This window comes from Parasutterella secunda, assembly GCF_024733725.1.
Taxonomy (GTDB): domain Bacteria; phylum Pseudomonadota; class Gammaproteobacteria; order Burkholderiales; family Burkholderiaceae_F; genus Aphodousia; species Aphodousia faecalis.
This window is the reverse complement of record NZ_JANRHP010000001.1, coordinates 172,129-229,799: the sequence shown is the minus strand read 5'-3', so window position 1 is coordinate 229,799 and position 57,671 is coordinate 172,129. Positions and strand designations below refer to the sequence as shown.

The 57,671-nt window shown below is 47.3% G+C and carries 51 protein-coding genes (2 of these 51 only partly in view); 29 read left to right on the top strand and 22 right to left on the bottom strand.

Translation table 11 applies throughout. From position 1 onward, the window contains the following. Positions 1 to 239 carry the 5' portion of an SsrA-binding protein SmpB gene (gene smpB, locus NW199_RS01050; RefSeq protein ID WP_022472191.1) on the bottom strand. The gene continues 211 nt to the left of window position 1, outside the view, so the window shows 239 of its 450 coding nt (coding positions 1-239); it begins with the start codon at positions 237 to 239; its stop codon lies beyond the left edge, outside the window. Between the two features lie 186 nt (positions 240 to 425). Here smpB and ttdA point away from each other — a divergent pair, with 186 nt between their 5' ends. The 7 genes from ttdA to NW199_RS01015 all read left to right on the top strand — a co-directional run bounded on the left by ttdA (position 426) and on the right by NW199_RS01015 (position 7,017). After that, entirely contained in the window at positions 426 to 1,328 is a 903-nt protein-coding gene (gene ttdA, locus NW199_RS01045; RefSeq protein WP_258333341.1) for a L(+)-tartrate dehydratase subunit alpha, read from the top strand. Next, positions 1,325 to 1,942, top strand: a complete 618-nt coding sequence (gene ttdB, locus NW199_RS01040; protein WP_258333340.1) for a L(+)-tartrate dehydratase subunit beta — start codon at positions 1,325 to 1,327, stop codon at positions 1,940 to 1,942. The genes ttdA and ttdB overlap by 4 nt, the downstream gene beginning before the upstream one ends. Before the next feature lie 70 nt (positions 1,943 to 2,012). Further along, the gene (locus NW199_RS01035) at positions 2,013 to 2,321 is read left to right on the top strand and encodes an RnfH family protein (RefSeq protein ID WP_258333339.1); all 309 of its coding nucleotides are present in this window, start codon (positions 2,013 to 2,015) and stop codon (positions 2,319 to 2,321) included. 124 nt (positions 2,322 to 2,445) lie between these two features. Beyond that, positions 2,446 to 3,912: an IMP dehydrogenase gene (gene guaB, locus NW199_RS01030; RefSeq protein WP_022472619.1), complete on the top strand. Its 1,467-nt coding sequence runs from the start codon at positions 2,446 to 2,448 to the stop codon at positions 3,910 to 3,912. A gap of 107 nt (positions 3,913 to 4,019) precedes the next feature. Then, positions 4,020 to 5,585, top strand: coding sequence for a glutamine-hydrolyzing GMP synthase (gene guaA / locus NW199_RS01025; protein WP_258333338.1), 1,566 nt, complete (start codon positions 4,020 to 4,022; stop codon positions 5,583 to 5,585). A 229-nt stretch (positions 5,586 to 5,814) separates the two neighbouring features. Continuing rightward, positions 5,815 to 6,072, top strand: coding sequence for an Arm DNA-binding domain-containing protein (locus NW199_RS08830; protein WP_258333337.1), 258 nt, complete (start codon positions 5,815 to 5,817; stop codon positions 6,070 to 6,072). Positions 6,073 to 6,075: 3 nt separating this feature from the next. Next, positions 6,076 to 7,017: a tyrosine-type recombinase/integrase gene (locus NW199_RS01015; RefSeq protein WP_444964437.1), complete on the top strand. Its 942-nt coding sequence runs from the start codon at positions 6,076 to 6,078 to the stop codon at positions 7,015 to 7,017. A 429-nt stretch (positions 7,018 to 7,446) separates the two neighbouring features. Here NW199_RS01015 and NW199_RS01010 read toward each other — a convergent pair whose 3' ends face one another. Next, positions 7,447 to 8,856: an ATP-binding protein gene (locus NW199_RS01010; RefSeq protein ID WP_258333335.1), complete on the bottom strand. Its 1,410-nt coding sequence runs from the start codon at positions 8,854 to 8,856 to the stop codon at positions 7,447 to 7,449. Beyond that, the gene (locus NW199_RS01005) at positions 8,853 to 9,539 is read right to left on the bottom strand and encodes a response regulator (protein WP_249091824.1); all 687 of its coding nucleotides are present in this window, start codon (positions 9,537 to 9,539) and stop codon (positions 8,853 to 8,855) included. The genes NW199_RS01010 and NW199_RS01005 overlap by 4 nt, the downstream gene beginning before the upstream one ends. Before the next feature lie 165 nt (positions 9,540 to 9,704). Here NW199_RS01005 and NW199_RS01000 point away from each other — a divergent pair, with 165 nt between their 5' ends. Together NW199_RS01000 and NW199_RS00995 are read left to right on the top strand one after the other, a co-directional pair. After that, positions 9,705 to 10,088, top strand: coding sequence for a YgiW/YdeI family stress tolerance OB fold protein (locus tag NW199_RS01000; RefSeq protein WP_258333334.1), 384 nt, complete (start codon positions 9,705 to 9,707; stop codon positions 10,086 to 10,088). A 25-nt stretch (positions 10,089 to 10,113) separates the two neighbouring features. Then, a complete protein-coding gene (locus NW199_RS00995) occupies positions 10,114 to 10,827 on the top strand; it encodes a TIGR00266 family protein (RefSeq protein WP_249091822.1) in 714 nt (237 codons plus the stop codon). A 72-nt stretch (positions 10,828 to 10,899) separates the two neighbouring features. Here the strand turns inward: NW199_RS00995 and NW199_RS00990 are convergent, their stop codons facing one another. Then, the gene (locus NW199_RS00990) at positions 10,900 to 11,973 is read right to left on the bottom strand and encodes a linear amide C-N hydrolase (protein ID WP_258333333.1); all 1,074 of its coding nucleotides are present in this window, start codon (positions 11,971 to 11,973) and stop codon (positions 10,900 to 10,902) included. A gap of 170 nt (positions 11,974 to 12,143) precedes the next feature. Between NW199_RS00990 and NW199_RS00985 the strand changes: the two genes are divergently transcribed. Next, positions 12,144 to 13,448, top strand: coding sequence for an amidohydrolase (locus NW199_RS00985; protein ID WP_249091820.1), 1,305 nt, complete (start codon positions 12,144 to 12,146; stop codon positions 13,446 to 13,448). A 65-nt stretch (positions 13,449 to 13,513) separates the two neighbouring features. On the opposite strand, the gene NW199_RS00980 is transcribed toward NW199_RS00985, so the two are convergent. Then, positions 13,514 to 14,956: a lyase family protein gene (locus tag NW199_RS00980; RefSeq protein ID WP_258333332.1), complete on the bottom strand. Its 1,443-nt coding sequence runs from the start codon at positions 14,954 to 14,956 to the stop codon at positions 13,514 to 13,516. Positions 14,957 to 14,979: 23 nt separating this feature from the next. After that, entirely contained in the window at positions 14,980 to 15,393 is a 414-nt protein-coding gene (locus NW199_RS00975) for a hypothetical protein (RefSeq protein WP_258333331.1), read from the bottom strand. 91 nt (positions 15,394 to 15,484) lie between these two features. Between NW199_RS00975 and tadA the strand changes: the two genes are divergently transcribed. From tadA to NW199_RS00960, 3 genes are read left to right on the top strand one after another with little or no spacing between them, the layout of a single operon-like run. Further along, on the top strand, positions 15,485 to 16,345 hold the full coding sequence (gene tadA, locus NW199_RS00970; protein ID WP_258333330.1) for a tRNA adenosine(34) deaminase TadA: 861 nt from the start codon (positions 15,485 to 15,487) through the stop codon (positions 16,343 to 16,345). Continuing rightward, a complete protein-coding gene (locus NW199_RS00965) occupies positions 16,338 to 17,258 on the top strand; it encodes a S66 peptidase family protein (RefSeq protein ID WP_258333329.1) in 921 nt (306 codons plus the stop codon). The genes tadA and NW199_RS00965 overlap by 8 nt, the downstream gene beginning before the upstream one ends. A 13-nt stretch (positions 17,259 to 17,271) precedes the next feature. Continuing rightward, positions 17,272 to 19,161 (top strand): hybrid sensor histidine kinase/response regulator, encoded by a 1,890-nt coding sequence (locus NW199_RS00960; RefSeq protein ID WP_258333328.1) that lies wholly within the window; start codon positions 17,272 to 17,274, stop codon positions 19,159 to 19,161. Here the strand turns inward: NW199_RS00960 and NW199_RS00955 are convergent. Then, entirely contained in the window at positions 19,158 to 19,814 is a 657-nt protein-coding gene (locus tag NW199_RS00955; protein ID WP_258333327.1) for a response regulator transcription factor, read from the bottom strand. The two genes, NW199_RS00960 and NW199_RS00955, sit on opposite strands and share 4 nt — an antisense overlap. A 138-nt stretch (positions 19,815 to 19,952) precedes the next feature. On the opposite strand from NW199_RS00955, the gene ccsA reads away from it, so the two are divergent. Then, on the top strand, positions 19,953 to 20,711 hold the full coding sequence (gene ccsA, locus NW199_RS00950) for a cytochrome c biogenesis protein CcsA (protein ID WP_258333326.1): 759 nt from the start codon (positions 19,953 to 19,955) through the stop codon (positions 20,709 to 20,711). After that, the gene (locus tag NW199_RS00945; RefSeq protein ID WP_022472320.1) at positions 20,711 to 20,899 is read left to right on the top strand and encodes a hypothetical protein; all 189 of its coding nucleotides are present in this window, start codon (positions 20,711 to 20,713) and stop codon (positions 20,897 to 20,899) included. Before ccsA ends, NW199_RS00945 begins: the two co-directional genes overlap by 1 nt. Before the next feature lie 192 nt (positions 20,900 to 21,091). Here the strand turns inward: NW199_RS00945 and NW199_RS00940 are convergent, their stop codons facing one another. The 6 genes from NW199_RS00940 to NW199_RS00915 form a co-directional block, all read right to left on the bottom strand. Then, complete coding sequence (locus tag NW199_RS00940) at positions 21,092 to 23,029, bottom strand: peptidase U32 family protein (RefSeq protein ID WP_258333325.1); 1,938 nt, start codon at positions 23,027 to 23,029, stop codon at positions 21,092 to 21,094. Continuing rightward, positions 23,026 to 23,784, bottom strand: coding sequence for an ankyrin repeat domain-containing protein (locus NW199_RS00935; RefSeq protein WP_022472322.1), 759 nt, complete (start codon positions 23,782 to 23,784; stop codon positions 23,026 to 23,028). The genes NW199_RS00940 and NW199_RS00935 overlap by 4 nt, the downstream gene beginning before the upstream one ends. A gap of 2 nt (positions 23,785 to 23,786) precedes the next feature. Beyond that, positions 23,787 to 24,548, bottom strand: a complete 762-nt coding sequence (locus NW199_RS00930) for a TatD family hydrolase (RefSeq protein WP_258333324.1) — start codon at positions 24,546 to 24,548, stop codon at positions 23,787 to 23,789. A gap of 57 nt (positions 24,549 to 24,605) precedes the next feature. Beyond that, positions 24,606 to 26,438: an AMP-dependent synthetase/ligase gene (locus NW199_RS00925; RefSeq protein WP_249091809.1), complete on the bottom strand. Its 1,833-nt coding sequence runs from the start codon at positions 26,436 to 26,438 to the stop codon at positions 24,606 to 24,608. A gap of 149 nt (positions 26,439 to 26,587) precedes the next feature. Then, positions 26,588 to 28,435, bottom strand: a complete 1,848-nt coding sequence (locus NW199_RS00920) for an AMP-dependent synthetase/ligase (protein ID WP_258333323.1) — start codon at positions 28,433 to 28,435, stop codon at positions 26,588 to 26,590. 397 nt (positions 28,436 to 28,832) lie between these two features. Next, on the bottom strand, positions 28,833 to 29,015 hold the full coding sequence (locus tag NW199_RS00915) for a hypothetical protein (RefSeq protein ID WP_258333322.1): 183 nt from the start codon (positions 29,013 to 29,015) through the stop codon (positions 28,833 to 28,835). A 458-nt stretch (positions 29,016 to 29,473) separates the two neighbouring features. Here NW199_RS00915 and NW199_RS00910 point away from each other — a divergent pair, with 458 nt between their 5' ends. The 3 genes from NW199_RS00910 (at position 29,474) to NW199_RS00900 (ending at position 32,515) form a co-directional block, all read left to right on the top strand. Then, positions 29,474 to 31,498, top strand: a complete 2,025-nt coding sequence (locus NW199_RS00910) for a ribonucleoside triphosphate reductase (protein WP_022472327.1) — start codon at positions 29,474 to 29,476, stop codon at positions 31,496 to 31,498. 17 nt (positions 31,499 to 31,515) lie between these two features. After that, complete coding sequence (gene nrdD, locus NW199_RS00905) at positions 31,516 to 31,689, top strand: anaerobic ribonucleoside-triphosphate reductase (RefSeq protein WP_022472328.1); 174 nt, start codon at positions 31,516 to 31,518, stop codon at positions 31,687 to 31,689. A gap of 79 nt (positions 31,690 to 31,768) precedes the next feature. Then, the gene (locus NW199_RS00900) at positions 31,769 to 32,515 is read left to right on the top strand and encodes an anaerobic ribonucleoside-triphosphate reductase activating protein (RefSeq protein WP_258333321.1); all 747 of its coding nucleotides are present in this window, start codon (positions 31,769 to 31,771) and stop codon (positions 32,513 to 32,515) included. A gap of 1 nt (position 32,516) precedes the next feature. Here NW199_RS00900 and NW199_RS00895 read toward each other — a convergent pair whose 3' ends face one another. Beyond that, positions 32,517 to 33,326 carry an MBL fold metallo-hydrolase gene (locus NW199_RS00895; RefSeq protein ID WP_258333320.1) on the bottom strand — a complete coding sequence of 270 codons (810 nt, stop codon included), beginning with the start codon at positions 33,324 to 33,326 and terminating at the stop codon, positions 32,517 to 32,519. Between the two features lie 216 nt (positions 33,327 to 33,542). On the opposite strand from NW199_RS00895, the gene rpsF reads away from it, so the two are divergent. The 9 genes from rpsF to ahpC all read left to right on the top strand — a co-directional run bounded on the left by rpsF (position 33,543) and on the right by ahpC (position 42,490). Continuing rightward, positions 33,543 to 33,947 carry a 30S ribosomal protein S6 gene (rpsF, locus tag NW199_RS00890; RefSeq protein WP_022472332.1) on the top strand — a complete coding sequence of 135 codons (405 nt, stop codon included), beginning with the start codon at positions 33,543 to 33,545 and terminating at the stop codon, positions 33,945 to 33,947. A 42-nt stretch (positions 33,948 to 33,989) separates the two neighbouring features. Beyond that, complete coding sequence (locus tag NW199_RS00885; RefSeq protein ID WP_022472333.1) at positions 33,990 to 34,283, top strand: primosomal replication protein N; 294 nt, start codon at positions 33,990 to 33,992, stop codon at positions 34,281 to 34,283. Between the two features lie 2 nt (positions 34,284 to 34,285). Further along, entirely contained in the window at positions 34,286 to 34,558 is a 273-nt protein-coding gene (gene rpsR, locus NW199_RS00880; protein WP_022472334.1) for a 30S ribosomal protein S18, read from the top strand. Between the two features lie 20 nt (positions 34,559 to 34,578). Then, positions 34,579 to 35,028: a 50S ribosomal protein L9 gene (gene rplI, locus NW199_RS00875; protein WP_258333319.1), complete on the top strand. Its 450-nt coding sequence runs from the start codon at positions 34,579 to 34,581 to the stop codon at positions 35,026 to 35,028. Positions 35,029 to 35,216: 188 nt separating this feature from the next. Beyond that, positions 35,217 to 37,364 carry an autotransporter outer membrane beta-barrel domain-containing protein gene (locus tag NW199_RS00870; RefSeq protein WP_258333318.1) on the top strand — a complete coding sequence of 716 codons (2,148 nt, stop codon included), beginning with the start codon at positions 35,217 to 35,219 and terminating at the stop codon, positions 37,362 to 37,364. 172 nt (positions 37,365 to 37,536) lie between these two features. After that, the gene (locus tag NW199_RS00865) at positions 37,537 to 39,759 is read left to right on the top strand and encodes an autotransporter outer membrane beta-barrel domain-containing protein (RefSeq protein ID WP_258333317.1); all 2,223 of its coding nucleotides are present in this window, start codon (positions 37,537 to 37,539) and stop codon (positions 39,757 to 39,759) included. A gap of 172 nt (positions 39,760 to 39,931) precedes the next feature. Next, the gene (dnaB, locus tag NW199_RS00860) at positions 39,932 to 41,299 is read left to right on the top strand and encodes a replicative DNA helicase (protein WP_258333316.1); all 1,368 of its coding nucleotides are present in this window, start codon (positions 39,932 to 39,934) and stop codon (positions 41,297 to 41,299) included. Positions 41,300 to 41,303: 4 nt separating this feature from the next. Continuing rightward, positions 41,304 to 41,795 carry a DUF456 domain-containing protein gene (locus NW199_RS00855; RefSeq protein ID WP_258333315.1) on the top strand — a complete coding sequence of 164 codons (492 nt, stop codon included), beginning with the start codon at positions 41,304 to 41,306 and terminating at the stop codon, positions 41,793 to 41,795. Between the two features lie 131 nt (positions 41,796 to 41,926). Then, entirely contained in the window at positions 41,927 to 42,490 is a 564-nt protein-coding gene (gene ahpC / locus NW199_RS00850) for an alkyl hydroperoxide reductase subunit C (RefSeq protein ID WP_258333314.1), read from the top strand. Positions 42,491 to 42,542: 52 nt separating this feature from the next. Here the strand turns inward: ahpC and recD are convergent, their stop codons facing one another. The 6 genes from recD to NW199_RS00820 form a co-directional block, all read right to left on the bottom strand. Beyond that, the gene (recD, locus tag NW199_RS00845; protein WP_258333313.1) at positions 42,543 to 44,372 is read right to left on the bottom strand and encodes an exodeoxyribonuclease V subunit alpha; all 1,830 of its coding nucleotides are present in this window, start codon (positions 44,370 to 44,372) and stop codon (positions 42,543 to 42,545) included. 14 nt (positions 44,373 to 44,386) lie between these two features. Beyond that, positions 44,387 to 44,839 (bottom strand): phosphatase domain-containing protein, encoded by a 453-nt coding sequence (locus NW199_RS00840; protein ID WP_258333312.1) that lies wholly within the window; start codon positions 44,837 to 44,839, stop codon positions 44,387 to 44,389. A gap of 1 nt (position 44,840) precedes the next feature. Further along, complete coding sequence (locus NW199_RS00835; RefSeq protein ID WP_258333311.1) at positions 44,841 to 48,314, bottom strand: UvrD-helicase domain-containing protein; 3,474 nt, start codon at positions 48,312 to 48,314, stop codon at positions 44,841 to 44,843. Continuing rightward, on the bottom strand, positions 48,311 to 51,784 hold the full coding sequence (locus tag NW199_RS00830) for an exodeoxyribonuclease V subunit gamma (protein WP_258333310.1): 3,474 nt from the start codon (positions 51,782 to 51,784) through the stop codon (positions 48,311 to 48,313). The genes NW199_RS00835 and NW199_RS00830 overlap by 4 nt, the downstream gene beginning before the upstream one ends. A gap of 17 nt (positions 51,785 to 51,801) precedes the next feature. Then, positions 51,802 to 52,788 (bottom strand): helix-turn-helix transcriptional regulator, encoded by a 987-nt coding sequence (locus NW199_RS00825; RefSeq protein ID WP_258333309.1) that lies wholly within the window; start codon positions 52,786 to 52,788, stop codon positions 51,802 to 51,804. Between the two features lie 115 nt (positions 52,789 to 52,903). After that, positions 52,904 to 54,076, bottom strand: a complete 1,173-nt coding sequence (locus NW199_RS00820; protein WP_258333308.1) for an MFS transporter — start codon at positions 54,074 to 54,076, stop codon at positions 52,904 to 52,906. A gap of 181 nt (positions 54,077 to 54,257) precedes the next feature. Here NW199_RS00820 and NW199_RS00815 point away from each other — a divergent pair, with 181 nt between their 5' ends. After that, positions 54,258 to 55,064 carry a ZIP family metal transporter gene (locus tag NW199_RS00815; RefSeq protein WP_258333307.1) on the top strand — a complete coding sequence of 269 codons (807 nt, stop codon included), beginning with the start codon at positions 54,258 to 54,260 and terminating at the stop codon, positions 55,062 to 55,064. 53 nt (positions 55,065 to 55,117) lie between these two features. On the opposite strand, the gene NW199_RS00810 is transcribed toward NW199_RS00815, so the two are convergent. Together NW199_RS00810 and NW199_RS00805 are read right to left on the bottom strand one after the other, a co-directional pair. After that, positions 55,118 to 56,722, bottom strand: a complete 1,605-nt coding sequence (locus tag NW199_RS00810; protein ID WP_258333306.1) for a PhoH family protein — start codon at positions 56,720 to 56,722, stop codon at positions 55,118 to 55,120. Positions 56,723 to 56,732: 10 nt separating this feature from the next. Further along, complete coding sequence (locus tag NW199_RS00805; protein WP_249091787.1) at positions 56,733 to 57,197, bottom strand: peroxiredoxin; 465 nt, start codon at positions 57,195 to 57,197, stop codon at positions 56,733 to 56,735. 87 nt (positions 57,198 to 57,284) lie between these two features. On the opposite strand from NW199_RS00805, the gene NW199_RS00800 reads away from it, so the two are divergent. Then, on the top strand, positions 57,285 to 57,671 hold the 5' portion of the coding sequence (locus NW199_RS00800; protein ID WP_249091786.1) for a CrcB family protein. The gene runs 15 nt beyond the window's last position; only the first 387 of its 402 coding nucleotides appear in the window; it begins with the start codon at positions 57,285 to 57,287; its stop codon lies beyond the right edge, outside the window.

The following is a 57,671-nucleotide window of genomic DNA, read 5'->3' as shown; positions in this document are numbered from 1 at the left end:
AATAATTTTCTCAAGCGGGTAGGATCCGGTTTAGTGTGTGTGCTGGCCGTCTTCAGTGGAGTTATGTGGGCGTTTAAGAGAAACAATTCCCCACCGCGGATAATGACATGGGCCTCTTTGATTTGCGCACGCCCCTCACGGATGGATTTAACCTCCCATCCTTCGAGCACGAGGCCTGCTTCGTGCTTTTCTTCTATGTAGTAATCAAAAAGAGCCTTACGGTTGACGATATTGGCCACGGTATTCGTACTTCCTGAATGTTCAAACAGGGACACATTCTACCAAGGCCTTACATTTTGAGGAAAATCAGAGTGTCATTTGGCTTTACACGAAATGCTGTTGACGCTGGTAACTTGCTTTTTTTAACATTCAAAATGGCGTCTTGGGGACGCGAATTTTCGTCAATTTTAGGAAAGAAGAACATCATGGAAAATCAAGCTGAACTCGTTAAAAAGTTCACCGACGTGATGGCAGACTTCACGGCTTATTTTGGCAAACATCTTCCCGATGATGTCCAAGCAAAGCTTGAAGAATTGCGTGCCGAACAAACGACGGATATGGCCAAGATTATTTACGACGCGATGTTTAAAGACATTGCTTTAGCCAAGGAACTCGATCGTCCGATGTGTCAGGACACGGGCGTTATCCAGTACTTTATTGAAGTCGGTGATCGATTCCCGATTTTGGGAAAAATGCAGCAAGCGCTCGCGGAGGCTACGCGCCGGGCAACGGTACAGGCTCCTCTTCGCCACAACGCGGTTCAAATTTTCGATGAAAAAAATTCCGGCAACAATACCGGTCACCGCATCCCTTGGATTGATTGGGATATCGTACCCGATAGTGATGAGTGCGTGATTTATGCCTACATGGCCGGTGGCGGATGTTCTCTTCCCGGAACGGCTAAGGTTTTGATGCCTGTGGAAGGTTATGAAGGCATTGTGCAATACATCTTCGATACGATGGTCGAGCGCGGCATCAACGCGTGCCCGCCGGTTTTGGTGGGTGTCGGTATTGCCGGCAGCGTTGAAGTGGCTGCTCGTTTGTCCAAGAAAGCCTTGATGCGTCCGGTTGGTTCTCATAATCCCAATCCTCGCGGAGCAGAAATGGAACGTTTGCTCGAAGAAGGTCTCAATAAGTTGAATGTCGGACCCGGTGGCCTGACCGGTGTCAAGAGTGTGATGGGTGTCAACATTGAAGATGCCGCCCGTCATCCTTCATGCTTGGCTGTGGGTATTTCGATGGGTTGCTGGGCACACCGCCGCGCCGCCATTAAGCTTCATGCGGATATGAGCTACGAACTCTTGTCTTACAAGGGAGTTAGATTATGAGCAAAAAAGTTCTGACAACACCGATCCAAGACAAGGATTTGGAAGATATCAAAATCGGTGATGTGATTTATTTGACTGGCTACCTTGTGACGGCACGCGATGCCGCTCACACGCGCTTGGTGAAGTTGGGTCGCAAGTTGCCTGTGGATTTGAGAGGTAAGGCGATTTTCCATGCCGGTCCGATCATGGTGCATCGCAAAGATGATCCGACGAAGTTTGATGTCGTCTCCATTGGTCCGACAACCTCAATGCGTATGGAAAAATTCCAAAAGCAGTTCCTAGAGCAAACCGGTACAAAACTCATTGTCGGCAAAGGCGGCATGGGACCGAATACAACAGCCGGCTGCAAAGAAACCAAAGCGTTGCATTGCGTTTTCCCCGGCGGTTGCGCCGTGGTGGCTGCGGAGTGCGTTGAAGAAGTGGAAGACTGCCAATGGCCCGAATTGGGTATGCCTGAAGCCATGTGGGTGATGCGAGTGAAAGAATTCGGACCGCTCGTGGTCTCCATTGATACGCACGGCAATAACCTTTTTGAACAAAATAAGAAACACTTTAATGAACTGAAGAATCCGATTGTTGAAGAAATCAACAAGCACGTGAGCTTCATTCAATAACCGTTTTGGTTAAAATGCACCTCGGCTTGGTTTGTTGCCGGCCGAGGTTTTTTGTTTTTGGAGATTGAGAATGCAAGTAACTGTCGTTCGGCTTGATCGTGATGAGGTTTTTGTAAAAACGCTAGAGCTCCCCGAAGGCACTACTTTGCAGCAAGCCGTCCAAGAGGCCGGTTGGACGGTAGGCAACAACCAGAAATTAGCTCTTTGGAATGTACTGAAGGATCCGCAAACAAAAATTTCAGAAGGCGATAGGATCGAGATTTTGCCTGCTCTGACAGTAGATCCCATGACAGCCAGACGGTTGCGTGAAGAAAAGAATCAAAAACCCGAAAATGTATTAATTCGTGGCCGCAATGGTGGAAAACATCGTCTGCTTTGATTGAAAATATCGCTATTTTAGTTGCGAAAATCTCTAGAAATAAGTTAAAATACATCGTTAATCTTTTTACGCCATTCTCCATGGCGATGCCGAATTTTTTCTACATTTTTCGACTGAGGTTAACATGCGCATTAGACAAAAGGCACTGACTTTTGATGATGTGTTGCTCGTTCCGGCACACTCTGAAGTTCTCCCCCGTGACACCGTTCTGACCACCAAAATCACCCGCGAATTAAGCTTGAACATTCCGATGGTTTCCGCTGCTATGGATACCGTGACGGAATCAGGTTTGGCTATTGCTTTGGCTCAAGAAGGCGGTATCGGTTTTATTCACAAAAATATGAGCCCGAAGCAGCAGGCAGCTGAAGTGGCTCGTGTGAAGCGTCATGAAGCCGGTATGGTGGCCGATCCGATTACGGTTACTCCGGGTATGACAGTCGGTGAAGTGATTCGTTTGAGCCGTGAACGTCACATCTCCGGTTTGCCGGTTGTCGATGACAAGCGTGTCTTGGGTATGGTGACTTCCCGTGATCTTCGCTTTGAAACGCGCATGGATATCCCGGTGTCCCAAATCATGACGCCGGCCGATCGTCTCGTGACAGTTCGCGAAGGCGCCAGCCTCGAAGATGCCAAGCGCTTGATGCATCAACATCGTGTCGAACGTGTTCTCGTGGTCGATAAGGACTTTAACCTCACGGGCTTGATGACGGTAAAAGACATTATCAAGGCCGGTGAACACCCGAATGCTGCCAAAGACTCCCACGGTCGTCTGCTTGTCGGTGCCGCTGTTGGTGTCGGCGCGGGCACGGAAGAACGCATTGAATTGATGCTTGAAGCCGGTGTTGACGTGATTGTGGTTGATACCGCTCACGGTCACTCTCAGGGCGTTTTGGATCGCGTGGCTTGGGTGAAGAAGAATTACCCGCAACTGCAAGTTATCGGTGGCAACATTGCTACCGCTGAAGCTGCCCGCGCATTGGTTGACGCCGGTGCTGACGGTGTCAAGGTCGGTATCGGACCGGGTTCTATTTGTACGACACGTATTGTGGCCGGTGTTGGCGTCCCGCAAATCACGGCCGTCTCTGACGTTGCTCAAGCTTTGGAAGGCACAGGCGTTCCGTTGATCGCCGACGGTGGCATCCGCTTCTCCGGCGACATCGCCAAGGCTTTGGCCGCCGGCGCTTACGCTGTGATGATGGGTGGTATGTTTGCCGGCACAGATGAAGCTCCGGGTGAAGTCGTTCTCTACCAAGGCCGCTCTTTCAAGAGCTACCGCGGCATGGGCAGCTTGGGCGCTATGACAAAGGGTTCCGCCGACCGCTACTTCCAAGACAACAATTCCGGCAATATCAGCAAGTTTGTTCCGGAAGGTATCGAAGGTATGGTGCCCTACAAGGGACCGCTCTCTCAGATCGTCTACCAGATGATTGGCGGTTTGCGCTCTTCGATGGGCTATTGCGGTTGCCGCACTGTTGAAGAAATGCGTCAACGTGCCGAATTCGTTGAAATTACGGCCGCCGGCTGGCGTGAATCTCACGTCCACGACGTAAGAATTACGAAGGAAGCCCCGAACTACCGTCAGGAACAATAAGTTTCGGTAGCCATTTTTGATGAATAAACAGGCGCGAGTTGAGTTTAATCTGTAAACTTACTCGCGCCTTAATGATTTTTGTTTTTTAATTTTTACGACAAACGACCATGACTCACGATCGTATTCTTATTTTGGACTTCGGTTCTCAAGTGACGCAATTGATTGCCCGTCGCGTGCGCGAAGCTCACGTTTACTGCGAAGTGCATCCCAATGACGTCTCCGAAAGCTTCATTCGCGAATACAATCCGAAAGGCATCATCCTTTCCGGTTCTCATATGAGCGCTTATGAAGAAAGCACGGATCGAATTAGCCAAGCGGTTTTTAACGCGGGTGTGCCTATTTTGGGTATCTGCTACGGCATGCAAACCATGGCTCAGCAATTGGGCGGTAAGGTGGAAAATGTCGGAAAGCGTGAATTTGGCTACGCCGAAGTGAAAAACCACAACAATTCCGAATTGCTCAACGGCATCGAAGATACAAAGAATGAAGCCGGCGAATCCATCATGAAGGTGTGGATGAGCCACGGCGATAAAGTCACGCAGTTGCCCGAAGGCTTTAAAGTGATGTGCTCAACGCCTTCTTGCCCCATCGCCGGTATGTGTGATGAAACCCGTCACTATTATGCGGTTCAATTCCATCCTGAAGTAACTCATACGCTTCAAGGCCGTCAAATCCTCAACCGTTTTGTTCTCGATATCTGTAAGGCAGAGCCTTCCTGGATCATGGGTGACTATGTGAAGGAAGCTGTTGAGCAAATTCGTGCGCAAGTCGGAGATGAAGAAGTTATCTTGGGTCTTTCCGGTGGCGTTGACTCTTCCGTGACCGCTGCGTTGATTCACAAGGCCATCGGCAAGCAATTGACCTGTGTGTTCGTTGATAACGGTTTGTTGCGTAAAAATGAACGCGAACAAGTTCGTGAAACATTTGAAAAGAACATGGGCTTAAAACTCATTGTGGTTGACGCCGTTGACCGTTTTATGGGTGAATTGGCCGGTGTTACCGATCCTGAACAAAAGCGCAAGATTATCGGCCGACTTTTTGTTGAAGTTTTCCAAGAAGAAGCCGCCAAGCTGCCCAATGCCAAGTGGCTTGCACAAGGAACGATTTATCCTGATGTGATTGAATCGGCCGGTGCCAAGACAAAGAAAGCGAAAACAATTAAGAGCCACCACAATGTTGGCGGCTTGCCGGATACGTTACATCTGAAGTTGCTTGAACCGTTGCGCGGTCTATTTAAGGATGAAGTCCGCGAATTGGGTGTTGCTTTAGGTTTGCCGGCTGAAATGGTTTATCGTCACCCCTTCCCGGGACCGGGTTTGGGTGTCCGCATTTTGGGTGAAGTCAAGAAGGAATATGCCGATCTGTTGCGTGAAGCCGATGCGATTTTCATTGAAGAACTTCGTAATGCCGGTTTTTATGACAAGGTCAGTCAAGCCTTTGTGGTATTCCTTCCTGTCAAGAGTGTGGGTGTAATGGGCGACGGTCGTACTTACGAATGGGTTGTCAGCTTACGCTCTGTTGAGACTAGCGACTTCATGACGGCCCGTTGGTCTCATTTGCCCTATGAGTTATTGGGTAAGGTTTCCAATCGTATCATCAATGAAGTACGCGGTATTAACCGTGTTTGTTACGATATCAGCGGTAAGCCGCCTGCCACGATTGAATGGGAATAATTCAAGCACCTGAACTAGCTTGAAAAGAGCAGAAAAGGATTGAAGTCAACTACTTGATTTTCAATCCTTTTTTTCATAAATGCAACAGAAATTTCTAGCAATAGTTCGCAACCCCTAGCAAAGAAAAATCGAGGTATTTAAAAGGGTATCAAATAAGGGGTCGAGGTATAAAATCGGAATTTGTCAACGAGCTACATTTCGATACCTCGACTCAATTGGAACCCCTGAAATGCTTACCAATTCGTACCTAAAAAACCTAAAACCTAAGTCAAAGGCATACAAGGTATCTGACCGTGATGGTCTCTATGCCGTTGTCCTTCCTTCCGGATCCATCTCATTTTGCTACAACTATCAAATCAACGGACGTAATGAAACCGTTACACTTGGATTGTGGAAAAAACAGGTGACACTGCAGCAGGCAAGAGAAAAGTTGATAGAAGTAAAAAAGCTAAAAGATTCCGGACTGTCACCTGCCCTTGAGAAATAACGAATCAAGAACCACGTAAGAAATGAAGAATCTGTACAGGTTCTTGTAGACCGTTTTCTGCAGCATGTAAAGTGGGCAAAAAGTACTCGCGATCGGAAGATGTATGTTATCCGCAATGAACTCCTACCTCGTTTCGGTCGTTATGGTTTGTCAGAGATTCAGTTTCCCGATATTTTGACCGTGATAGATGAGATTAATATCAAACGTCAAGCTCCGGCAACAGCAATCGAATTTCGAAATCTCTTGGCACAACTTTATGACTTTGCAAGAGATCGCGGTCTTCAGGTTGAAAACCTTGCGGCCAGAATCAGGCCTTCCAGTATTCATACTTTTCAGGCGAGAGATCGTGCCTTATCCGGCACCGAAATCGGTGCTTTGTATCACAGTATGAAACAGGTGCCGGTCACGCCGGTTATGAAGCATGCTCTGAAACTTCTTTTATTGACAATGGTTCGAAAAGGGGAGCTGCAAGGGGCCACTTGGGATGAAATCGATTTTGAAGAAAAGACCTGGACCATTCCCAAGGAGCGTATGAAAATGCGTCGCCCTCATATTGTGTATTTGTCCCGGCAGGCAATGGATATCCTTTTAGGCCTTCAATATATGGGAGGTGGATCTCAGTATGTTCTTCCAAGTCGTTACGATGAGGATAAGCCTCTGGCCGCTTCAACATTTAATAAAACCTGTTTGAGTTGTGTGACGGTTGCTCAGGAAAAAGGCTGGGATTTAAGGCGCTTTAATCCACACGATTTAAGGCGAACCGCGAGCACGATACTTCATGAAGCAGGGTTCAATAGTGATGTTATTGAGAAGTGTTTAGCGCATGAGCAAAAGGGTGTTCGGGCTGTCTATAACAAAGCTGAATATGCTAAGCACCGAAGAGAACTGCTTCAGGCCTGGGCAGATATGATTGACAAGTTTGTTGAAAACTTTGGCGGGAAATAGGATAAAATCTTGCGTCCGCTTAAGCGGGGAGGCGCTCAAGCGAGGGATTGACCGTTTCCCGGTATCGGTCAATCATCGTTAGGAATAGTTCCTAACGGTTGATAACAAAACCGGAAAAACTAACGCCCTGAGGGTCGAAACACAGGGCGTTGGAGGCAGAGATGAAAGACTTAAAAAACTCATCTCATGCCAACATGATGCCACGAGTTGAAATAAAATTCAACATCAATGTGCAATTCGTTGTACATAAACTGGTGTATGGATTTGTGTTGATTCTGTGGTTAATCGTGTCCGCATGGCCGTCATAAACTGACGAAAAAGGGCGGGATTTTTCCCGCCCCTCATGCGAAGATTGTCACTGGGCTATTTTCATTCGATTTTTGGCCCGTTCTGCAACCTCTCTCTCGATAAAACGCATACGCCTCTTGCCTAAGAGCAGACAATCTTCGTTTGCAGTGTCACCATCAGTCCTTTTTGACCATTTTCAGCCAGAGGATAGGCATCATTGAGTGTAATTTGCAGTCCATTGCGTTCAGCCAATGTTTTGACAATAGCCATTCCCAAGCCCGTACCGGTTTCGCCGGTACCTAGAACCCGGTAGAAAGGATCAAACACTCGTTCACGTTCTTCTTTGGGAATTCCCGGCCCATTATCATGAACATTCATCTTGAAAGGAACGAGAGACTGCAGTTCAATGGTGACGGTAGAGCCTTCCGGACAATACTTCACGGCATTTTCGATTAGATTGCGCAAAATACTGAAAAGGTCGTCCTCGGCAACATCAACGGTAAGAGTGCCGTCCTGATCGTATTCGTCAAAACCCAGTACTTCAATTTCAATTTTTTTCTTTTCAGCGTCAGCCCATATTTGCTCAATGACAGCTGCAACCGTTTCGGATAAAACAGTTTTTTTCTCGGTATTTTTCACAGATTGTGTTTGAGCTCGTTTTAACGAAAGAAGCTGCGAAACCAATCGAGTGGCGCGATCAATGCTAATTCGTAAATCTTTAAGCTGCTTTTTAGCTGGCTCATTCATTGTGGCTTTTTCCAGCCGTTCGGCCTGAAGTGAAAGGGCTGCCAGCGGGGATCTGAGTTCGTGAGCGGCATCGGCAACAAAACGGGATTCTCTTTGTCTTAGTTCATCAATTCGGAATAAAACGCCATTGAATGCATCAACCATCGGTAGCAACTCAGTGGGTAATCCCTGTGTGTCGATTGGGGTTAAGTCATCGGGTTGACGGTTGTTGATTTTGGAGGCTAGTGCGTGAATGGGTTTCATTGAATACCACAAAACGCCGGCCAAAATAATAAACAATGCTAAGGATAAAGCGAGTAGCGGAAGAGAAGCCGCCAATGCTGTTTGGCGGGCGATTTTTTCAATTTCCTTCATTCGCTGCGCAACAGCGATATGTTGTCCGCCTGAAAGCGTACGAAGATAAAGTCGGTATTCTGTGCCGGAAATAAAAAGCGTTTGCGCGCCGTCATAAAGATCCTGATCAAAGACGGCGCGAATGGTTTGTCCGCCTTTATGAAGCGTTCTGACCAGCACGGTCGAACCGGCTGGAGCGATGGCTTGAGGGGAATTTTCGTCCAGTGTGAACCAGTCTTCAAAGTCATCGTCATCCATCCACAAAGCGCTGGGATGTTTGCTGGAAATATCCAATCGCGCCAAAACACCCGTTACTTCTTCCAATAAGTCGTCTTGTTCATCACAAGCCTCGTTATAGGACAGGGTAAATAAAGACGCCGCGGCCGCAAGGCTCATGATGAGGGCGGCTGTGCCTGCCCAAACTAAAAGTCGTTTGACAAAACCGTAATTTTTTTTCTGAACCGGACTCATTGCGAGGATCCTTTCTCTACCATCCAACCCAATCCCCGGACATTTTTAATAACACTTGGTCCCAGTTTTTTTCTCAATGAATGAATCAAATATTCGACGGCGTTGCTTTCCGGTTCCTCTCCGGGCTCATAGATACGCTCTTCAATGCGTCTGCGGGAAAGGATTGTGCCGGGCCTGGCCAGCAGAGCCGCCAAAAGCGCGTATTCGCGTCTTGATAAGACAATGGGGGTTGAGTCGCCTGCCACCGTAGCGGTTTTTTCAGAAACATTGACGGTGACCAGACCGTTTGTTAAAGCATTTTCTGTTGTTTGGTTTTTGCGTCTTAAAACGGCACGGATTCGGGCAAGAAGCTCACTCATATGGAAAGGCTTAACCAGATAGTCATCCGCTCCGGCATCCAGTCCCTCCAGTCGATCATCCAATCCGTCTCTGGCAGTGAGAATAATCACCGGGATATTTTTCTTCTGTCCTTCTGCATTAGCTCTCAGTGTGCGCAACACCGTCATGCCGTCTACTCCGGGTAAGCCCAGATCCAATAGCAAAAAGCCGTACTCATTGACAGAGAGCATCATTAAGGCATCGCGACCATTGGCGACCTGTTCGACGGTATACATCTCGTCGCCTAATGCGCCTTTAATGGCCTGCGCGATCATCGGATCGTCTTCAACCAATAAAATTCTCATTTCAGAACCTCACACATAGTTTTTATTGTAGGTGAGTCAGACCGAAGGTGTGAGTGATTTTGCATTTGGTTGCTCTGACTTAGGAACGGCTAAGTTTTCTCTATGTTTGCTCTAAGTTTAACCAGGTACACTTGCGGGCAAGATAAAAAAGTTTTCGGAGAAATTATGAAAAAAACAGTCGTTGCAGTTGCGCTTTGTGCTTTGGCGATGCCATTGGCTGTGTTGGCACAATCGCCTAGCGGCTTTAATGCAACGCCATCGGCTCAGCCCCAAGGCTTTGCGTTGACTACATTGAAATCTATTGAAGAGGTCAAGCAAAATAGTTACGACGAACAGTTGGTTGTTTTGCGCGGGCGATTTACCCGTCAGGTCAGCCATGATAAGTATGAGTTTACTGATGAAAAAGGTAACACGATTGTGACTGAGCTCGATGATGACAAGAATTGGTCACACGTGTCGAAAGATGCCCTTATGGATATTTTGGCTGAAGTTGACCGGGATCATTGGGAGGTAGAGTTGGAAGTGCTTGAGGCCAAACCTGCTCGTTAAGTCTAAGTTTTTGTGGAACAAAAAAATGCGTTTTGAAATTACCGGCAGTGTTGATCCACTTTTAAGCGTTACGCTTGAGAAGGGCGAAAAAGTTTTGGCTGAATCCAATGCAATGGTGGCGATGGATGGCGATTTGAGTCTTAAAGGACGAAGCCGCGGCGGGATCATGAAGTCTTTGGCTCGAAAGCTTTTAAATGATGAAAGCTTTTTCCAACAATATGTGGAAGCCGAAAAAGGACCGGGGAGCGTGTTGTTAGCTCCGAATATTCCTGGTGACATTCGTATTTTGGATGTCGGAGAACGTCAATACATGGTTTCTGACGGTGCCTTTTTGGCAGCCACCGAAGAGGTGGAACTTGAGGTTAAATCCCAGGGTTTGGGACGCGCGTTTTTGGGTGACTCGGGGGGCTTTTTCGTGATGGCCACAGACGGTCGCGGTCAGATTGCGGTTTCAGGCTTCGGTTCCGTGCGCGAACTTGAAGTCAAGGAAGGACAATCCTTAATTGTGGATAATGGCCATCTGGTAGCTTGGGACGCTTCCCTTGACTATGAATTGAGTTTAAATACTTCACATTCCGGTCTTTTCGGCAAATTGGTCAATAGTCAAATAACCGGTGAGGGGATTGTGTTGAAATTCCGCGGTCAAGGAAAAGTGATAGTGTGCTCGAGAAATAAGGGCGGATTTATTGATTGGATTTTTGCCCAAGAAAAAACCGACAAAGCAGTAAAAAATGATTAACTCGCACAAATTCCGGCAGCGATGACTGCCGGAATTTGTTGCTGGTTCAATTTTTTTTTGTAGTGATTTCGGTTAGCGAATGACTACTTTTTCTATCGGCTCGCTTTTAACTTTATCAATCGGGAGACTTTGATAAGTTACCTGTCCGAAGTTAATCGTTTTTAAGTCGACGCTTCGGATGCGGGCGTTATTCATTGTTTTGTAATAAATCACCCCGTTGGTCATATCGGTTGCACTGCTCCACTGAGTGGCAGAAAGCAGTCCTATGGGGTTGGCTTTATTTTCCTCTTCCAAACCGATCGGAATTTCAAAGGCGTTTAAAATTTTGAAGCTGTATAAAACAGTTTCATCGGCGCTCTTCAGATTAGGAGCCGTGGATACCATGAAAGCAGCCCGGACGAAACGAGAGGGAGGGGTGATATCACCGGGCAGACCGAGTAAGCCGCTGCCGATGCCGGGTGAGCGAAGAGCGGTTCCGTTCCAATCAACCGGTGCCACCGTTCCGGCTTTAAGGTTGATGTAATTATTTAAGTTCGTCATTTGCCAATCAAATCCCGGTGAATTGGTCAGCACTCCCAGAGGGTTATCGAAAATCTTCATTTCCCCGTTGACGATTTCAACAACAATCTGAGCGCCGGATTTATCCGCAATGCGGTAGTGGACTGTACCGGCTCCCTTATAGCGTTCGGACAGACGTATATCTGAAATTCCTTTTCGAGCGTTTGCCACGCTGTCAAAATTACCTAAGACCCAAGCAACAAATTCCATATCGGAAATGGTTTTGTCCTGCTGTTTTTTGTCATAGTCAGGATAAAGTCCATAGCCGGGAAAGAAAAAGAGACCGGCAGAGAGTCCTTTTTCATTGAGTCCTTCAACAACGAAATTTTTATCTTCGATACTTAATCCGACATAACCCCAAGTATTTTTATAACTCAAAGACGGCCCTTGGGCAGTTTGTGTTTGAGTGGCATGGCCGCGGGGGACAACAACCAAGTTGGTCGATAAAACCGAGGAGCCCCATTCAATGGAGCGGGCAGTGACGCGGTCACCGTTTTGTGATTGAAGGGTGATGCCGGTGCAAGCGACCGCCTGTTGGGTAAAGGCGATTGCGCAAGAGGCGACTACACCGCAGAAGTATTTATTCATAACAAGCTCCATTAAAAGGATAGTGGTTGAGCCATGTTAGTCGTTTTTGTCTGATTTGGACCGTGTTAAAGGATGCTTTTTACAATTGCTTTCTATTAAAGTGAAAAGTCAATTTAGTTAAAATAGTTAATTGGTAGTTCGCATTTTTACGCGACCAAAGAGGAGCACAAATGAATCAAGATCTTAAGAAAAAAGTTGAAGAACTTATCCCCAATCTTGCTAAGGTTCGCCGTGACCTGCATAAGCATCCGGAATCCGGTTGGACGGAATTCCGCACGGCCTCTATGGCTATCAAGAAGATGCAGCAGTTGGGTTATACCATTACGATGGGTGAAAAGGCAGTCTGCCGTGAAGCCATGATGGGTGTGCCCTCTGCCGACGCGCTCAAGGCCCATATGGAACGTGCCATTGCCCAAGGCGCTGATCCTGAATTAGTGGCTAAGATGGAAGGCGGTATGACCGGTTTCTGGGCCGATATGGACTTCGGCGGCGAAGGTCCTTTCCTTGCCGTTCGTTTTGATATGGACTGCAACGATGTGACCGAATGCGCTGACGCTGACCATCGTCCCAATGTTGAAGGTTTTGCCTCTGTTAACAAGGGTGCTATGCATGCTTGCGGCCACGACGGCCACGTTGCTATCGGCTTGGCTTTGGCAGAAGTTGTCGCCTCCATGCGCGATCAGTTCAAGGGCAAGATTCGCTTTATTTTCCAACCTGCTGAAGAAGGCGTTCGCGGTGCCATGCCGATGGAAAAGGCCGGTGCAGTGGTCGGCGTAGACGAAATCTTTGGTATGCATATCGGTTTCCAAGCCAATAACATCGGCAAGGTCATTTGCGGTACGAAGAACTTCTTGGCTACGACCAAAGCGGACATTACCTTTACCGGTGTGCCTGCTCACGCCGGTAACGCTCCGGAAGAAGGTAAGAACGCGTTGTTGTCGGCTGCCACGGCTTTGCTTAACATGCACGCCATTCCGCGCTCCGGCAAGGGTGATACCCGTATCACCGTCGGTAAGTTAAATGGCGGTGAAGGCCGCAACGTGATTCCGCCGAAGGCTGTGTTGGTTTTGGAAACCCGTGGCATCACCTCGGCTTTGGACGAATACATGTTCGGCGAAGTCCGCCGTATTGCCAAGGCCGCTGCCGAAATGTGGGGTTGCGGTTATTCCATCGATATCAAGGGTGGCACCAAGAGCGGTGAGTCCGACCTTGAAGTCGCCAAGGTTGTGGCCGAAGAAGCCCGTGACATGGGTTGCTTCAAGGAAGTCATCGAAGAACAAAACTTCGGCGCTTCCGAAGACTATTCTCACTTCATGAGCACTGTTCAAGCCGCCGGCGGCAAGGGCACCTATGTTCAAGTGGGTTCCACCCTTCGTGCCGGTCACCACAATAGCCACTTCGACTTCGACGAACAAACGCTTGCCAACGCGCTCGAACTGATGAGCCGTTGTGTCTATCGCACGCTCGCTAAGTAATATCAAAGAGCAATAAAAAAGCCGCGGCGATTTAAATGGCGCCGCGGCTTTTAGTTACCCGTAAGTTACTTCGTTTCTACTTCCTGTAAAAAAGGTTCAAACTGACTGTCCAAGTCCGCCATGGATTGATCGACGGCCGCGGCGAGCATCGTTGTCTGTTCTTTCAAAATAGCCATCTCGGACGTTAATTCCGCAAGCATTCTGCTTACTTCTTCAGGATTGGCGCTGCCTTCTGTGCGGCGCCGCTTGAGAATTTCTCTCGGATCGAGGCTTGCTTTAAATTCCTCTTCACTCATCGGGCACTCGGTTGCAAATCCCGGCATTTCCTTTTGAACAGTTTCGGCATAAATGCGCTGCATTTCTTTATAGGGGAAGGTCAGAGGAAGAATGCCGTTTGCACGGGCGAAACTGACCATGCCGCTTGCGACATGATGACCGACTCTAAAGGGTAGGCCGTATTCGCTCATCAGACGATCGGCAATTTCTTGGCTTGCTGTCCAATCTAGTGAAAGTTCTTCCAAGGCCCGTTCTTTATTGACAACAAGCGCTTTGAGAATTTTGACAAAACGTTCCATCGTTTTGACGCTTTCTTGAGCTAAGGCGGCGTGCACTTTGACGGATTTGCCGTCAATCATGCCGGACGGTACGTTGTGAGCGCGGGTGATAACGAGATTGGCTTCACTGACAACGTCGCTTGCGTTGCCCCGGCAACTGATTAACAATCCGGGATTACGTTTTTGCGGCATGGCCGATGACACATACGTGTTGCCATTGCCCTCAGAGAGCAAAATCCAGGGACGGGGTTGGGCATATTGAACCATGATGTCGGCAATCATGGAGCCGATGTGAAGCGCAATTGAGGCTTGGATCTGAGCAAATTCGACCGGTAAATCCACCATGGCAATCTGCGTGGCATCGAAAGCATTGCGAATCGGCGCATGAAAGCCCAACAATTTAGCCATCAGTTTACGGTTAAGGGGCCAGCCGGTGCCATTGAGCACACAAGAACCCATGGGACAGTAGTTCAGTCGGCTGAAAAATTGGGTCAAACGGACACGATCGCGTTTAAAGCCTTCAATAAACCCTAATAAATAGTGGGCAAAACTGGTTGGTTGGGCGGCCACACCATTGGTGTATGAGGGCATGACGGTGTCCTGGTGATTGCGTGCAAGCTCGAGCAGCGCGTCGATAACACTTTCCAGGCCCTTAGCCACACTGAGGACTTCGTCGCGCATAATCGCGACACGGAAAGTCGAGTGCATATCCTGGCTGGATCGGCCTACATGTATCTCTGTTACTTCGGAGGTACCCGCAGCGGCGATAAGTTTGGGCTCAAAATCAATGACGCGCTTAACACGGTTGGCGGGATCTTTGCCACTATCGATAACTTCTTTCAGAGCTTTGGCGGCAACATGCGCTAGTTGCGGCTTCAATAGACCGCCCGCACTATTGGCAATAATAGTGGCTTTATTCATTTGGCTTAACCAATAAAATTCGTCGCGAATCATAAGATTTCTCCGTTGAAGAAAGATTATGGAGTCTTAATTGAGGTTATTTTTTCAATGATGGCATCAACCGTTTGCGTTTGTAGCTCAGCTTGCATTCGTTGGGTAACGGCACTCTTTATGCCGTTGCCGATGCCGTCCTTGCCTTCGTAAAGTGTTGCTTTAAGGGCTTCTTTCGCACAATCTTTGCCTAAAAGCCTCAATACAACCGTTTGCGCTTTTGAGGTTGTCCGACTGGTCACTTGCGGACTGATCGTAGCGATTTCCCGGGCTGCCTTTGTTTGTCCTAAAGTGACAAAAGCCCATTGAGTGAGAACTTTTGTGTCCGCCTCAGAGGCGTTTTTAACAAGGCATCGACCCAGTTCGTCGCCATATTGTCCGGCGCAGCACACTGAGCTCAGACCGAGCGAAGTTAGCATCAGAATAATGATTTTTTTCATGGTGGTTCCTTTTGCATTGTATTGTAGTGGGCTTGAATAGGTATTGGGTCTGAAAATCGCTAAAATACACAAGTCAATATGGAGATCGGCTGTGAAGCGTTTTGTAGAACTCACCGTTAGAAAAGGAAGCACACTGGCTTCTCTGGAACGTCATAATCCGGAGGATCTGCACGTTGTGCTTGAGGCCTTTCTTACTTATTTACCGGATGATCTGATTTCAGCTTCAACCGCTCTTACCAAAGCTCAGGAATTCTTGGATGGGGCCGGTGATTGGTTGAGAGAGACGCCGGTATCCATTCTCTTGCAATCGCTAAAGAAGGGACTGATTTTTGAGGCGACGGTCGGTTACCGAAAAAATAGCCGTGACCGCTACACACGCGCCGAGCTTGAGGACGCCGTGCTTCTTGAAGAAGAGAGAAGGGAAACGTTGCGAAACGTGATGCAAAAAGCCCTTCAGCAAAGAAACCGCGAGATTAATTCTAAAAAGCGTCAGACAAGTCCCTACGATCAACAGTTCATGCGTGAGGCGCTTGAATTTGCCCGTGAGGCCGCCCGGGTCGGTGAAGTGCCGGTGGGTTGCGTCATCGTTAAAGACGGCGCCATTATCGGCGTGGGTCGAAATCGTTCTATTGAAGATAATGACCCGAGCGCGCACGCTGAAGTTATTGCGATTCGTCAGGCGTCTCAAGCTTTGGAAAACTACCGTTTGTCAGGCTGCACGCTTTATGTGACACTGGAGCCTTGCGCAATGTGTGCAGGATTAATTGCCCACGCCAGAATTTCTCGAGTGGTTTTTGGGGCGCGCGATGAAAAGACGGGGGCTTACGGTGGCGTCTTTGATTTACAGACAACGGCAAAATTAAATCACCGTGTGCAAGTGGATTCCGGTGTTTGCGCCAAAGAGGCCGCGGCTCTATTAACAGAATTTTTCGGGGAAAAACGCCATGCCTAGTTATCCGATCCGTGTGGGTTTTTGCGCTCCTTCGCGCGCTGTTATGGATATTTCTACACCGGCGCTTGCCAAGTTGTATTTCACGGATCGGGGGGCCGATGTCGTTTTGCACGACACGGTTTTTAAGAATGTGAAGCAATTTGCGGGAACGGACGCTGAACGTGTAGACGGGCTGATGAGTTTGGCGTGCAATAAAGACATTGACCTTATTTTGCCGATTCGCGGCGGCTATGGTCTGTCCCGCATACTCGATAAGATTGACTATGATGCTATTGCCAGGCATTCACCCGTTTTTTGCGGATATTCAGATTTTACGGCTTTTAATCTTGCCTACCTTACCAAAACAGGTCAGGTCAGTTATCAAGGCCCCAATGGTACGGATTTTGTCGACACGCCGGCATTTTTGACTGAAAAAAGTTTCCACTCCGCGCTCTTTAATGAAGAATGGGTCGCGTCTTTTCCGTGTAAAGAAGCCCCTGATTTGGATTTTGAAGGGACGCTTTGGGGTGGAAATCTCTCGATGGTTGTTGCCTTGCTGGGTACACCGTATTTTCCCGATATTGAAGGTGGAATTCTCTTTTTAGAAGACTGCAACGATCGCGCATACCGAATTGAGCGTCACATGGCTCAATTGGAAATGGCCGGTGTTTTAGCTAAACAAAAGGCGATTCTTTTTGGGGATTTCCGTGACGCTGATCCGGCGCATCCCAGGGAAAATGATTTCCTTTTCTCCGATGTGTTGGCCTATCTGCGTGAACGCTTGCCAGGCATGCCCATTTTGCACGGATTGCCTTTCGGCCATTCGCCCGTCAAGATCACGTTGCCGGTAGGGGCACGCGTGCGGATGCGAACCGAAAAGGGCTATGTGGTGCTGTCCAGCAAAGAGCATCCACGTGTTACGGCACGCTTTTAGTATCTAAAAGAAAATGTTGGGCTGGATTAAAGCGCAGTGGTTTCGCTTCGTCACCAATGGGGCTTTTTACAGTGAGAATATGTCCATTGCGCAGTGGCGTCGTCGTCATTCGCGTGTCCTTGTAAGGCAAATCTTAAGTTCTTTGAAGCTACAGCCAGTGTCGCTTGCCGTTGAAATAGCGGGAGCCTGTGTGACGGCTATGTTTTTGTGGCCGGTCGTTAACCCGATTTTATTGGTTTTTTGGCTACTGCTTGTTGGTGTCCATTTTTACGGAGCCATCGACTTTAATCGACGATTCTGGGCCGATCGATACCGTCACGCCCGTATCCACTTTTGGATGAAAGCCTGGATGGTTTTAGCTGTTGTAGGCGGTTTAATATGGGCGCTCGCCGGTATGACATTCGCTTATAACGTAGGCAATGACTCCGCTTCGCAGGTTATTCTTTTTTCTGTCATTTTGACGGTGACTTTTGCATCCTGGCCGGTTTATGCCTGCTGGTTGCCGAGCCTCGTTGTCTTTACGCTTTGTTCAATCACGCCTTTGGTGTTGCGCCTGGCGTTTATTTTCGGCTGGTCCCGCCTGGTGATTGCCGCTCTTTTGATTACCGTTGTGGTTTTTATGTTTTATTCCGGCCGGCGCTTTAACGAAATTGTGCAGATGTCGGTTCGCAACGACCAGGAAAATGAGATGCTCGTCAAGCGACTGACGCTTGAGAAAAACTTGGCAGAAAAACTGCGCCGCGAAACTCAGGAACAAAGTCGCTTAAGAAGTAAATTTTTTACGGCAGCCAATCACGATATTCGACAACCTTTGCAGGCCATTGGGATCTATATTCAGCTGCTGAAAAAAAACGGCGATCCGAAAACGCAGGCCATTGTTGAGCAATTGTCAAAGACCACGCAGGGGCTGCAGACGCTCGTTGCGCAAATTTTGGAAGTTTCAAAGCTTGAAACAGGTCACACCACTTCCAACCTTGAACCGATAAAACTCTCAGCTTTATTGGATGAATTGGCTCTGGAATTTAAGCCGGTTGCTAACGAAAAGGGGTTGGACTTCCGATTAAAAAATCTGGATGTCAATGTCTATACCGATCCTCAACTGTTAACGCGCGCCATTCGTAATCTGATTACGAATGCTATTGCCTACACACAAAAAGGCGAAATTTTATTAGCTGCTCGCTTAATCGGCGGAAAGCGCGTGAGTATTTGTGTGGTCGACAGTGGCGCGGGGATTGAAGAGGCTGAGCAAAAACGCATCTTTGATTACTTTTACCGCAGTGAAAATACACGAACTCACGCGGAAGGCTATGGACTTGGGCTTTCGATTGTTAAGGCCATCTGTGAGCAGCTTCAAATCAAGTTGAGTTTGAGTTCCAGACCCGGACGAGGATCGATTTTCAGAATGCAGCTGCCGGTTCATGAGGCTGAACAGGCGAGAATATTTACCCAAACGCGTCGCAAGGAACAAAGTATCGAAAAGCTCGATGCCACCGTGGTTTTGATTGAAGACAACACGCCTGTTCGAGAAAGTCTTAAAGCCCTGCTTGAAAGTTGGGGAGCAACCGTCATTTCGGCAGAAAAGTGTACAGAGACATTGACACAAAAGATCCAGGATAGTCCCAGAATCGATGCAGTGATCTCGGACTTTAATTTAGGCGAGGCAGAGGCCAACGGGCTGGAGTGTATCCTAAGACTGTCTTTGGCGCGTGGAGTGAAGTTGCCTGCGATTTTGCTCACCGCTGTGCCCTCAGAGGTGATTGAAACGCACTACGTCAGAACTCTTCGTGTGTTGGGTGAGCGGGAAGCAGCGCTTTTTGCCATGCCCCGTATCATGCAAAAACCTGTGAGCGGCGAGGCGCTCAATGAAGCGCTGCGTGAATTAAGCGAAGAGAAAAATCGTTAGATACCCACATCAAAACCGTGTCGACGGGCTTCAAGCAGTGCTTCTGTTCGATTGCTAGCTCCAAAAGCTCTGTAAATAGCCGTGACATGGGTTTTAACCGTGCCTTCCGAGAGATTAAGTTCCTTACAGATTCGTTTGATAGGCGCGCCTTTGGCAAGCAGCTCCAAAACATCCTTTTGACGTTCGGTCAGATGCACGCTGCCCGCATCACCCAATGGTTCTCTTGAGGTCAAAAGCCCTGTTTTTTGGGCTTGGTTTAATAATTTGACCGGAATATAAACGCCGCCTTTAAGTACAAAACCGATAGCAGAGGTGAGTAGTCCCGCTTCCAATGACTTGGGGATAAAGCCGGCAGCGCCCATCTGCAGCACTTTCACGATGCTGTGCTGATCCTGAAGACCGCTCATGACTAAAATTTTCAGAGTCGGATGCGCAGCGACAATTTCTTCCATCAGTGAGGTTCCTTGCACCCCCGGCATGGATAGATCCAAAATCATCAAATCGGCCGTCTCACCGTACTGATCGGCAAGCGCTATCGCCTCTTCTTTCGTATTGGCTGTGTAAACCGTATTGTCTTGGCCGTCATAATCTTTTAAAAGCATTTCCAAAGCCATTGTGACAATGGAGTGGTCATCAACAACTAAAAATTGCATCCTGTCTGTCCTAAAATTCAATCCTATTAATTTTAAGCGAAGAGCGAGTCAAAAAACGTCGTTCAAAATGACATTTTGCTTCTTTGTCTAAAAACAGAAAAAAGGCGCAATTTTTAGAAATTCCCGGGCCTTGCTACAATGGCCAACGATAATTTATTCGCAATGAACATGGTCAATCCCAAGACTTATTACTTTTCCTTTGCCAAATTTATTCCGATTCTGCTGCTTATTTCAGTGGCAAGCATGGCGGCGGCCTTGCTTTGGATGTTAAGTTATTCCGATACGACAGCCATCGGCCAAGCCGACATTTATTGGGTGTTTTATTTGCACATTGCCGCGGCCGGCGTTGCTCTTTTGTGTTACGGAGTGGTTTGTTTGGCCAGTCTGATGCAATTGGCTAATCCTCAGGCTCTCATGCCGATTGTCTTTTCTCATGGTTTTGCGCCCAGCGGTTTTGTCATGACGCTTTTTTCTTTGGGTGCCGGGGCTTTGTTTGGCCGTCCCATGTGGGGGGCGTATTGGATTTGGGACTCTCGATTGACGGCCCTTTTGATTTTGCTTGTGTTTTTTGCGGCCTTTATTTCTCTTTCGGCCTCAAAGGTTAATCACAAACGTGAAGTCAATGATAAAAGGGCCTCCATCTCGGCAATTCTGGGTGTCATCGTAGTGCCTGTCTTGTACGTCTTTTTTGATCTTTTTACGCCGATGGCGCATGACCTGGAAAACAGTCTTATTCGTTCCAATGGTCGCGACGCTTACGTGCTAATGTCGCTTTTTATGCTCAATCTTTTCACTTATTCCTTGGCGATGGCCCTAAGCCGTTGTCGGACAGTGATCTTGGAGCGTGAACGACGGGCCATTTGGGCACAGGACGCCGCCTTAGAAGGGGAGCTGTGATGCAGGAAGGATTTTTTCTTTTCAATTTAACCGAGCAAGGCCATAGTGTTGTATTGGTATTTGTATTGGCCGCCGTTTTAGCCGTGGCTGAGATTTGGAGCTTGAAGTCCCGTCGAGCCAAGGCGTATCACGCTTTGCTTCGGGAGGCGCGCGCACGTTTAAGTGAAATGCGTCTGCGTATCGATTAATTCAATAGGCAAGAAAAAAGTCGTGGCAACGGACCGATCGTTGCCACGACTTTTGTGTCTGAAACAGAATCTGTTCATCCACGCTCTTAATTTAGCATAAGACACTAATGGTTTGTACCTATTTGAGCCAGAGAAAATCCAATGTTTGAGAAAAAACAAACATTCGCTCTATTCAAACAAAATTTCAGATTTCTATAAGATTTTCTTAAGGTTGATTTTGCCAAGGCTTGTATCGGTTTTTACCTTACCGAGCAATGTCATCTCGCACTTTTTACAGTCAAATGTTGCCCGGTAAGTATTGGGACCTGATTTTAAAATAAAAGGATCGGGTCTGAATTTTTCTTTTAAAGTGGGATTCGCTTTAACTTTTTCAATGTTATCTTTCAAACAAAGTCCCAACGCATAGCGCACACAATGTTTGGTCACCATGAGAGGCACTTCACGTCTGACAGGGCCCGTCTCCAGCGCAGCCTCTGTGATGTGCGCATGGTGGCGTTCATAAAAATGAATTGCTTTTTCATTGAGAACATTGGCTCGGAAGTCCACGGCATCAGGATAGGGGAGACGTTCCGTTGATTGGGCTCGTTCAAGCCTCTTGAAGTGTTTTTGCCTTTCTTCGGCAAGCATCACGCAAGCTTCGCGTCTCATGTGATTGACAATACTGGCCGGTGCGAAAAAACCATCATCATCTATTTCAAGAGCCGTGATTTCAAAATCCGTATCCCCGGTCTTTCTTAAATTTTTTTCGATGTTCAGTTTGTTCTTTTCAATTTGAGAGGCTTTTTGAAGCGCCAGTTCTTCTGAATAAACCGTCGCACTGTTGCCGCGATGGTCACTGAGCGTCAACGATAATCTTCTTTCATTGACAGACCATTTTGCTTGAACGCCGATTAAACGTTTAGCGGTTGGTTTTGATAGGGCGTCTTCCCATGCCTGGTCTCGGTTTCGGTAAAGAATGGTGCCCGGGGCCAGTTGAGGATGTTTTTTCAATATGGGACGCTCGCGCAAAGTCAGACGCCAACGGCCGGGTTCCACTTCTTCTGCACGATTAATGGCAAAACCCATGAGTGTTTTTTCTCGTGTGAGATAAGTTAGCCCATCGGCGTTGTGCAGCGCTTCAGAAGAACGAACTTCAATGACTTCGGCTGTTACTTTAAGAATTTTCCCGATTCTTTCACCGGCGTTTTTCGGTGTTTCGAAAACGGCCATGTCATGATGGCGTCCGCGCGTGAAATAATCAGTAAATCCGCGATTAAAGGATTTTTGAGGGGCGGGTGTGAAATCAATGAGACTTCTTCCGTCACTTGATCGGTGTAAATCGGCTCTTTTCTCAAGAATCTTATCGATCATTTGTCGATAATGAGCCGTGATATTTTTGACATAAGCCGCATCTTTTAAACGGCCTTCAATCTTGAAACTTCTGACACCGGCGTCAATTAAAGCTTCCAAGTTTTCGGTCTGATTATTGTCTTTTAAAGACAGCACATGGCGCTCGTGAATGAGCTCTTGCCCATCTTCGGTGTAAACACTGTAGGGAAGTCGGCACAGCTGTGCGCAGGCACCGCGGTTGGCGCTTCGGCCGGTCGCGGCAAAACTCGCATAGCATTGGCCGGAATAGCTGACGCAAAGCGCGCCGTGAATGAAAAATTCAATCCGAGCGGATTGAAGCGCTTCATAACTTTCGCGGATTTGCTCAAGACTCATTTCGCGGGCTAAGACCACTTGAGAAAATCCGACGCTTTCGAGAAATCGTGCTTTAGCGGCTGTGCGGACATCACATTGTGTGGAAGCATGCAATTGAATCGGGGGAAGGTCGCTATCCAAAATCCCCATATCTTGAACAATAAGGGCATCGACTCCGTTTTCGTATGCAAGCCACGCCAGGCGAACCGCGTCTTTGAGTTCCTCATCGTTAACGATGGTGTTAAGTGTCATGTAGACGCGGGCGTTAAAGCGATGGGCGAAGTCAGTGAGTCTTTTAATATCGGCAAACGCGTTGGCCGCTTCGACTCGGGCACCAAAACCGGGACCGCCGATATAGACGGCATCGGCTCCGTGCAAAATGGCTTCAATACCGACATCAGCATTTTTTGCCGGCGCTAAGAGTTCGAGAGCTTGTGATTCTTTCACTGCTTTTGATCCTGTGCAGTCACATCAATTGTGTCGGAAGGCTCTGAGGTGCCTTCAGTCGTGTCAGTCATTTTGCCCGGTTCTTGGACAGGCCATGGGGCGCAGGCTTTGATGGCTAATTTTTTTGCCAAAGTGCTGTCGCCGCGTTTTTTCGCAATATCAGCCGGACTGATCCCTTGGTCATTGCATAGCGTTTTATCAGCGCCGGCTTTAAGCAATACATCAACGGTCGGTGTGGCAATCACGCGGGCAGCCATATATAAGGGCGTGACACCGCGCTCGGTGCGGGCATTAACCTCGGCTCCCTTGTCAATAAGAAAGCGAGTCATTTGAGTTTGTCCGGTGCTTGCCGCGTAATGAAGCGCCGTCCATCCGTAGTTGGCATTAACAGGGGCTCCCATGTCAATGAGTTTTTGAGCTAAAGCCTCATCGCCTTTAATTGAAGCAAGCATCAAAGGGGTTTCGCCTCGCAGAGTCGGCACTTTGACATTAATTTTGAAGCTTCTTAAAAGCACCTGGTTGACACTGACTTTGGCGTCCATGCGAATGGCAAAAACTAAAGGAGTGTCGCCATTGGGAAGATAAAAATTCGGGTCGTAAGCCAATTCCCTGAGCATGTAGGCTACTTTCGGAGCATCGTCTTTGGCGATAGCTTCTTGAAGTTGTTGCGCAAGGGGAACGCCCGGCGTGACCGATTGGGCTAGACAAACTAGGCTTTGAGCACAAAGGGCAAGGGTAAGGCTGAGTTTAAGCATGTTTAAATCCGGAAAAAACGATTGGCATTTTGCATCGTAAGAGCCGCAACATCCTCGATGTTCTTTCCTCTCAGTTGGGCGAGAAATTGAGCGACATGAGGGACAAATGACGGTTCATTGCGCTTGCCTCGAAGGGGAACAGGTGCCAAATAGGGACTGTCGGTTTCGATGAAAATCCGGTCATCTGGCGCTTTGCGGGCTACTTCCTGAATATCTTGAGCGGAACGGAAAGTCACGATGCCGGAAAACGAAAGGTAGCCGCCTAAATCCAAAGCCTTTTTAGCAAAATCCCAATCACCGCAGAAGCAATGCAGGACAAAACCACAATTTTGAGCCCCATTGGCTTTAAGAATATCAAGCGTGTCGAAAGCGGCTTCACGTGAGTGGATGATAAGCGGTTTATTGGCCAGATTAGCCGCACGAATGTGCGTGGCAAAACGGTTGCGTTGCCAATCAAGCGGTTCCTGGCAGTAGTGATAGTCTAGTCCCGTTTCTCCGACGGCAACCATTTTCGGATCTTGCACTCGCAGGACAATCTCCTCTTCGGTGAGATCGGGCAATGCTTCGTCTTGCGGACTGACGGCAAAGGCGGCATAGAGACCATCGTTTTCTCGAGCCAGTGTGAGTACCGGGGCGATTTCGGCCTCTTCCGTGGCAACGACCACGGCTTTTGTTACTTGGGCCGATTTCATTCGTTCGAGCACCTCAGCTTGGTCATTAGCAAACTGAGGCATGTGAATGTGGCAATGAGTATCGAAAAACATGGACTAATAAATATTTCAAGGGGCCTGCGTGGCCCCTTTAGATGTTAATGAAAGCCCTTAGCGCTTGCGCGGGGAGTCGTACAACTCCTCGATTTCTTTAGCGAAGCGCTCAGCGATTTGCCGACGGCGAAGCTTCATGGTCGGCGTCAGCAGTCCGTCCTCAGCCGTCCAGTGCTCACGCATAATGTAGACATTTCTGGGGACGCAGTACTGCGGGAAATGTCTGGCCGCCATGCGCACGCGTTTGACGACTTTGGCTCGTAAATCGCGGCAAAGGTTAAGCGCGGGGCTATCCGGCGTGATGCCCACTTCTTCGCACAAAAGCTTAAAGAGCATGTCGTTGACGACAACCAGAGCCGTAATGTAGGGACGACCTTCTCCGACCACCATCACTTGTTCAAAGAGGTGATCTTCCTGAATGGCAAATTCCACATCAACGGGACTGATTTTTTCACCGGTACTGGTGACGATAATTTCTTTGATACGGCCCTTAATTCGTACTCGGCCGCCATCGCTTAAATCCACTTGGTCACCGGTTCTCAGCCATCCGTCCTCGGTGAAAGAGGCAGCGGTTTCCTTAGGCAGATTCCAGTAGCCCTTCATCATGCTGGGGCCATAGACCTGAAGTTCCTCATTGTCTCCGGCTCTGACTTGACAACGGGCAAGCGGCAGACCGACTGTGGCCGGGTGGTTGCCCGTGATGCCGTTCATGGAGATGATGGGGCTGTATTCGGTTAAACCGTAAGCCTGGCGGATGTTAAGACCGAGAGCGCAGAAGAATTTGGCAACCATCCCGTTTAAGGCAGCGCCACCACTGATGATGTATTTAAAGCGCGGACCGAAAAGTGCACGCATGGGAGCAGCCACGCGATCAAAATAAAGGGCTTTGATGATGGAGTCCATGGCGGGCAAGCCGTCATCTTCAAGCGGTAAATCGTTTGCCCGGCAGAAATCACGCCAGCCAGCCGCAACCACACGGTCAGCCATCAATTGAGCCGAAGCTCCTTGTCTGGCGTACTGAGCTTGAATTTTGGCGTAGAACTGTTCAAGAATTCTCGGCACCGAACACATGATGGTCGGGTGAATATCTTTGAAGTCTTCGGCAAGCTGCATCGGACCGCGGCTAAAGACCAGTGTGGCGCCGTGGGCGACACAGTTGTAATAGGTGGCTGTACGTTCAAACGTATGAGAAAGCGGCAAATAGGATAAGAAGAGATCTTCATCGCTTAAAGGCATCTGTTTGGCCGTATCCTGAACGTTGGAAACGACGGCGCGATGCGTGAGCATAACGCCTTTGGGACGGCCGGTTGTGCCAGACGTGTAGACAATAGCGGCCAAATCCTCTTCGGTCGGGCCGGCGGGCAATTGGCTTACATCGAAAGTCTCTCCCGCTTTGAGCCACTTGTTGACACCGCAGTAATGAACGGTCTTACTTTCGCCTTCTTCCTCTTCGGTTGTAAAAACAACTTGCTCGAGCGTCGGCACCGGTGTGTCGGAATTGAAAATGGCGTTCCAACGGGCTTTTGTGGTGGTCACTAAGAAGCGGCAGCCGCTGTCACTCATAATGTAGGCGGCCGATTCCGGCGTGTCAATAGCGTGAAGGGGAACGGGAACCAGGGCGTTAGCGAGAGCGGCTTGGTCAAAAGTGAGTGCGTCCAGTGAATTGATTAAAAGCATGGCGACGCGATCGCCGCGCTTTAACCCCATGGTGGCAAAGGCTTTGCGCCAACGCATGACACGTTCGCCGAATTCTTTCCACGTCACACTTGTCCACTTTTCGTGCTCGTAGTCGTAATAACGGTACCCTTCTTTTTCTGGTTTAGTCGCGAGGGTGTGCGCGAGCATTTCGGGCAAGGTTTTGAAATCATCAATGTATGTATGACCGACCATTTTGGCGCTTCTTCGGAAAGTTTTACTAAACAGATTATTGTACATAAAGATTTTGCGAAAAATACTTCGTTTTTTATGTGATTTTATCGATGAAATAGGGCAAAAAAAGGCAGGTGGTGCCTGCCTTTTCTGGATGCTTCGATTGCTGATTAGCCGGCGTGAGTTTCGTAGAGCTTATTGATATCGTCCTGGAAACGCGCTTTGATAATTCGACGTTTTAATTTGAGTGTCGGCGTCAGCATGCCGTTTTCAATGCTCCAAGGCGTAAGCGTCAAGATCAAAGCGCGGGGAACACCGTATTGCGGGAAGCCCCGGGTGAGTTTTTTCACCTTGCGCAAAAGCGTTTGGTGAACAACCTTTGCGTTCAGTGACTTCGGATCATTGGGATCTAAATTGAGCTCTTTAGCTAATTCTTTCCAGCGCTCCAATTCAAGCACTGCCACAAGACTGATATACGGTAGGCCTTCACCAACGGCCATGACTTGAGCAAACATCGGATCACTTTCAATCGCCATTTCCAGATCGGCCGGTGGAATCTTTTCACCGGTACTCGTCACGATGATTTCTTTAATACGGCCTTTGATGCGGACATGACCTGAAGGAAGAATGTCAGCTTGGTCTCCGGTTTTAAGCCAACCGTCTTCCGTGAAAATGTCTGCCGTAGCATCGGGTCGATTCCAATAGCCCTTCATCACGCATGGGCCTTTCACCTGCAGCTCATCATTGTCGCCGAGTCTAAGTTGCATATTCGGCAACGGCATACCGACCGTGGAGGGGTCGTTTTGGTGTTCTTTATTGACGGCCAGAATCGGACTGGTCTCTGTCATGCCGTAACCTTGGAAGATCTGGATGCCCAAACCGATAAAGGTTCGAGCCACGGTTTGATTTAAGGCGGCGCCACCCGAAATAAACGCGTGAGGCTTGATCCCGCCAAAGACTTCACGAAGCGAGGTGCCGACCTTTTCATCCAACCAGTCTGCCATTAAGCCGTCAAGACATTCGCGCCAGGTATGTTCAACAGGCAAACCGTTTTCTTTACAAAAACGACGCCAGCCGACTTCAACAGCCCAATTAAAAACGTATCGCGTCAGTGCACCTTTTTTTGCGAGTTTGTCATTTAATTTAGCGTACACGCGTTCGTAGATACGCGGGACAGACATGAGGATCGTCGGTCGAACATAGTGCAAATCGTCAATGATCTGAAGAATGTTGCGGTTAAAGTAGATCTGATTGCCCATTCCCATGGCTAGGTAATAGGTGGTCGTACGTTCAAAAGTGTGCGACAGAGGCAGGAACGAAAACCACTTATCGTCCGGATTCGGGCGGATATTGCCCATAACGCCTTTGGCGTTTTCCAGGATATTTTCATGAGTGAGCATGACGCCCTTGGGACGGCCGGTTGTGCCTGAGGTGTAGACAAGGGCGGCTAAGTCCTGGGGATCAATGTCAATATCGGTGATCGTGACATTTTCACTGGCTTCTAACCACTCGGCCAGCGTGCAGACGTTAATGCCGGCGTTATTGACACGGTCATCTTCGGGAATTGAGTCATCCGTAATGATGACGGCTTTTAAGTTTGCCAGGGTATCGGCTTGACGGATGCCCTTCCACTTGAGGTACTTGGCTGTAACCAATACTCTGGCTTCGCTGTCATTGAGAATGAAGGCGCTTGACCCCGGGGTGTCAACAGCGTGAAGGGGAACGGGGACTAAACCGCAGGCAAGTGCAGCTTGGTCAAAGCAAATGGCATCGATGCAATTGGGTAAAAGCATGGCCACCCGTGACCCTTTTTCCAAATTGAATTTGCAAAAAGCTTTTCGCCAGCGTTGGACTCTTTCATAAAGCTCCCGGTATGTCAGCGTTTTCCAAGACTTTTCGGTGGCAACGTACTGGGTGAGAGCAGGCAGATCATCGTGACGACCCAAATGATGAGTGAGCACTTCGGGTAAAACACGGATCTTCAGAAAATCTTCATAGCGAGATTGTGTGGTTTCCATGGCGCTTGCTATAGCAGATATCAATGACAATAACTCGCTAAGAATACTGGTATTTGCCCTTAATGTTAAGAGAATCATCCGAACGGATTACTCTCAAGGAATGGTTAGTGATTCCTGTAAAAGCGGAAAAAACGATTAAATCAGTATTGAAAATTAGGTGAAAAACCCTAAAAAATCCGAAAATTTTATAAGAAAAACAATAAGATGTTATTGCAATGGCGCCTTTTTAAGATAGAATTAAGAACAGATTTTCCAAGCATGTAAGCTCCTCAATTGTAAGAGCGAATTCAAGGCCTGGTCAGCAATGAATCACTCTCTTACCATGCTTAGCAATGGATGGGTTATCGAAGTCGGGCAACGAATTTCGGTAACCCATTTCATTTTTGGAAATCAAGGACTACTTTGCGATATCGCTCAATTTCTTAGCAGGCATTCCGTCTTGATAGTTTCCGGAAAATTGCACCTCGATTTTCTTACCTAAGAGTAAGCCATTAAGTTCGGTCTTGTCTGAGTCCATCGTGCTGAATGAATAAATCTTAGAATCCGCTGTTTCGATCGTAACGGTGTTCATGGGAGGCATCGACAACTTCTCCCTTAACAGAATGTGACGGCCCCATCAAAGAACAAGCGGATAGCAAACCGGCGGCAGCGACAGTCAAAATTATTTTTTCATTTTCAAAATCCCCTTTTGGTTATTTAAAGCGCAACTTAACAGGTCCGAAGAGTGCAGGCAAACCTTTTTGCCTAATTTTCCTTGCTAAAACAATAAGTTTGTCCATTTTTAAACAATTCATTGTTTGTTTTTATTGCGCGAACACAACATGTTGTATTCAAGGGAAAACCCTATATTTTTAAAATTTATCCCATTGTTCTGTAAATCAAGCGTTTTTCAAAACTGTGGATAAGTCACTTATCTAAATGTAGTGCGTGCCTAAAAAGTGCTTAATAAATAGGCAGAAAAATCACAGTACTTCTTTAAAGTTAATCATGCAATCGCTCAGTTGTTGGGAGCGATATTCGTTTTTTGGAGTACCTCTGATGTTTGAGAAGAAGTTATCGCACTTGATCAAGCGTGATGGCAGCGTCAAGGATTTTGATGCAAATAAGATTGTTGCCGCCATCGCCAAAGCAGGAAAAGCGACCGGTGAATTTGACGAGTCTCGTGCCGCCCGAATCACCGAAGAGCGCGTATTGCCGAGCCTGGTTGCTCTCAATTTAGTCACGCCTCATATTGAGCAAGTGCAGGACGCTGTGGAGCGCGCCCTTTTTGAGGAAGGTTTTTTCAAAACGCTTCGCGCCTATATTGTCTATCGTGAACAACGTCAGAAGGCCCGTGATGCCAGACAGAGTTGGGTGAATGTTGAATCTTCTATCAATGAGTACCTTCAGCAGCTTGACTGGCGCGTTAACGCCAACGCCAATCAGGGCTACTCCTTGGGCGGTTTGATCTTGAATGTTTCCGGTAAAGTGGTGGCCAACTATTGGCTCAACTACATCTATCCGGCTGAAATCGGCCGTGCTCACCGTGAAGCTGATTTCCACATTCATGACTTGGATATGCTCTCGGGCTACTGCGCCGGTTGGTCATTGCGTACTCTTTTAACGGAAGGGCTCAATGGGGTACCGGGTAAAGTTGAAGCGGGCGCCCCGAAACATCTTTCATCGGCTACGGGTCAGATTGTCAATTTCTTGGGCACAATGCAAAACGAATGGGCCGGTGCTCAAGCGTTCTCCTCATTTGATACGTATTTGGCACCTTTTATCAAGAAAGACAACGTGCCCTATGAGGAAGTCCTTCAAAGCATCCAGGAGCTTATCTATAACCTCAATGTTCCTTCCCGTTGGGGTACGCAGACCCCCTTTACCAATCTCACTTTCGACTGGACGTGCCCCGAAGATCTAAAGGACCAGCACCCGATTATCGGCGGTGAAGAAATGCCCTTTACCTATGGCGACTGCAAGCGCGAAATGGACATGATTAATCGCGCCTACATTGAAGTGATGACCAAGGGTGATGCCAAGGGTCGTGTTTTCACGTTCCCAATTCCGACCTATAACATCACGCCTGACTTTGATTGGGACAGCGAAAACGCAGACAGATTGTTTGCAATGACCGCCAAATACGGTTTGCCTTATTTCCAGAATTTCATTAATTCGGAATTAAAGCCCAATATGATCCGTTCGATGTGCTGCCGTCTGCAGTTGGACCTGCGTGAACTTCTCAAGCGCGGCAACGGTCTTTTCGGTTCCGCAGAACAGACGGGCTCGCTCGGTGTCGTCACCATCAACTGCGCTCGTTTAGGCTATCTCTTTAAGGGCAATGAACAGGGTCTTTTTGATCGCTTAGATCACCTCTTGGATTTGGCCAAGACGAGTCTTGAGATCAAGCGCAAGGTTATTCAACGCCATATTGATCAGGGACTTTTCCCGTACACGAAACGCTACCTCGGTACGCTTCGTAACCACTTCTCCACGATCGGTGTCAATGGTATTAACGAATGCATCCGCAATTTCACAAATGACGCCAATGACATCACCGATGATTGGGGTCATGCTTTTGCCTTAAAGCTTTTGGATCATGTTCGTGCCCGTATGGTTGAATTCCAGGAAGAAACCGGTCACATGTATAACCTTGAAGCTACACCGGCCGAAGGCACGACATACCGTTTTGCCAAAGAAGATAGAAAGCGTTTCCCGGATATTATTCAGGCCGGTACCGAATCCAATCCCTACTACACCAATAGCTCTCAGCTGCCGGTGGGCTTTACCGATGATCCGTTCTTGGCGCTTGAAATGCAAGACGACTTGCAGCGCAAGTACACGGGTGGCACGGTGCTTCACCTTTACATGGCCGATGCCATCAGCTCATCAAAGGCATGCAAAGAATTGGTGCGCAGAGCCCTTTCGAGATTCCGTCTGCCGTATCTGACGGTGACGCCGACCTTCTCGATTTGCCCCAAACACGGCTATATCTCCGGTCGTCATGATTTCTGTCCGATCTGCGACGCTGAATTAATTCGTGCCAAAAAGGCACAGGCGGCTTGCCAAAAGGCTGATTGCTAATTATTGAGAGAAAGAAAATGGATAAAAAAGACGAAAAAATCGAATTAAAAGACAGTGAACGCCAACCCTGTGAAGTTTGGACCCGTGTGATGGGCTACCATCGACCGGTTTCATCTTTTAACACCGGTAAAAAGGGGGAATTTTACGAACGCAAGTGCTTTGTAGAAAGTAAGTGTGGTTTGTCTAAATAACCTCTAAATCTGAAAGGCGCCGTGAAGACTTTCTTTTCGGCGCCGTTTTGTCTTCGTGTTGTTGTAAGGATTGCCGTTTATGCCTGAGGAAACTTCACGCTTGAGTGCTGAACACTTAAAGATCGCAGCCATTACCCCTTACACAAGTATCGACTACCCGGGGTATTTTTCAGCCGTGGCCTTCATTCAAGGCTGCCCCTGGCGCTGCCGCTATTGTCACAATCCGCACATGCAACCACGGGAATTTCCGCCTCAATACCTGCATAGCAGTTGGGAAGAATTGATCGCTTTACTCAAACGACGTCAGGGTCTTTTAGACGCGGTGGTTTTTTCGGGCGGTGAGCCGACGCTTGATCCCGCTTTGGCCGATGCCATGTCCAGAGTCAAAGAAATGGGCTTTAAGATCGGACTGCATACCTCGGGCTGCTATCCGGAACACGTCAAAAAGGTGATCGGCTTAGTGGATTGGGTGGGGCTTGATGTAAAGGCGGCGCTCTCAGAAGAAGTTGCATACCGTTGGATCACGGGACTGGAAAAGTCCAATCCCGCTCAAAATGTTTCGGAGTCCTTGGCTATTATCCAGGCGGCTCAAGTGAGTTATGAGTGTCGGACAACAGCCCATCCGGTCTATTTACCCGATGCGAAGATTTTAAGTCTTGCCCGTGAACTTAAAGAGCGGGGAGTGGAGACATTCGCACTGCAGGTTTATCGCAAGCCAAAGGAATTGGATCTTCCCTTTGACAACGTTGGGCACGAGTATCCGGAACCTGAAACACTGGATGCGTTAAAGGCGATGTTCACTCATTTCGAGCTGCGTCGGGAATAGCTCACAACGTTAGACACCGTCCGCAGCCGGCCCAATCCACATCATCAAAAGCCCGGGCCATGGCTGCGGCCGCTTTAAAACCCGTGCAGTGGTTGGGGCGCCAATGTTTTACTGAGAATTCCTTTAACGCTTCAATCCATATGGGAAGTTCTTCATCTTTGGCGGCGCTCAGGTGCGTTCCTCCTAAAACAGTATCAAATTCCTTAACCCCAAAAGTTTTCTGTGCATACCGCAAAATGTTGGGTAATCCGGCGTGTGCGCACCCCAGTACAACACTTGTTCCGTTTTTCCCTTTGACCAAAAGCGACAGGTCATCGGCGAAAGTATCCGGGATGATTTCGCCGTTTTCTGCTTCTTCCCACATATTTTTCGAATTCACAAAGCGGCGGTCGCGCTCATCTTGAGGAACAGTGAACGCAATCACTTCATCGGTTACTTGAGCCCATCCGTCAATAGGATCAGTCAAAATGGAACGGAAAAGCGGTCCGCCTCCGCCATTTCGTTTTTGATCGGCATCGGCCCAACGTTGAATGGACATGAAACGCGCTCCCCAGCGCTTGGCGGTGGGCGCGAGCAGTATGGCGTCCACTAAGCCTCCCGTGTGATCAAAATGCGCATGAGAAAAGACAATATGCTCGATGGCTTTAGGGTTTATTTGAAGCGCTTTGAGGTTGTGCGTGAAAGCGTGACCTTCGGAGCCGGTGTCCAGAAGAAGACGAGTTTTGTCGCTTTCCAGATAAAGCGAATAGCCCCATTCAGCTCTTAAAAGGCGGTTTGTACAAAAATTTTCAACGACAACAGTCACTTGCATAACCAAAATCCCCAAAAACAGTGTTATTGGTGCTAATATAGCGCCGCTTTGGCAATCTATGAAGAAAAATTTCGCTAACTCTTTAAAAAGTCAGCGAAAAAGGTGTTCTTTTGGCTTGCAAAAGCCATGATTGTTGATTACAATCACGCTTTTTCTGTCCTTGCCACACCGGAAATAGACGCTCCGGGTGGCTTTTCCCGTAAGGAGACAATTCCAATGCGTCATTATGAAATTTGCTTTATTGTGCACCCGGATCAAAGCGAGCAAGTTCCCGCTATGATCGAACGCTACAAAGCTCTCGTCGCTGAACAAGGCGGCAAGATGCATCGTGTGGAAGACTGGGGTCGTCGTCCCTTGGCCTATCCGATTCAAAAGTTGGTCAAGGCTCACTATGTTCTCATGAACGTTGAATGCACGCATGAAACGCTCGCTGAGATCGAAAACGGCTTCCGCTTCAACGACGCCGTGTTGCGTCACTTAACGATCAAGATGAAGAAGGCTGAAACGGCTCCTTCTCCGATGATGAAGATCGTCGAACGAGAAGAACAAAAGAAGGCCGCTAGCGAAGCTGCTCAGGCTCAAGCCCAAGCTGCTCAAGCTCAAGAAGCTGCCGCCGCTTAATTAATTTTTTATCCCTGTCGGAAACAATAAAGAGATACGCCGGTGAACACGATCAGATTAACGGGCGAGTTCACACAAAAAGCCCAGATGCGGTACACACCCGCGGGGTTGGCGGTTTTAGAAGTGGTGTTTCACCACATGAGTGTGGTTAAAGAGGCCGGAAGTGATCGGAAATTGGTTTTCGATTTTGCCGGCAAGGCCTGCGGCGATATCGCCTTGGCGCTCGATAAAGAACCGTTGGGATCGGTTTTTGAGATCTCCGGTTTTTTAGCTCCCCGCTCACAGCGTTCCCGACAAATGATCGTTCATATTACGCAATACTCACAAGGAGTTTAAAAATGGCTTTTGGTGCAAAGGGCAAGGGTAAGCCGCGCCGTGGCAACCAACAAAACGCGCTCTTTAAGCGCAAGAAGTTCTGCCGCTTCACGGCTGAACACGTCGAAATGATCGACTACAAGGATGTGGAAACGCTCCGTGACTTCATCCAAGAAAACGGCAAGATCATGCCGGCTCGTTTGACGGGCACGAAGGCTCACTATCAACGTCAACTCGACACGGCCATCAAGCGCGCTCGTTTCTTGGCTTTGTTGCCGTACACGGACAATCAATAATCGAGTGAGGAGTTAATCAAATGCAAGTTATTCTTCTTGAAAAGATTACCCACCTCGGTGAATTGGGTGACATCGTTAAGGTTAAGGATGGTTACGCTCGTAACTACTTGATCCCCACCAAGCGTGCTAAGCGTGCTACGCAAGCCGCTATTGCCGAATTCGAACAACGTCGCGCAGAACTTGAAAAGGCTCAGGCCGAACGCATCGCCGCTGCTGAAGCGATCGCTGCCAAGTTGAACGGTGACGTGGTTGAAGTGGCCAGTAAGGCCGGTGTTGACGGACGCCTCTTCGGCTCTGTCACGAACGCTGACATCGCTGACGCTCTTCAAGCTCAAGGTTTCGATATTAAGAAGGCTCAAATTCGTTTGCCCAACGGCCCGATCAAGGCTTTGGGTGAAACCCCGATCGTGATCGGTTTGATGACGGACATCACCGCCGAAATCACCGTCCGCGTCGTTGCTGAAGCTTAAGTTTTAGTATCGTAATCGACACAGAAGGCTCGGTTCCTTTTTGGGAATCGGGCCTTTTTTGTAATCTTTTTGCAACAAAATTGTGAATTTTTATGCCTGATTGACATTGGTCAAGACGAAAGTTTGGGGGGGGGTAGGCTTCGCATGATGCGTTTTGTGGGAAAACGCGTTTTCATGGAGTTCTTTTTATGAGTTTTACCAGATCAATTTTAGCAACGTCAGTCATGTTAGCCATTTCTGCGTCATCGTTGGCCGCAAGTGTTCAATGGGTTGATAAACCTACAGACTTGGTTGCTTCAGAGAATCCAACTAGGGAGAACATTTCCGAAGATACCCAATTGGATGAAAACAAGGCTTTTACTTTCACAGGGAAAGGTAATGACAAGGCATTTGTAAATGTTGTCAGCGGAGCGAATTATACGGTAGCAGATAAAACGAGCGTTTGGGCGACAGCTTCAAAAGGAAATGACGCCAATGCTCAGTTAGGAATTTTTCAGACAAATGCTAGCAATTTTACAAATAATGGAAATGTTTACCTTTCAGTCGACAATACTACGGACTGGTGGGCTGTGAAAGTTGCTTATGGTAATGTTGGCAGTAAGCTCACGAATAATGGTCTCATCTATGTAAAAAATGCCATGGGTATGAGTGTTGGTAGCTCAGGCAGCAACACCATTATCAATGGTAAGACAGGTGCAATTGTTGTTGATGGTGTGGGTGCGGCCTTGGATGTCAGCGCGGGAAATGGAACCCATACGGCCACTAATGAAGGGACGATTATTCTTAACGGTGCTGAAGACGCAGAGCTTTATGGTATTCGTGTTACCGATGGTGTTAGTGGGGTAACGATTAATAACAGCGGTACGATTATTGCAAATGGTGGTACTGCTATTGCAGTTTTTGATCATGGGGAAGGACATGCAAATGATGCCCCTTCCAATGTGACAATTAATTTAACGGAAGGTTCTCATATTGAAGGTGTTGTCAAACTTAATCAGACTTCTACCTTGAATATTAATAAAGTTCTTGGTGAGACAATTACTCTTGACACCGTCAAGGACCGTGATTACTCTGGTTCCTCAAAACTGACATTAAATTCAGAGGGTAGTTCGGTTACTATTGAAGGGACAGATAACAACCTTGATTTAGGAACATTTACAACCGATAAAGATTCCAATATTCAGTTTGTTCTTAATCACGTTGCTGATGAGGGAGAGAAGGTTTTAAGCATTGAAGAAGTTACTGGTGAAGGAGCAGAAAATATTAGTGTCGGTTATACAGGAGCTGTTTCTGATCAACTCCAATCTGGTGTTGCAACCGCCTCCCAATTGTTCGAGGGAATCTCTATTGCTAATGAATCTGTAGATGATTTATCTGTTGCTCAGGGTATTATGGGTGACGAGCTTGAATTATCCAGAGATGAAAAGGGCAATATCGTTACACGAGTTGTTCGTGTAAACGAGATGATTCGTTCGACTCAAGACTTGGCTATCACTAATGCCTTGATGTGGCGCTCTCAATTGACGAACTTGAGCGACCGTATGGGTACGTTGCGTACGACGCCTAACGCCGCCGGTGTTTGGGCTCGTTATAACAATGGTCGTTTGGATGGCCAAGATATCCAACACGATTACAACACGGTTGAATTGGGTGTTGATAAGCGCATTGCCGATAACGTCACGATTGGTTTTAGTTTCGATTACACGAAGGGTGATACGGATTTGACCGCTGGTAGTTCTGACAACAACACCTACACGGTTGGTTTCTACGGCAGCTACTTCAATGAATCCGGATGCTTCTTGGATACGATGTTAAAGATCGGTCGTATTGACGCTGACTATGACCTCCGTACGAGTGCTGGCAAAGAAAGCGCTGACTACATGTTGACTGGTGCTATCTTCGGTATTGAAACGGGTCATCGTTGGAACATCCAAAACTACTTTATTGAACCGCAAGTTCAATTGACTTATAGCCATTTGCGTGCAGAAAATTACACGAGCTCCATCGGCCGTGATGTCAAGTTTGACGATATGAGCAGCTTGATTGGTCGTGTGGGCGTTATGGCTGGTATGCAATTTGCTGAAAACCGTGGCTCTGCCTATGTCAAGGCTTCTTATAACCATGACTTCTTGGGCGATGTTGAAGGTAATTACGAATACAACGGCGCTGTCCGTACGTTTGATGACGAATTGGATGACAACTGGGGTGAAGTGTCTCTTGGAGCTTCGTACCAAGTCACGGATTCTGTCAACACGTTCGTTGATGTTGGCACCGGCTTCGGTGGCGATATCGATCAAAAGTGGCGTGTGAACTTGGGTGCCCGCTACGTCTTCTAATTGACTTAATAGTCTAACTTCAGGGCTCGGTTCCTCTCGGGGAATCGGGCCTTTTTTAGTGTTTTCCATCAAAAATCGGTGATTTTTTAATCCAATTGATATTCGTCAAGACGAAAGTTTGGGGGGGGGGCAAAATCAACGCAATAGCTCGTATTTATTTGATGAGGATGATATGAAAAAGACTCTTATTTCCATGGCGGTACTGTCAGTTATTTCTAGTTCGACTTTAGCTTTTACAGTTGCAGACAAAGACTCGCCTTATCAAGATCCCATTAATACCGCAGATGGTTTGACCGTGGAAGAAGGTGCGACAATCCAAAACCAACGGATTGAAGTGACTGGAGGTAAATTCACTAATGATGGATTGATTCAGACTAAAGAGCTAGTAATATTTACAGAGGGCAATAGTCTAACATTCGGTGATGTAACCGCCAATAAGGTTGTATTCAAAGGAGCCGATACTAACTCCTACGGTGACAATTTTATTTTGGAAAGAGGTTTTTCTACTGACCGTTTGGAAATATTGGATGCCAAGTTTACAGATAGTGAAGCGGATTATCAGACTGGTTTAACGATTGAAGATCCCACAGTTTTGAAGAGCATCGGAGAGCTCTATATTGAATCGAATGGTAGTCGGACGGGTTTGAGAATTGGAAAGTCAACAGGCGGGAAAAAAGGGCAGACTTTTGAAATAAAAAGTGTGACTTTACAAGATAAAACTGGAAATCAAGACGCCCGAGTTGAAATTTTTAATGACAATAATGTTAATTTTAGAAACGTTGAAGCTATTGGAGATAAGGGACACATTCAGCTCAATGATAGTTCCAAAGCGACAATTGAAACTGTTACGGTTAGAGAAAATAGCCGGTTAACTTTGCAAACATATGTTAACCCTAAAACACAAGATCCAAAAGAATATAAGCCTGAAGTTACACTTAAAGAGATCACTTTAGAGAAAGGGGCCAAAATTCAAGCTTCTGTATTTGCTGATAATAAAGAAGAACTAGAAGTAAACTACTCAGAACAAACCATGCCGGCTCTTACGCTTAAGGGTGAAAATGTAACAATGAATTTGGCTGCTGATTCATTGGTTGATTTTGGTGGTTGGAGAGCGGAAGATAATTCTGATTGGCGGCCGGAAGACATTATTGTCGATATTCAATCAATGACTATTAATGTGGCGGATTCTTCAAGCAATTCTCATGTCTATTTGACCGGTGTTGAGGGTAACCTAAAGACAAAAGCAGAAAATATTCATGTCATTGGCGCTGCTGAAAATAATACTGGTAACGCAGAAGCTGATTTGACTAAATTAGCCAATGTTGTCAAGACCAACATAAAAGTGGTTGAAGATAATATTCGTGAAAATGAGTTAAATTGCTTGCCAGGCGTTCAATTGGAACAGTTGGCTGACGATATTTCTGATGGTGCTACAGGTGTCGTTGCTGATGGATGTCCAGGTTGTACTGCGACAAATGTCAAAATAACAGGTAAAACTGACAACCCCAATGTTCACGGCATTGCCGAAATGGCAGCTTTGGGTTTACATATTTGGCGTAACGAAATCGATGATATGCACCGCCGTGTCGGTGAATTAAGAGATAGTTCTGCTCAATCAAACGGTCTTTGGACACGAGTCTATCACGGTAAAGCAGAATACGGTGACCAAAACGTAATCAATCGCTATACCGCTTTCCAATTCGGTTACGACCGTCAGGTTCGTGATGGTTTCTGGTTGGGAGGTGCGTTCTCGTACACCGATGGTGATAATAACTTTGACTATGGTGACGGAGACAGCGATCTTTATACGTTCAGCGGTTACGGTTCTTGGCTTTTCAAAAACGGCGTGTACCTTGACTTAGTCGGCAAAGTCGGACGGATGAAGAATGCCTTTGATATTCGTTTCAATGACATTAAATCCACTGGCGACTACCACACCAACGCCGCTTCGCTTTCAGCTGAAATGGGCTGGCGTTATTTTGCAACCGAAGAACTTTATTTAGAGCCGCAAGTTCAAATGTGGTACGGTCATGTCTTTGATGCTGATTACCACACTTCGACAGGTATTAAGGTTGAAAATGACTCCGTTGACTCCCTGGTTGGTCGAGTCGGTGTGAAGATGGGCTACAAAGATAGTCAAGGTCGAGGCGGCGTCTTCTTAAAAGCCTCTGTTTTGCATGACTGGGAAGGGGATGCTAAGTTCCGTTACAGCAAGGGTGCTGATGTTTCCAGAACACTGACAGAATCGCTTGGCGGGACCTGGTATGAATACGGTTTAGGTGCCGATTACAACGCTACCGATCAAGTTCATCTGTATGCTGATGTAGAAGCTGGAAACGGCGGGGAAGTGGATACGGACTATCGCTTCAATGTCGGTGTCCGATACGCTTGGTAATTAATAATATTTATTAAAAACAATAAGATATTCCCGGTGGTGAGAATTTGCCATCGGGAATTTATTTCTCAAAAATAATTCGCTTGCAGAAACATTTTCTTTCATGAGCGGATAAGGTCGTCTGCTAAAATAGCCTCTCCATTGTTAATACATTTATGAATTTATTGTCAGAATGCCTGAAGAAAAATCCACTGATACCGTACGCTTACCGCCGCATTCGACCGAAGCCGAACAAGGTTTACTAGGAAGTCTTTTGATTGATAACCGTGTCTTTGACATGGTGAATGACGTTGTCTCGCCTGAAGACTTTTACCGGGGGGATCATCGTCGCATCTACGAGCATATTGTTCAGCTTATCAGTCAAGGACGTCCCGCGGACGTTTTGACTGTTCACGATTCAATGGCCGCTGTAGGTTTGGGTCAGGAAGGAACCAAGAGTTTTTTAAACTCTTTGGCCATGAACACGCCCAATTCGGCCAACGCTCGTCGTTATGCTGAAATCGTTCGCGACCGAAGCATTCTTCGCAGTTTGGTCAATGTCGGCTCCCAGATTGTCGATTCTGCCTTGGACACCAAGGGAATGGAAACAAAAGACATTTTGGATCGGGCAGAAAGTTCTATTTTCAAAATCAGTGAAGACGCCCAAGTTGCCGGGGCCGGATTAAAACCCGTGAAAGGCGCATTGGCGGCGGTTTCTGAACAAATCACGAAACTTTATAACTCCAAGAGCCAAAATCCTGTCACGGGTGTGCCGACCGGTTTTATTGATTTAGACCGACTCACAAAGGGCATGCACCCCGGTGAATTGATTGTTGTGGCAGGGCGCCCCGCCATGGGTAAAACAACCTTTGCGATGAACATCGCCGAATATGTGGCCCTGCGCGCTGAGATGCCTGTTGCGATTTTCTCCATGGAAATGCCGGCGGAACAATTGGCTATGCGTTTGATCAGCTCTTATCAGCGCATTCGTTTGGAACATTTAAGAAATGGCCGCTTAGAAGGTGACGAATTCCAAAAGATGGGGGCGGCGGTAGCCGATATTGCCAATTCGCATAATATCTTTATTGATGACTCTTCGGGTTTGACGATTACTGATGTTCGATCCCGCGCAAGACGCTTGTCGCGTGAAGTCAAACAATTGGGACTCATTGTTGTGGACTACATTCAGTTGATGTCGGGTGATGGACGCGGAGAGAACCGCGCGCAGGAAATTTCCGATATTTCCCGTGGGCTGAAACTTTTGGCCAAAGAGCTTAATTGTCCCATTATCGGTTTGTCTCAGTTAAATCGTTCATTGGAACAACGTCCTGACAAACGCCCGATGATGAGTGACTTGAGAGAATCCGGTTCTATCGAACAGGACGCTGACGTCATTATCTTCCTTTATCGTGACGTTGTTTATAACCAAGATTTAAAGGATACGGACCAAGAACGCGATGCTGAAGCTATTATCCGCAAACAGCGTAACGGTCCGACCGGAACGGTGGAGCTCACATTCTTTGGTGAGTACACACAATTTAAGAATAGGGCAAGAGTATAAGACTATGGATGCATTGATAACCTACGGTTTGTACGCCGTATCGTTTGTGTTGATTCTTGTTGGGTTGGCCGGAACCATTATTCCTGCTTTGCCCGGTATTCCGATGATCTTTGCGGGCGGATGGCTCATTGCCTACCTTGAAGATTATCAATTCTTCGGTTGGGGAACGCTCATCGCTTTGGGCGTGCTGACGGTTATCTCGCTTATCATCGATTGGGTGAGCCAGACCATGGGAGCGCAGAAAGCGGGGGCGACAAAATTGGGTTTGACCGGTGCCTTTGTCGGCACAATCGTCGGTATCCCCTTTGGTTTGGTCGGTATTTTCCTTTTCCCCGTTATTGGGGCTTTTGTGGGTGAAATGATCGGTCACCGCGATATGCGAAAAGCAGGCAAAGTCAGTTGGGCCACTTGGATCGGTATGGTTGCCGGCATCGCGGCAAAACTTGCCATTGCCTTTATCATGATCGGCATTATGTGCGTGATGCGGTTTGTTTAGCTTTGTCATGGGTCACTGGAAACATCCGTGGCCCAATTCCAATCATTTCCATAGTTTCTGACATTTCTTTACGTTTAAAAATTTTATTCTCTGTATCATTATTGATAATCATTATCAATTAGGAGAATAAAATGTCTCTTTTAAATACCAAGGTATTGCCCTTTAAAACAGAAGCGTTTGTAAATGGTCGCTTTGTTACTGTAACGGAAGAAAGCCTTAAAGGACACTGGTCTGTCATTTTTTTCTATCCGGCAGACTTTACTTTTGTGTGTCCTACGGAGTTAGAAGATTTAGCCGAACACTATGAGGAATTTACTAAGCTTGGGGTCGAAATCTACGCAGTCAGTTGTGATACACATTTCACTCATATGGCTTGGCATGAATCATCGCCGGCGGTCGGTAAAGTGAAGTTCCCGATGTTAGGCGATAGCACCAAGGCGATTGCTCGTAATTTCGATGTTTTGATCGAAGCCGATGGTATGGCTGAGCGAGGAACTTTTGTAATTAATCCTGAAGGCGAGATCGTTATTATGGAACATCACGACGGTGGTATCGGTCGTGATGCAAAGGAACTTCTTCGCAAAGTTCAAGCGGCTCAGTACGTTGCCGAGAATCCGGGGGAGGTTTGCCCTGCTAAGTGGGAGCCGGGTAAGAAAACGCTAAAACCTTCAATTGAATTGGTTGGAAAAATCTAATCGTATTTTAATATTAAGACGATAGGGCTCCATTGACGGAGCCCATTTTTTATCATCGACCTAGAAGGCGATCTGCCAAGCCACTAGAGCGTTCTGTCTTATGTAAAACAGAGGCTTCAATACTCTTAAACGTTCCGAAGACCGCCGCTTCTTTTTGAGCACGGGTAACGCCCGTATAGAAAAGTTCCCGGCAGCACAAGGGATTATCATCTGCAACCGGCAAAAGCACGGCAACGTGTTCAAACTGTGAGCCTTGTGATTGGTGAATCGTCATGGCAAAAGCTGTATCGTGTTCGGGCAAGAGGCCGACAGGAATGCGTTTATGGCGGTCACCGATATAAAGATCATATCGGGTAGGGTCGTCCGCTTGAGGGATCACGATTCCCACATCACCGTTGTAGACATCAAGAACCGGCGTGTTTTTTCGGATGATGACCAGGCGTCCAGGATAAAAAAGGGAATCTTCTTCAGCGCCTACATGCTCCCGAACAATGCTTTCCATTAACCGGTTAATGGCATTGACGCCATTCGCCCCCTCGCGCTGCGCAGCTAAGATTCGAAATCTCTCCGCTTCATCCCACAGTTTTTTAAGAAGATTTTCATCGGCTATCAGATTTTCCAAATCCTTCAGGTAGTTGTTTAGCGCTTGCAAATAGCTTTTGATATGTGGGCGAATCCAGTTAATAAGAGACGGATCAACAAAACCTGTTCGATAAAGGCGGATGCTTACCTTATCTTTGCCGTCTTCGGCTTTTTTAAATTGATTGATAAAGTCTTCACCATTAAAGCTAGAGTTAGCCGATTTGATGGCTTGAGCCAAACGACCGACATTGGAGTCGCTTGTGAAACGGTGGCTGATGGTCAGTTCTGCCATATTATTGGCAAGCGCTCCATCTTCTGCGGTCAGATCAGCTAAGACAGAACCCGGTCCCACGGCAGATAACTGGAATTTATCACCCAAAAGAATCAGACGGGTTCTTTTCGGATCAATCACTTTTAATAGTCTTTGGGCTAATCGCAAATCAATCATGGAGGCTTCATCCACGATCATAACGTCAATATCCAAAGGATCCTTTTCACTGGGCATTACGCCTTTAACATTTCGTGTCAAAAGCCACTTATGGATAGTTTGGGCGGTAAGTGTTTTTTCTTGAATTCGTTTCAATACACGGCTAAAAAATGACGGGAAACGTTGGCATGATCCCATAAGAGACTGCATGATGCGGCTTGTGGCTTTACCCGTGGGAGCTGCCAGAGCCACTTTAAGCGAAGCGTCTTGAGCTAGAAGGCATTCCAAAAGTTTGGCAACAACCGTTGTTTTGCCTGTACCGGGGCCACCCGTAATAATGAAAAAGTGCTTTTTCAAGGCCTCTGCAACAGCCCCCTGTTGTTCTGCGCGTGAGGGATCGTCATCGGAGGATTCGTTATAGCGCAGGGTATCCAAGTGCTTGAGTGTTTGGGTTGCCGCAGTCGCTAAACTGAAAGAATCTTGTTGTGTAAAAGCCAAAATTTTGGTGGCGACATCACGTTCTTGTTCAAAGTGACGCTGCATGTACAGACGGTTAACTCGTTCGCCGATGTCGAGAACAAAAGGAATCTCCTCGTCAATATTTTCCCGGTCTGACTGTGGTTTTTGCGCGAGCAGACGTTTTTCAGTTAAAAGTTGAATTTCTTCGCCTCCAAGGAAGGCTTCGGTCTTTTCCCATTGTATGCACACACTTCCTTTTTCATCAGCTATGGCCAAAGCGTCCATTAGTTTGAAAAGGCATTCGGGCGGGTTTTCGTTTGTGCTGAGAGCCCTTTGGCGTGTTCGCCAAAGTGAAAGGCCAATCGCCCGATAGGCGAGCAGCATGGGGCTGAGTTCTGTTTGATTGTCTGCCATGGTCGCTTACCTGTCTAAGAAAAGTGATTGCCGGCGATATCGAGACACGTGATGGCGTTGTCTCTCCACATTTGAACCACGATATCACGATCATCGACGGCAAAGATAACGTCCGCAAAAGGTTCAATCAGTTCCCGGTACATTTTAAGCTTATAGTCCGGGTCGCTCAGTTCCGGATAATGGCTCAGGATCAACTGATCATAATGAATATTGTTCTTGGTGAGCCATTCTTCGGTTTGTGGTTTAAAGCGGGCAGGGCGGGCCGATAAAAGAATAACCTTGATTCCTTTTTCTTCTGCCATGTCGATTAGCGCCTTACAGGCGGGAACAACTTTGTCAAAAACACACGCCGAGTGAAACTCTTCCCGGCGCTTCGGTCGTTCACGCATAAAGTGAACCCTATGTTCGCAATCACAAAGGGTGCCGTCCAGATCAAAAACAATGGCTTGTGGTTTACGTCGAATCATATTAAATCGTTCCTTCCAATTGAGCGGTTTGAGCGTACGCGTTCACAGAACCTTCGTGATAACCATTTTCAAAAAAATCGTCCAGACAGGCGATCAATGCCTTGGGCGGCCGGGCAGTGAAAACACCGAAAGGTTTGGGATCGTCTTTGCGTATTCCACGAATGAAGGCGTAAATGATGCCACCAATTTTTTCATCGGGGTTTTCAATGCCGCAAAAGCGCAGGTGACGCCTGAGAGCGACCAGATAAATCAGGTACTGAAGACTGTAATGATGTTTTTGGATTTCTTCGAGCATTCTTTCAAGGGAAAAGCCTTCCGCCGTATCGGCTAACTTTGTGCCCTTCCAATCCAAAACAAAGAACCGACCGTCGAATTCAAAGGCAAGGTCAATGGCGCCTGTGAGGTAGCCGCGCAACTCTCTGTCATTGTCGATTTCAATGTGATACAGGGGATCAAAATGCTTTAAAAGTTTGCTCAAATTCTTGGAGCTAACCGGACGATGGCCTTCGGCCGGATTGCCGATCGCAATTGTGAAATTCATTTCGGCGGTTTTTTGTTTAGCGCTTAAATCACACAACCTCAAATCCGTTTGAGTTCCAAATACAGTTTTATCAACTATCTTTGAGCAAAGCACGTCCTTTAAAAGTTTGTTTAAAACCGGCAGATATCCTTCAATGCCATAGGGCTGTAAATGGTATTGGAAAGGAATCATGAGACGCGTAAGGTTTCGATTAAGCGCTGCCTCGGATTCCGCAGAGCCGTCAGCGGCCTTTTTCACAATATCAAACCCGATTCGCTCAAAAAGAGCATGCAAAAAGGTACCGCTTTCAAGTCCCCGTTCAAAATCCATAATGGTCAGTGTCTGAGGATCTTTCTGCTGCTCACTTTTTTCAAAAGATTCACGATTCATCAATTCACTTTCATCGCTATCTTCTTTTTCTTCGATAAGTGTCAAACGTTCCGTTGTTTCTGCTGCTCCTCGCGCAATGGCTGTATAGCTTGTCGGAAACCATGACGTCGGAATCACTCGGCCGCACGCGGCACTGAGTTCTTCATCGTTTTCATTATTGTCTTGACGTGTTGCGCTTTGTTTGTGCCAGGAAAGGCATTGCGTATCATCGGCTATTTTCTGCACGGCCAGTTCTTCGGGCGCGTCTTTGAGCCAATGAGTCAGACAGGTTTCAAAATCGCTTTGGCTGGCTTTTTCTTTACCTGTTAATGCCTTAGCATAGGCATTGCTGGTAATTTTGAAAGCCTTGCCGCTTTTATAGTACGTAAGAGGTAACACCAGGCGTTGTGAAGCTCGAGTCATGGCCACATAAGCCAAGCGCAAGTTTTCCAAATCCTCCTCATGGTAGAGCGTTTCGTCAATGTTCGGATAGACCGGATAAAAACTGAAAGTAAATGAAATCCGACCGTTATGAATGCTCTTAAAGACACGAGTTTTATGGTGACCGGCGGCCCCCAATTCCAAAGCATTGGCAAAGGGTAAAAAGATGACCGGATACTCGAGCCCTTTACTCTTATGAATGGTCATGACATTGACTAAGTCCGCGTCGCTGTCAAGCCTTAATTGATACTTTTCATCATCGGGTGGATTTTGAATTTGCTGGCTCAGCCATCGGGCCAAACCGGAAATGCCTTTTAAAGATAAAGAAGTCTCCTGCAGCGCTTCCATGAGATGCTGATAATTGGCGAGCTGTCGTTCTCCGTCTTGAAGCGGCAAGAGTCTTTTTTGTGTGCCGCACTCAAGCATAATTTTAGCTATGGCGGCGGAAACTCCACGCTTATTCCATATCGTGAGGGCTTCTTCAATAAGCTCTCGGGCCTTAAGCGCAGCCTTATCGTCTAATTCCGACTGTCCCTCGCGGCCGAAGGCTTCCGGGATGATCGCGTTGATGCTCTCGCCCATCAGTCTTGTGCTTCTGGCTAAGCGCAACGCTTTAATATCCTGGGGTGACTCAAGCGCTTCGATGATAAGGAGCATCTCTCGCGCTTCGTCGGTTGAAAAAATGCTGTTTTCATCTTGAAAAAGAACACGAATGCCTTTTTTAGCCAAGGCAGCCCGAAAATCCGGCACATATTTTTTCACACGAAATAAAACAGCGATGTCGCTAGGTTTGAGCCTTTCATTTTTAGACTTATAAACGTTGCCGGATAGTAAAGCGGCAATCTCATTGGCAATGAGGTTGATTTGCTGATTGCGGTCACCGGTAGGATTTAAAGCCGCTTTCTCTTTAGTCCAAATTTCAAAGGTGGGTAGTGCTTCAAACGAATCGCCTTTTTTGAGTAAAAGGGGACCTTTATTGGATCCGGCTGAAATCGCACTGTAACCCATGCCGGCATCTAAAAATGGGGTGGCCGACTCAGTAAAGAAACGATTGATTCCTTCGATGAGGCTCGGACAGGAGCGATAGTTTTTCTTTAGCTCATAAATTTCACCGATATCGGCCTGTGCGGCCAGATAGGTATTGATGTCGGCATTTCTGAATCGATAGATCGACTGTTTGGGGTCGCCGACAAAAAAGACGGATTTGGCGCGGCTATCCTCGGCGAGGAACAGACGTTTGAAAATAGTGTACTGGATAGGATCGGTGTCTTGGAATTCATCGATTAAAATCCCGTCGTAGCGGTTTTGAACGCGCTCAACAAAAGCCCGGTTATCGAGCTCTTCGTACATATCTAAGAGCAAGTCATTAAAGGAGCGGATGCCGCTTTCGCGTTTTTTTCGCTTTAACGCTTCCGGCGCTTTTTCGATAAATCGTCTCAGCAGTAAACGAAGGCTCTCTTCCAAGCTTTTCTGATCCTGCGTTTCTTTCCACTCTTTTTTATCGTGCTGACCTGTTTTCTGATCAATGAAAAGAAGGTCATCAAAGAGTTTGACAGTGGCATTCTTAGGAGCGGAATTCAGCGCGTTGAGAATCTCCTCCCACGGTTTGGTGTCAAGGAGCAGTTTCTTAAACTCATCATTATCTGAAAGCGTTAATGCCTCACGTAAAAACGCTTCAATGACTTCTTGTCGAAGGTCGCTATCATCTCCGATTTCAAAGTCAAAACCTTCTGAACTCGAGAACTTGTGTTCTTCGAGCATCTTTTGGCAAAAGCTGTGGATGGTGCAGATAGAAGCATCGTCAAGTCTATCGATTGCATCTTGAAAAACGGTTGGATCAATTTCAGCCTCGCGCCACTTTTTGATCAAGGCAATGAGCGTCGGATCGTACCGTGTGTCTTCATCCCGGCTATCTTCGTAGGCCTGTTGCGCGCGAATTAAAATCTCGCGCACGCGCATCTTCAATTCAGCCGTGGCGGCTTTGGTGAAAGTTACCAGCAACAGTCTTTCAATCGGAATCCGTTCTTCAACAATCAGGCGCAAGACAATATGAATGAGTGAGTATGTCTTACCCGTGCCGGCACTGGCTTCAATGAGTTTTCGGCCGCAAAGAGGCGAGTCGATGACATTAAATTCCTTTCTCATTGTTGCGCGCCTCCAAGCATTAAATTTTCAAAGTTTTCAGTGAGCAATTGCATGGCCTTCGTTCTCTTGCCTTTGTCCTCTTTCGGGAAAACGGCATCCGGCGTTATGGCTTTAAGCGCATTGTCTAAAAACGCCGTGCTGTAGCCTTTGATTGTTTCATAGTCGCGACCGCGCCACATGGCCGCTTCGACCGCATTGTCATATTTTGAGGTGATGACACAGGCTTTTTGGATAGTCTTCACCATCAGCTCAATTAAGCTAAACAAAAAATAGCGGGCTATGGGCTCTTCAATGGCTTTGAAAATACTCAAAACCGGTTTTTCGTTCATATTTAAAAGTAGCAAATTAACCGGAACACCCATCGCACAAAGGATGGCCGCTTTGGCTTGAGCGGTTACACTGCCGCTCTTGGAATAGGCTAATTCAAGCAGATACGGCGTATCGTTTTCAGTACTGCTTTGCCAAGCCATGGGATCTTTTTCCCTTTGCTCATCTTCAAGGTGAAAAGTGATTGTTTGGATATTTTCAGCCAAAAGCGTTTTAAAGGGGTAAAGATTTTCCAGAGGCAAAGAAATCGTTTGCATATCGCTTTTACCGCAAGAGAGAATTTCAGCTCTTACCGCTTGGGTTTCATTGGCCTTTTCAACTTCCTCTTCATATTGCAGGATACGGGTTTCTTGATTTCCTTTAGTCGGATCCAAAGCTATTTTGTTCAGAATGGCCTGGGTGCAATGACCGTCAGCGAGCGCCTGCATGAGTTCTCGTCTCAGCAACGACAATTCAAGACCGTCCTTGCTACCGAATAGGGGAACGCGATCCTGGAGTCCGTTTTCATATTGTCTGAAATCCAAACGCTTTTGAAGCCACACGGCAGGATCTTTGTAAAAAGCCAGAACATCTTCCAAGTAAAGTGTGGAAGAAAAGAGTTTCTCGTCAAGGGGGCCGGTGAGCATCTGAGGCTCTAAGCCCTGATAGTTAGTTTCACGGGCCTTTTTCAGCGCATCAAGTGTCTCGCCCATGAAACTTTTCCAATAACGCGTCGGGCTTAATCGGAAATTGTCTGCGGCGGTGTCCGTAAGCGTTATTTCAGTGCTAATCGTATCGGCCATGCGCTTTTTGGCTTCCAGCTTTGTTTCGTTATCCTCGGGGGCTGCATTTTGAGTGAGAAAATCCAGTAAATCGACCACAACGGGTGAGGCGTTAAGAGGCGCTTTCTTATCGCTTCCGACGCAATAAGAGCATACAAAGCGATTGCGAGCGGCAAGGAAAAGATCGAGAAAGACGTTTCGATTATCGGATCGGCTGTCACGATCATTTTGTCGCTTAAGTGCGTCTGTGCCCATAAGATCAAATTCTTCAAAACGCTGATTGCCCGGGAAACCAGATTCTTCGCCTAATCCAATGATGATGATAACTTTATAGGGAAGTCCTCTGAAAGTACTCATCGGCGCAAGAGTCAGGCGGCCGATCGCAGGATTTTTGTCCGAGGGTTCGCTGATTCTGTCCTCAAGGGCTCGCCAGTACACGCAAAGGGGCATGGTAATCGGTTCAGGAACGGTGGTCAGTGCCAGTTCCTGCACTCTTAGATCATTTCTGACACTCATGAGCGCCAACTTGTCAGCGTTATTGCCGAAAAAACTTTCCAAGAGGTTGTGAGTCCATAAAGATAGATCTGCGGGCAGTGCTTCATCGCCTAAAGCTTTCATACTGCTGAAAGCTTCTTTGAGTTTGTCGGCAAGGCGGCATAGTTTTATAAAGAGTGACTGATTGTCTGCTAAACCGGCAAACGGATCACTACCGTGCTGCACTGGCAAAATGTCATCCGTGCAGGTTAAAGTGCCTTCTTTAAAAACGTAGCCCCAGCTTAACCGTTCGATGGCACGTTCCAGAGTTCCTTCACCGGCCTCAGATAAAGCGGCCTGAGAAAAATCCGGATGAGTCGCTTTTAGATGTTCGGCATTAATTCCGCTTCGAAAACCGGCCGCTAAAAGCCAGTCGTGCAATACATTGAGATCATCGAGTTTTAAATCGAGCGCTCGGGCGACCGCGGGAAGCTCCAGCCAAGCATTGAGCGCGGGCAGGGTAATACCATTCATGAGCAATTTACCCAGATCAACAAGGGATCGCGCATTCATATCGGCATCGGTTGCCGTTTGCCCGAATATTTGATAATCCATTCGGTATTGCGGTGGCAGCGCTCGCATACAGGCTTCAAAGACGGGAGCTGTTTTATCGATTTCAGGTGTTGTAATGAGCACTTCTTCCGGTTTAAGCGCCAGAGAACGATCGGTGAAGAAGGCCTGAATCATATTGATGGCGTTTTGGACTTCTCGGGTTAACGTTGGCGCCTTGATAATTCTGACGGAAGGATCTGAAGGCGATATTTTTTCAGGCAACCCCTGGGCTGAGTTTTGTAAAAGGGCTTTTTGAGCCGTGTGAAGCAATAGCTCAGAGTCCTGAACGAGATCTAATCGCTCTGTTTGGGCTTGCGTCCAAATATTGAGTTTTTGTAGTGGGGCGCTCGTAAGATCGGGAAGTTTTTCTGGCTCATGCCCGGCATTTTCCTGGCCGTCAGGTGTAAAAGTCCAGAAGCGGTTGATCATTGCCCGGGTGGAGGCAGCGTTTTTGCGTAAAAAATTCAAAGCTTCGCTTTTTTCAGAATCAAGATCCGAATAAGAATCAAACCAGTACTCCACACAGGGATTCAAGAGATAAACATAAACCTTATGACCATGTTCGGACAGCAATTTAATGATCGGCAACATCAGCGGCGAAATGCCGCTGGGTTCGAAAAAGTGCAAAGTTTCCGGTTCATTGGCGAATTTAATTTCGAGAGACTCCGGGTTTGCGTAAAGTCTTAATGTTTCCCGGCCGTTCCAGACAGCGGTTTGTGAAAGTTTCTCCCAAATCGCTTTTTGCCAAATAAAGTCAGGATGCGCTTGGAGTGCTTTTTTCTCAGAAGACAGTTGCCTGTCATCAATTCCTCTATAGATCGTTTGGGGCTTGACACCGGAAAATCCCATCCATTCAGCAACCCAATCAAATCGGTAATTGACGTACTTATCAAAAACCGAGGCAATTTTGCGGGCAAGCTCATAGCGAGCCAGCGCTTTTTCCTTATCCGTCACTCGATGACTGAAGAAGATTCTGAGCCGCTCATGACGGTTAATGAATTCGTCGTCAAGCACGGACCAGATAACCCAAAGGAAATCCTGGGCTTCCTCAGGTTCTCCGACACCGATGCCGGCGTAGTTATGAAACCAGGATCGAGTTGTCCAAAAGTCCACTCCGGAGCAGATTCCGTTAACCTGCGCAAGGTGCTGCCGAAGTCGATTATTAATGGCACTGGTGGCGGAAATAACACGGACGCGCTCAAAAGGATCGGCTGATTGTTTTTTATCTTCGGTAATTTCAGCCGTTAAGTAGGCTTCTAAAATCTCGTAAGCGTTGCTGTAGACGGTTTTTAACATCGTTAGCTCTTTTGTATTCAGTCAATCGGCTTTTTTTCAATTCGGACAATACCGGCTATATCTTTCCAAGTATTAATCCAACCGCTTAACAATAGGCTGTCTTCAATTTCAACATTGAGCTCATAGTGTCCGTTATTGAGCTTCTTTATAGTTTGGGTACGATTGAAAGGAGCCTCAGTCAGATTGAGCGCCGTGGCTTCATTGGTAAACTCAATCGTTAACAAAATAGTACGGGTGTTTTCGTTGGAGTAATTGAAGTGGTGTTCTTTGACATACGTCTTAATATCAAAATTTCTCTCTTTTTGTGCCAACTCATTTAAAAGCGTTGCGTCACTTATCCGATGCAAAGCCAAATGACGAATGTCCGTGTAGCCGTCAAAGCGGCAGACGAGGTATAAACGGATATCCTGCTGAACAAGTCCTATGGGTGAAACGGTCTTTGTCTTTTCGTGCCCTTCGGCATTGTGGTAGACAATTTTCAGTTTTTTATTTTCAAAAAGGGCATTGGAGACCGCCTCAAAAATTCTCGGTTTTATATTGGGCGGAATTTGAGGAAGGCTATTGGAGACCACCGCAATTTTGTTTAGCCATTCATTTTCATGGGTAATGCGTCCCTGAATGTCGTCAAGTGTTTGTCTAGCCGCATCAAAAAACGGTTGCATTGCTTTATTCAATTTCCCAGGCAACTGGTATCTCAAATTGGCTTCGATTAATCGAAGCATGAGCGCTTCTTGGGCTGAGAGATTGGTAAAGGGGAAGGGTGATGTATCCGTTCCCATACGGTAGCTGAAAGGCTTGGAGTTGTCATTTCTCTCAAGCGGAAGGCTTCCGCTTTCATAAAGCTGCTTTAAGTAACGCTGAAGCGTGAGAGTTTGAATATTGATTCCGGAGGCCAGAAGACTATTTTGAATTTCTTGCGTGGAAATGAAACGATGACGCGGAATACGTTTAATTACTTCCAAGTAAAGCAGAGCTTGGTTGATTGCGTTCATTTGTCTTGCCATATGAGTTTCTCTCCACAAAATGATCGCATTCATTCTATCAATTTAAGATGGAAGCAATAGCTTTAAAAAGTGCGGCTTATTAAATTTTGAAAAAGCGGAGGCGATTTCTGACAAACTACTGCGCTTGTTCTTTTTCGGCTGATTTTGCCGAATGGATTTTCCAAGTTGCAAACAAAAGCAAAAAGCCGATACCGGCTAGAACACTCGCCGGCACGCAAGACCAGTTTTCCGGGTGGCCAGCTTCAATTGGAAGACCTCCCAACCACGCACCGACAGCGTTGCCGAAGTTAAACGCGACTTGTCCCATGGCGGCAGCTAAAAGTTGTCCTTCTTTAGCATTTTGGAGAATGAGAACTTGCTCTGGTCCCGAAATAAAGAAAACGCAGCCTGCGGCGATGACGGTCAGGCCGATGGCAATCCAAGTTAACTGTGCGCTGAAAAATAAAAGGATAAGCGAGCAACAGAGAACCGCTTGACCGAGACAGGCCAAGGCGGCATTACCGATACGTCTTGATAGTTTGGCGGCCAAAAGGTTTCCGCAAACCATACCAAAGCCAGCCAATGTAATCACAGCACTCATCAATGAAGCCGGTACGGAGGCTAAATTTTCCATGATGGGATTGACATAGCTGTAATAGGCAAAAAATCCCCCATTGCCAAAACCGATGGCGCCCAACACGAGCCACGGAGTCAAATGAGTTAGAAACCTAAACTGAGCAGAAAAGCCGTAATCAGGCAGCGCCGGTAATGCAGGAATCCAAAGTTTTATCCCAATGAAGACCAGTGCTGCGACCGCTGCAACAATCATGAAAGCAAGCCGCCAGGTCACCGCCCATGAAAGGAAGCTTCCCAGTGGAACACCGATTAGATTGGCGACAGTCATGCCGGCAACCATCAAACAAACATCTTTAGAGGCTTCGCCTTTTTTGGCCAATTGTGTGGCCACAATGGCTCCTACGCCAAAATAAGCTCCGTGAGGCAGTCCTGCAATTAGACGTGCACCGAGCATGCCCCAATAGTCAAAGGCGAAGACTGTTAATGCGTTGCCAAAAAATATGAATCCGACAATCATCAAAAGCAACGTTTTAAGCCCAAGATTTCTTGCAAATATGACCATCAAAAGTGCGCCGATGCACACGCCGGCGGCGTAAGCCGAGACAAAGTGACCGGCTTGTGGAATGCTGACGTTGAGTTCTGCCGCCACACTGGAAAGAATGGACATCATGCAAAATTCGGCAATTCCTAAAGCCAATGTTCCAAGACTTAAGGCGATCAGGTGTTTTTTCACAGGTCTTCCTTTCTTTGTTGAGTTTGCCAGGATACTCTGATCGGATTGTGCTGTAGGGCTTTTTTCTAATTAATTTTGTCTATCTGAATGATTGTTTCTCATAGAATTGAGTCCCATGGACTTTAAATCCCCCTTTAGGTTTGCAACAATTTCACTATTAATACTGTTGTAAGTGCTTGAGATGGAAACAGCTAATCTGATAACAATGATAGGGTGGGCCGCAAGCGGTACCGGCTTTACTTTTATGATGACCGCGCTGGGAGCCGCCAGTGTTTTCTTTTTCAGAAAAACAATTTCTGAAAATGTACATCGTATGGCTTTAGGGCTTGCAGCCGGTATTATGATCGCCGCTTCTGTCTGGAGTCTTTTGATTCCGGCGATGGAAGCGGCCGAGGAAGCGGGAGGCGCAGGCTGGTTGCCGGCTTGCGGAGGCTTCATTTTAGGGGTCGCTTTTTTACTTTTGCTCGATGAGCTGCTTCCGCACTTGCACCCCGGCTCCAAAAATCCCGAAGGTCCGAAGTCCCATCTATCTCGAGCTTCTTTGTTATTTTTTGCCGTTACGCTTCACAACATCCCTGAAGGAATGAGCGTCGGTTTACTTTTTGTCGTAGCCGGTCAAACAGGTGATCCTCTGGCGCTTTCTGCGGCTTTTGCTTTAGCGCTGGGTATGGGTATTCAAAATATTCCTGAAGGCGCGGCAGTCTCATTGCCCTTACGTCAAGAAGGCTATAGCGCAAAGAAAGCATTTGCTTTTGGAGCCCTTTCTGGACTGGCAGAACCCGTATTCGGCATTTTGGTTGTGCTCTGCGCTTCTTGGATTGCACCTTTTATGCCTTGGCTTTTAGCTTTCAGTGCTGGGGCCATGATGTATGTGGTGGTCGAAGAGCTGATTCCCGAAGCCCATTTAGGCGAACACTCTAATATCGGAACATTGAGTGTGATGGCGGGTTTTGTCTTAATGATGGCTCTTGACTGCGCTTTAGGTTAATTGAAAAAAAAGCACCTGAGTAAAGTCTCAGGTGCCGAAATATCCCTTAGTTCTTAAAGAGATTCACTTGCGAAATCAGCCAAACGACTTCTTTCTCCGCGCTGTAAGGTGATGTGGCCGGAATGCTCCCACCCTTTGAAGCGATCGACCACGTAAGTCAAACCTGAAGAGCCCTCGGTGAGGTAGGGGGTGTCGATCTGAGCGATGTTGCCCAGACAAACAATCTTGGAACCTGGACCCGCACGGGTGATGAGCGTTTTCATCTGTTTGGGCGAAAGGTTCTGGGCTTCATCGATAATCACGAACTTATTTAAAAATGTCCGACCTCGCATAAAGCTCATACTCTTTACTTTGATGCGACTGCGGATAAGGTCGTTGGCGGCATGCCGACTCCAGTCGCTTCCCGAATCAATGTTATTGAGCACTTCCAAGTTATCTTCAAGCGCTCCCATCCACGGCAGCATCTTTTCTTCTTCCGTACCGGGCAAAAAGCCGATTTCTTCACCAACGCTGACAGTTGCACGCGTGAAAATAATTTCAGAAAAGCGTCGCATATCCAACGTTTGTGTCAAAGCCGCGGCAAGTGTAATCAAAGTCTTACCGGTGCCTGCCTGACCCAATAGAGTGACAAAATCAATATCCGGATTCATCAATAGGTCAAGCGCAAAACATTGTTCACGGTTTCTGGCGGTGATCCCCCAAACCGAGTGTTTGCTTTGCATGTAGTCGCGCACAACGCAAAGGGTGGCGGTTTTGTCCTCAATCTTTTTGACCTGAGCGAGGAAAGAATCATCGGGTAAATAGACAAAAAGGTTTGTAAACCAATCTTTAACCAATGGACCGGTAATTTTGTACCAAGTACGTCCGTCTTCTTTCCAACTTTGCATCTTTTTGCCGTGAGTTTCCCAGAAATCTTCAGGAAGCTGCATACGGCCCGAGTAAAGCATATCGGTATCGTCAAGCGTCTTGTCCGAGAAATAGTCCTCGGCAGCAAGACCCATTGCCGTTGCCTTGATGCGCATGTTGATGTCTTTGGAAACCAACACAACTGAGCGTTCTTTTTCCTTATTTTGAAGGGCTTGAACGACTCCCAGAATTTGGTTGTCAGCCTTGCCTTGAGGCAGTCCTTGAGGAAGCTGTGCTTCGAGTGTTTGCGTTTGGAAAAATAGTTTGCCCTGAGCCTCGGTGTTTCCCAAGGCGCTTAACTCAATGCCTTCGGAGATATTGCCGTCGCTGTGGCCTAAAAGTTGGTCAAGATAACGGGAGACCTGTCGGGCGTTGCGAGCGACATCACTCATCCCTTTTTTATGACCGTCGAGCTCTTCAAGCGTAATCATCGGCAAAAATACATCATGTTCCTCAAACTGAAAAAGCGAGATCGGATCATGCATGAGTACGTTTGTATCAAGCACAAAAAGCTTTTTGCCGTGTGTCTTTGCTCGATAGCCTTTTTGTTTTTTCGGTGAGTTCTCTTTTTTCTCGAGTAAGTCAGCCGTTTTGGGTGATTTGACACGCTTGACGGCTTTGTTTGTTTCAGAAACGACAGGTTTTTCTTTGACTTCTGTTTTGAAACTTTTTGGGTTGGATGCAGGCTTAACCGTCATTTCACCTTCTTTCAAAATTGAACCCATCGCTTTGGGCAGGGGAGGCAGCGGCATGCTTTTCTCCTTATTGCAACGATTTCAAATGTTCAAGAACAGCCTGAGCGTGTCCGGCCACTTTTACTTTTCGCCATTCGGCGCAAACGACACCTTGAGGATCAATGAGGAAAGTGCTGCGCTCAATGCCCATGTACTCACGACCGTATAGCTTTTTCAGTTTAATGACGTCAAAAGCCTTGCAAAGCGTTTCTTCGCTATCGCTAATTAACGCAAAGGGGAAACCCTGCTTGTTGCAGAAGTTGGTGTGACTTTTGATTGAATCTCTGGAAACACCGATCACTTCACAGCCGGCCTCTTTAAATTGCGTGTAAAGCGCGGCGAAGTCGCGGCCTTCCATCGTGCAGCCGCTGGTATTGTCTTTGGGATAAAAATAAAGGACCGTGTAGCGGCCTTTGAACATTTCGGAAGTGATTTCTCCAGTGGTAGCCTGGGCAGAGAATGGAGCAATCGGCTGATTTAAAGTAACGCTCATCGCAAATCCTTTTAATGTAAGCGCTTAAAGCTTAACAAAGCTTTTGCTTCTTGGCGTACAATCATCGCAATTTTTTGTGAATTAGCTATGACAAAAGACGGTCCTCTTTGGTTAGTGGTTGTTAGTGTTGCTACCGGTGCCACCTTAGGTGCGATGATCCGGTGGTGGCTTACCTATGCCTTTAACGGCACCTCTTGGTTCCTATCTTCGCCCTTGGGAACGCTTTTGTCTAATCTTTGCGCGGCCTACCTGATGGGGATGGCTCTGGCCTGGCTTTCGACCCGGCCGGAAATCAGTCCAGCCGTCAGACTTTTTATCATCACCGGTTTTCTCGGTGCCTTTTCCACACTGACGGCGGTTTTGGGAGAAAACCTGCACTTTATGCTGACCGGTCAGTGGCTAGCTTCTCTTGAACACTTCTTGATGCATATCGGCGGTTCTTTTATTGCTTTGATTCTCGGTGTGCTAACCATT

Coding starts and splice junctions, on each gene's coding strand:
- NW199_RS00990 (WP_258333333.1), bottom strand. CDS start 11,973: ATGAATAAATACTTCTGCGGTGTAGTCGCCTCTTGCGCAATCGCCTTT.
- NW199_RS00840 (WP_258333312.1), bottom strand. CDS start 44,839: ATGATTCGACGTAAACCACAAGCCATTGTTTTTGATCTGGACGGCACC.
- NW199_RS01000 (WP_258333334.1), top strand. CDS start 9,705: ATGAAAAAAACAGTCGTTGCAGTTGCGCTTTGTGCTTTGGCGATGCCA.
- NW199_RS00985 (WP_249091820.1), top strand. CDS start 12,144: ATGAATCAAGATCTTAAGAAAAAAGTTGAAGAACTTATCCCCAATCTT.
- ttdB (WP_258333340.1), top strand. CDS start 1,325: ATGAGCAAAAAAGTTCTGACAACACCGATCCAAGACAAGGATTTGGAA.
- NW199_RS00815 (WP_258333307.1), top strand. CDS start 54,258: ATGGAAACAGCTAATCTGATAACAATGATAGGGTGGGCCGCAAGCGGT.
- ccsA (WP_258333326.1), top strand. CDS start 19,953: ATGGCCAACGATAATTTATTCGCAATGAACATGGTCAATCCCAAGACT.
- NW199_RS00945 (WP_022472320.1), top strand. CDS start 20,711: ATGCAGGAAGGATTTTTTCTTTTCAATTTAACCGAGCAAGGCCATAGT.
- NW199_RS01035 (WP_258333339.1), top strand. CDS start 2,013: ATGCAAGTAACTGTCGTTCGGCTTGATCGTGATGAGGTTTTTGTAAAA.
- NW199_RS00870 (WP_258333318.1), top strand. CDS start 35,217: ATGAGTTTTACCAGATCAATTTTAGCAACGTCAGTCATGTTAGCCATT.
- ahpC (WP_258333314.1), top strand. CDS start 41,927: ATGTCTCTTTTAAATACCAAGGTATTGCCCTTTAAAACAGAAGCGTTT.
- NW199_RS00830 (WP_258333310.1), bottom strand. CDS start 51,784: ATGTTAAAAACCGTCTACAGCAACGCTTACGAGATTTTAGAAGCCTAC.
- ttdA (WP_258333341.1), top strand. CDS start 426: ATGGAAAATCAAGCTGAACTCGTTAAAAAGTTCACCGACGTGATGGCA.
- NW199_RS00975 (WP_258333331.1), bottom strand. CDS start 15,393: ATGAAAAAAATCATTATTCTGATGCTAACTTCGCTCGGTCTGAGCTCA.
- NW199_RS01010 (WP_258333335.1), bottom strand. CDS start 8,856: ATGAGTCCGGTTCAGAAAAAAAATTACGGTTTTGTCAAACGACTTTTA.
- NW199_RS00960 (WP_258333328.1), top strand. CDS start 17,272: ATGTTGGGCTGGATTAAAGCGCAGTGGTTTCGCTTCGTCACCAATGGG.
- NW199_RS00810 (WP_258333306.1), bottom strand. CDS start 56,722: ATGCCGCTGCCTCCCCTGCCCAAAGCGATGGGTTCAATTTTGAAAGAA.
- NW199_RS00955 (WP_258333327.1), bottom strand. CDS start 19,814: ATGCAATTTTTAGTTGTTGATGACCACTCCATTGTCACAATGGCTTTG.
- NW199_RS00855 (WP_258333315.1), top strand. CDS start 41,304: ATGGATGCATTGATAACCTACGGTTTGTACGCCGTATCGTTTGTGTTG.
- recD (WP_258333313.1), bottom strand. CDS start 44,372: ATGGCAGACAATCAAACAGAACTCAGCCCCATGCTGCTCGCCTATCGG.
- rplI (WP_258333319.1), top strand. CDS start 34,579: ATGCAAGTTATTCTTCTTGAAAAGATTACCCACCTCGGTGAATTGGGT.
- NW199_RS00980 (WP_258333332.1), bottom strand. CDS start 14,956: ATGATTCGCGACGAATTTTATTGGTTAAGCCAAATGAATAAAGCCACT.
- NW199_RS00965 (WP_258333329.1), top strand. CDS start 16,338: ATGCCTAGTTATCCGATCCGTGTGGGTTTTTGCGCTCCTTCGCGCGCT.
- NW199_RS00995 (WP_249091822.1), top strand. CDS start 10,114: ATGCGTTTTGAAATTACCGGCAGTGTTGATCCACTTTTAAGCGTTACG.
- dnaB (WP_258333316.1), top strand. CDS start 39,932: ATGCCTGAAGAAAAATCCACTGATACCGTACGCTTACCGCCGCATTCG.
- NW199_RS00930 (WP_258333324.1), bottom strand. CDS start 24,548: ATGTTTTTCGATACTCATTGCCACATTCACATGCCTCAGTTTGCTAAT.
- guaB (WP_022472619.1), top strand. CDS start 2,446: ATGCGCATTAGACAAAAGGCACTGACTTTTGATGATGTGTTGCTCGTT.
- rpsR (WP_022472334.1), top strand. CDS start 34,286: ATGGCTTTTGGTGCAAAGGGCAAGGGTAAGCCGCGCCGTGGCAACCAA.
- nrdD (WP_022472328.1), top strand. CDS start 31,516: ATGGATAAAAAAGACGAAAAAATCGAATTAAAAGACAGTGAACGCCAA.
- NW199_RS00835 (WP_258333311.1), bottom strand. CDS start 48,314: ATGAGAAAGGAATTTAATGTCATCGACTCGCCTCTTTGCGGCCGAAAA.
- NW199_RS00805 (WP_249091787.1), bottom strand. CDS start 57,197: ATGAGCGTTACTTTAAATCAGCCGATTGCTCCATTCTCTGCCCAGGCT.
- guaA (WP_258333338.1), top strand. CDS start 4,020: ATGACTCACGATCGTATTCTTATTTTGGACTTCGGTTCTCAAGTGACG.
- NW199_RS00920 (WP_258333323.1), bottom strand. CDS start 28,435: ATGGAAACCACACAATCTCGCTATGAAGATTTTCTGAAGATCCGTGTT.
- NW199_RS00895 (WP_258333320.1), bottom strand. CDS start 33,326: ATGCAAGTGACTGTTGTCGTTGAAAATTTTTGTACAAACCGCCTTTTA.
- NW199_RS08830 (WP_258333337.1), top strand. CDS start 5,815: ATGCTTACCAATTCGTACCTAAAAAACCTAAAACCTAAGTCAAAGGCA.
- NW199_RS00865 (WP_258333317.1), top strand. CDS start 37,537: ATGAAAAAGACTCTTATTTCCATGGCGGTACTGTCAGTTATTTCTAGT.
- NW199_RS00900 (WP_258333321.1), top strand. CDS start 31,769: ATGCCTGAGGAAACTTCACGCTTGAGTGCTGAACACTTAAAGATCGCA.
- rpsF (WP_022472332.1), top strand. CDS start 33,543: ATGCGTCATTATGAAATTTGCTTTATTGTGCACCCGGATCAAAGCGAG.
- NW199_RS00825 (WP_258333309.1), bottom strand. CDS start 52,788: ATGGCAAGACAAATGAACGCAATCAACCAAGCTCTGCTTTACTTGGAA.
- NW199_RS00925 (WP_249091809.1), bottom strand. CDS start 26,438: ATGGTCGGTCATACATACATTGATGATTTCAAAACCTTGCCCGAAATG.
- NW199_RS01005 (WP_249091824.1), bottom strand. CDS start 9,539: ATGAGAATTTTATTGGTTGAAGACGATCCGATGATCGCGCAGGCCATT.
- NW199_RS00915 (WP_258333322.1), bottom strand. CDS start 29,015: ATGCCTCCCATGAACACCGTTACGATCGAAACAGCGGATTCTAAGATT.
- NW199_RS00910 (WP_022472327.1), top strand. CDS start 29,474: ATGTTTGAGAAGAAGTTATCGCACTTGATCAAGCGTGATGGCAGCGTC.
- NW199_RS00935 (WP_022472322.1), bottom strand. CDS start 23,784: ATGCTTAAACTCAGCCTTACCCTTGCCCTTTGTGCTCAAAGCCTAGTT.